The 57,150-nt window shown below is 51.6% G+C and carries 54 protein-coding genes and 1 pseudogene (1 of these 55 running past the window's edge); 32 read left to right on the top strand and 23 right to left on the bottom strand.

The window, feature by feature from the left end:
• Positions 1-9: 9 nt before the first annotated feature.
• A complete protein-coding gene (locus tag BS639_RS00765; protein ID WP_055777752.1) occupies positions 10-444 on the bottom strand; it encodes a DMT family transporter in 435 nt (144 codons plus the stop codon).
• A 140-nt stretch (positions 445-584) separates the two neighbouring features.
• Between BS639_RS00765 and BS639_RS00770 the strand changes: the two genes are divergently transcribed.
• Positions 585-1,517, top strand: a complete 933-nt coding sequence (locus BS639_RS00770) for a LysR family transcriptional regulator (RefSeq protein ID WP_084981976.1) — start codon at positions 585-587, stop codon at positions 1,515-1,517.
• Positions 1,518-1,521: 4 nt separating this feature from the next.
• Here BS639_RS00770 and BS639_RS00775 read toward each other — a convergent pair whose 3' ends face one another.
• The 4 genes from BS639_RS00775 to betI form a co-directional block, all read right to left on the bottom strand.
• On the bottom strand, positions 1,522-2,694 hold the full coding sequence (locus BS639_RS00775; RefSeq protein WP_084981977.1) for a low temperature requirement protein A: 1,173 nt from the start codon (positions 2,692-2,694) through the stop codon (positions 1,522-1,524).
• Positions 2,695-2,831: 137 nt separating this feature from the next.
• Positions 2,832-4,511, bottom strand: a complete 1,680-nt coding sequence (gene betA / locus BS639_RS00780; RefSeq protein ID WP_084981978.1) for a choline dehydrogenase — start codon at positions 4,509-4,511, stop codon at positions 2,832-2,834.
• Positions 4,512-4,536: 25 nt separating this feature from the next.
• Positions 4,537-6,009, bottom strand: a complete 1,473-nt coding sequence (betB, locus tag BS639_RS00785) for a betaine-aldehyde dehydrogenase (protein WP_084981979.1) — start codon at positions 6,007-6,009, stop codon at positions 4,537-4,539.
• 43 nt (positions 6,010-6,052) lie between these two features.
• The gene (gene betI / locus BS639_RS00790; protein ID WP_055777737.1) at positions 6,053-6,646 is read right to left on the bottom strand and encodes a transcriptional regulator BetI; all 594 of its coding nucleotides are present in this window, start codon (positions 6,644-6,646) and stop codon (positions 6,053-6,055) included.
• A gap of 408 nt (positions 6,647-7,054) precedes the next feature.
• Between betI and BS639_RS00795 the strand changes: the two genes are divergently transcribed.
• Positions 7,055-9,091: a choline transporter gene (locus BS639_RS00795; RefSeq protein WP_055777735.1), complete on the top strand. Its 2,037-nt coding sequence runs from the start codon at positions 7,055-7,057 to the stop codon at positions 9,089-9,091.
• A gap of 137 nt (positions 9,092-9,228) precedes the next feature.
• Here BS639_RS00795 and BS639_RS00800 read toward each other — a convergent pair whose 3' ends face one another.
• From BS639_RS00800 to BS639_RS00815, 4 genes are all read right to left on the bottom strand, one after another.
• Positions 9,229-10,320 (bottom strand): endonuclease/exonuclease/phosphatase family protein, encoded by a 1,092-nt coding sequence (locus tag BS639_RS00800; protein WP_055777732.1) that lies wholly within the window; start codon positions 10,318-10,320, stop codon positions 9,229-9,231.
• A gap of 9 nt (positions 10,321-10,329) precedes the next feature.
• Entirely contained in the window at positions 10,330-12,000 is a 1,671-nt protein-coding gene (eptB, locus tag BS639_RS00805) for a kdo(2)-lipid A phosphoethanolamine 7''-transferase (protein WP_055777729.1), read from the bottom strand.
• Positions 12,001-12,247: 247 nt separating this feature from the next.
• A complete protein-coding gene (locus tag BS639_RS00810; protein ID WP_084981980.1) occupies positions 12,248-13,678 on the bottom strand; it encodes a heavy metal sensor histidine kinase in 1,431 nt (476 codons plus the stop codon).
• The gene (locus BS639_RS00815; RefSeq protein WP_055777723.1) at positions 13,671-14,348 is read right to left on the bottom strand and encodes a heavy metal response regulator transcription factor; all 678 of its coding nucleotides are present in this window, start codon (positions 14,346-14,348) and stop codon (positions 13,671-13,673) included. The genes BS639_RS00810 and BS639_RS00815 overlap by 8 nt, the downstream gene beginning before the upstream one ends.
• Before the next feature lie 240 nt (positions 14,349-14,588).
• Between BS639_RS00815 and BS639_RS00820 the strand changes: the two genes are divergently transcribed.
• The 3 genes from BS639_RS00820 (at position 14,589) to BS639_RS00830 (ending at position 16,680) form a co-directional block, all read left to right on the top strand.
• Positions 14,589-15,209, top strand: coding sequence for a hypothetical protein (locus tag BS639_RS00820; RefSeq protein ID WP_055777722.1), 621 nt, complete (start codon positions 14,589-14,591; stop codon positions 15,207-15,209).
• Between the two features lie 87 nt (positions 15,210-15,296).
• On the top strand, positions 15,297-15,923 hold the full coding sequence (locus tag BS639_RS00825; protein ID WP_084981981.1) for a cytochrome b/b6 domain-containing protein: 627 nt from the start codon (positions 15,297-15,299) through the stop codon (positions 15,921-15,923).
• Positions 15,916-16,680: a molybdopterin-dependent oxidoreductase gene (locus BS639_RS00830; RefSeq protein ID WP_055777716.1), complete on the top strand. Its 765-nt coding sequence runs from the start codon at positions 15,916-15,918 to the stop codon at positions 16,678-16,680. Before BS639_RS00825 ends, BS639_RS00830 begins: the two co-directional genes overlap by 8 nt.
• A gap of 100 nt (positions 16,681-16,780) precedes the next feature.
• Here BS639_RS00830 and ompX read toward each other — a convergent pair whose 3' ends face one another.
• Positions 16,781-17,311 (bottom strand): outer membrane protein OmpX, encoded by a 531-nt coding sequence (gene ompX, locus BS639_RS00835; protein ID WP_055778256.1) that lies wholly within the window; start codon positions 17,309-17,311, stop codon positions 16,781-16,783.
• A 431-nt stretch (positions 17,312-17,742) separates the two neighbouring features.
• Between ompX and rhtA the strand changes: the two genes are divergently transcribed.
• From rhtA to glnQ, 8 genes are all read left to right on the top strand, one after another.
• Complete coding sequence (gene rhtA / locus BS639_RS00840; protein WP_139804022.1) at positions 17,743-18,648, top strand: threonine/homoserine exporter RhtA; 906 nt, start codon at positions 17,743-17,745, stop codon at positions 18,646-18,648.
• 155 nt (positions 18,649-18,803) lie between these two features.
• Positions 18,804-19,367 carry a fasciclin domain-containing protein gene (locus tag BS639_RS00845; RefSeq protein ID WP_055777713.1) on the top strand — a complete coding sequence of 188 codons (564 nt, stop codon included), beginning with the start codon at positions 18,804-18,806 and terminating at the stop codon, positions 19,365-19,367.
• 95 nt (positions 19,368-19,462) lie between these two features.
• Positions 19,463-20,038, top strand: coding sequence for an RNA polymerase sigma factor (locus BS639_RS00850; RefSeq protein WP_055777711.1), 576 nt, complete (start codon positions 19,463-19,465; stop codon positions 20,036-20,038).
• Positions 20,035-20,751: an anti-sigma factor gene (locus tag BS639_RS00855; protein ID WP_055777708.1), complete on the top strand. Its 717-nt coding sequence runs from the start codon at positions 20,035-20,037 to the stop codon at positions 20,749-20,751. The genes BS639_RS00850 and BS639_RS00855 overlap by 4 nt, the downstream gene beginning before the upstream one ends.
• A gap of 481 nt (positions 20,752-21,232) precedes the next feature.
• Complete coding sequence (dps, locus tag BS639_RS00860; RefSeq protein ID WP_055778250.1) at positions 21,233-21,736, top strand: DNA starvation/stationary phase protection protein Dps; 504 nt, start codon at positions 21,233-21,235, stop codon at positions 21,734-21,736.
• A 540-nt stretch (positions 21,737-22,276) separates the two neighbouring features.
• On the top strand, positions 22,277-23,020 hold the full coding sequence (glnH, locus tag BS639_RS00865) for a glutamine ABC transporter substrate-binding protein GlnH (protein WP_055777705.1): 744 nt from the start codon (positions 22,277-22,279) through the stop codon (positions 23,018-23,020).
• A 107-nt stretch (positions 23,021-23,127) separates the two neighbouring features.
• Positions 23,128-23,787: a glutamine ABC transporter permease GlnP gene (gene glnP, locus BS639_RS00870; RefSeq protein ID WP_055777702.1), complete on the top strand. Its 660-nt coding sequence runs from the start codon at positions 23,128-23,130 to the stop codon at positions 23,785-23,787.
• The gene (glnQ, locus tag BS639_RS00875; protein ID WP_055777699.1) at positions 23,784-24,506 is read left to right on the top strand and encodes a glutamine ABC transporter ATP-binding protein GlnQ; all 723 of its coding nucleotides are present in this window, start codon (positions 23,784-23,786) and stop codon (positions 24,504-24,506) included. Before glnP ends, glnQ begins: the two co-directional genes overlap by 4 nt.
• Positions 24,507-24,564: 58 nt before the next feature.
• Here the strand turns inward: glnQ and rlmF are convergent, their stop codons facing one another.
• The gene (rlmF, locus tag BS639_RS00880; RefSeq protein WP_055777696.1) at positions 24,565-25,554 is read right to left on the bottom strand and encodes a 23S rRNA (adenine(1618)-N(6))-methyltransferase RlmF; all 990 of its coding nucleotides are present in this window, start codon (positions 25,552-25,554) and stop codon (positions 24,565-24,567) included.
• 249 nt (positions 25,555-25,803) lie between these two features.
• On the opposite strand from rlmF, the gene BS639_RS00885 reads away from it, so the two are divergent.
• Positions 25,804-26,436: a flavin reductase family protein gene (locus tag BS639_RS00885; RefSeq protein WP_055777693.1), complete on the top strand. Its 633-nt coding sequence runs from the start codon at positions 25,804-25,806 to the stop codon at positions 26,434-26,436.
• Positions 26,437-26,491: 55 nt separating this feature from the next.
• Here BS639_RS00885 and BS639_RS00890 read toward each other — a convergent pair whose 3' ends face one another.
• From BS639_RS00890 to dinG, 3 genes are all read right to left on the bottom strand, one after another.
• Positions 26,492-28,354, bottom strand: a complete 1,863-nt coding sequence (locus BS639_RS00890; protein WP_055777690.1) for a M3 family metallopeptidase — start codon at positions 28,352-28,354, stop codon at positions 26,492-26,494.
• A gap of 81 nt (positions 28,355-28,435) precedes the next feature.
• Positions 28,436-29,398, bottom strand: a complete 963-nt coding sequence (gene ybiB / locus BS639_RS00895) for a DNA-binding protein YbiB (protein ID WP_084982003.1) — start codon at positions 29,396-29,398, stop codon at positions 28,436-28,438.
• Between the two features lie 82 nt (positions 29,399-29,480).
• Positions 29,481-31,643, bottom strand: a complete 2,163-nt coding sequence (dinG, locus tag BS639_RS00900; protein ID WP_084981982.1) for an ATP-dependent DNA helicase DinG — start codon at positions 31,641-31,643, stop codon at positions 29,481-29,483.
• Between the two features lie 286 nt (positions 31,644-31,929).
• Here dinG and BS639_RS00905 point away from each other — a divergent pair, with 286 nt between their 5' ends.
• Both BS639_RS00905 and BS639_RS00910 read left to right on the top strand, forming a co-directional pair.
• Positions 31,930-33,033 (top strand): porin, encoded by a 1,104-nt coding sequence (locus tag BS639_RS00905; protein ID WP_055777680.1) that lies wholly within the window; start codon positions 31,930-31,932, stop codon positions 33,031-33,033.
• Between the two features lie 195 nt (positions 33,034-33,228).
• Positions 33,229-34,041, top strand: coding sequence for a 5'-nucleotidase, lipoprotein e(P4) family (locus BS639_RS00910; protein ID WP_055778246.1), 813 nt, complete (start codon positions 33,229-33,231; stop codon positions 34,039-34,041).
• Positions 34,042-34,113: 72 nt separating this feature from the next.
• On the opposite strand, the gene BS639_RS00915 is transcribed toward BS639_RS00910, so the two are convergent.
• Positions 34,114-34,656 carry a GNAT family N-acetyltransferase gene (locus BS639_RS00915; protein ID WP_407690294.1) on the bottom strand — a complete coding sequence of 181 codons (543 nt, stop codon included), beginning with the start codon at positions 34,654-34,656 and terminating at the stop codon, positions 34,114-34,116.
• Between the two features lie 18 nt (positions 34,657-34,674).
• A complete protein-coding gene (locus BS639_RS00920; RefSeq protein WP_084981984.1) occupies positions 34,675-35,229 on the bottom strand; it encodes a helix-turn-helix domain-containing protein in 555 nt (184 codons plus the stop codon).
• 240 nt (positions 35,230-35,469) lie between these two features.
• Between BS639_RS00920 and BS639_RS00925 the strand changes: the two genes are divergently transcribed.
• The 9 genes from BS639_RS00925 (at position 35,470) to BS639_RS00965 (ending at position 42,314) form a co-directional block, all read left to right on the top strand.
• A complete protein-coding gene (locus tag BS639_RS00925) occupies positions 35,470-36,255 on the top strand; it encodes a MerR family transcriptional regulator (RefSeq protein WP_055777674.1) in 786 nt (261 codons plus the stop codon).
• A gap of 11 nt (positions 36,256-36,266) precedes the next feature.
• Complete coding sequence (locus BS639_RS00930; protein ID WP_055777671.1) at positions 36,267-36,737, top strand: nuclear transport factor 2 family protein; 471 nt, start codon at positions 36,267-36,269, stop codon at positions 36,735-36,737.
• Positions 36,734-37,450, top strand: a complete 717-nt coding sequence (locus BS639_RS00935) for an SDR family NAD(P)-dependent oxidoreductase (protein ID WP_084981985.1) — start codon at positions 36,734-36,736, stop codon at positions 37,448-37,450. The genes BS639_RS00930 and BS639_RS00935 overlap by 4 nt, the downstream gene beginning before the upstream one ends.
• 7 nt (positions 37,451-37,457) lie before the next feature.
• Complete coding sequence (locus tag BS639_RS00940; protein WP_055777665.1) at positions 37,458-38,777, top strand: NAD(P)/FAD-dependent oxidoreductase; 1,320 nt, start codon at positions 37,458-37,460, stop codon at positions 38,775-38,777.
• Positions 38,774-39,490, top strand: coding sequence for a DUF1365 domain-containing protein (locus tag BS639_RS00945; protein ID WP_055777662.1), 717 nt, complete (start codon positions 38,774-38,776; stop codon positions 39,488-39,490). Before BS639_RS00940 ends, BS639_RS00945 begins: the two co-directional genes overlap by 4 nt.
• Before the next feature lie 80 nt (positions 39,491-39,570).
• Positions 39,571-40,722, top strand: coding sequence for a class I SAM-dependent methyltransferase (locus tag BS639_RS00950; protein WP_407690295.1), 1,152 nt, complete (start codon positions 39,571-39,573; stop codon positions 40,720-40,722).
• Positions 40,719-41,219, top strand: coding sequence for a DUF2878 domain-containing protein (locus BS639_RS00955; RefSeq protein WP_084981986.1), 501 nt, complete (start codon positions 40,719-40,721; stop codon positions 41,217-41,219). Before BS639_RS00950 ends, BS639_RS00955 begins: the two co-directional genes overlap by 4 nt.
• On the top strand, positions 41,219-41,764 hold the full coding sequence (locus tag BS639_RS00960) for a hypothetical protein (protein ID WP_084981987.1): 546 nt from the start codon (positions 41,219-41,221) through the stop codon (positions 41,762-41,764). The genes BS639_RS00955 and BS639_RS00960 overlap by 1 nt, the downstream gene beginning before the upstream one ends.
• Positions 41,765-41,777: 13 nt before the next feature.
• Positions 41,778-42,314: a DUF3833 domain-containing protein gene (locus BS639_RS00965; protein WP_173882047.1), complete on the top strand. Its 537-nt coding sequence runs from the start codon at positions 41,778-41,780 to the stop codon at positions 42,312-42,314.
• A gap of 45 nt (positions 42,315-42,359) precedes the next feature.
• Here BS639_RS00965 and yedA read toward each other — a convergent pair whose 3' ends face one another.
• Positions 42,360-43,277, bottom strand: coding sequence for a drug/metabolite exporter YedA (gene yedA / locus BS639_RS00970; RefSeq protein ID WP_084981988.1), 918 nt, complete (start codon positions 43,275-43,277; stop codon positions 42,360-42,362).
• Between the two features lie 220 nt (positions 43,278-43,497).
• On the opposite strand from yedA, the pseudogene BS639_RS25215 reads away from it, so the two are divergent.
• The 3 genes and pseudogenes from BS639_RS25215 to BS639_RS00985 all read left to right on the top strand — a co-directional run.
• Positions 43,498-43,596 (top strand): annotated as a pseudogene (locus tag BS639_RS25215) (hypothetical protein); the annotation flags it as partial.
• Between the two features lie 247 nt (positions 43,597-43,843).
• Positions 43,844-44,569 carry a hypothetical protein gene (locus tag BS639_RS00980; RefSeq protein ID WP_084981989.1) on the top strand — a complete coding sequence of 242 codons (726 nt, stop codon included), beginning with the start codon at positions 43,844-43,846 and terminating at the stop codon, positions 44,567-44,569.
• Between the two features lie 86 nt (positions 44,570-44,655).
• Positions 44,656-45,411 carry a hypothetical protein gene (locus BS639_RS00985; protein ID WP_084981990.1) on the top strand — a complete coding sequence of 252 codons (756 nt, stop codon included), beginning with the start codon at positions 44,656-44,658 and terminating at the stop codon, positions 45,409-45,411.
• A 26-nt stretch (positions 45,412-45,437) separates the two neighbouring features.
• Here the strand turns inward: BS639_RS00985 and BS639_RS00990 are convergent, their stop codons facing one another.
• The 4 genes from BS639_RS00990 to osmF form a co-directional block, all read right to left on the bottom strand.
• Positions 45,438-46,220, bottom strand: coding sequence for an ABC transporter permease (locus tag BS639_RS00990; protein ID WP_084981991.1), 783 nt, complete (start codon positions 46,218-46,220; stop codon positions 45,438-45,440).
• The gene (locus BS639_RS00995; RefSeq protein ID WP_055777628.1) at positions 46,217-47,155 is read right to left on the bottom strand and encodes an ABC transporter ATP-binding protein; all 939 of its coding nucleotides are present in this window, start codon (positions 47,153-47,155) and stop codon (positions 46,217-46,219) included. Before BS639_RS00995 ends, BS639_RS00990 begins: the two co-directional genes overlap by 4 nt.
• Positions 47,152-48,267, bottom strand: a complete 1,116-nt coding sequence (locus tag BS639_RS01000; RefSeq protein WP_084982004.1) for an ABC transporter permease — start codon at positions 48,265-48,267, stop codon at positions 47,152-47,154. The genes BS639_RS00995 and BS639_RS01000 overlap by 4 nt, the downstream gene beginning before the upstream one ends.
• Positions 48,268-48,349: 82 nt before the next feature.
• Positions 48,350-49,297 (bottom strand): glycine betaine ABC transporter substrate-binding protein OsmF, encoded by a 948-nt coding sequence (osmF, locus tag BS639_RS01005; RefSeq protein WP_055777625.1) that lies wholly within the window; start codon positions 49,295-49,297, stop codon positions 48,350-48,352.
• A 250-nt stretch (positions 49,298-49,547) separates the two neighbouring features.
• Here osmF and BS639_RS01010 point away from each other — a divergent pair, with 250 nt between their 5' ends.
• Positions 49,548-50,600, top strand: a complete 1,053-nt coding sequence (locus tag BS639_RS01010; RefSeq protein WP_084981992.1) for an NAD(P)-dependent alcohol dehydrogenase — start codon at positions 49,548-49,550, stop codon at positions 50,598-50,600.
• A 202-nt stretch (positions 50,601-50,802) separates the two neighbouring features.
• Positions 50,803-52,296, top strand: a complete 1,494-nt coding sequence (locus BS639_RS01015; protein WP_084981993.1) for an MFS transporter — start codon at positions 50,803-50,805, stop codon at positions 52,294-52,296.
• Between the two features lie 48 nt (positions 52,297-52,344).
• On the opposite strand, the gene BS639_RS01020 is transcribed toward BS639_RS01015, so the two are convergent.
• Together BS639_RS01020 and BS639_RS01025 are read right to left on the bottom strand one after the other, a co-directional pair.
• Entirely contained in the window at positions 52,345-53,451 is a 1,107-nt protein-coding gene (locus tag BS639_RS01020; RefSeq protein WP_084981994.1) for a suppressor of fused domain protein, read from the bottom strand.
• A 138-nt stretch (positions 53,452-53,589) separates the two neighbouring features.
• Positions 53,590-54,486, bottom strand: a complete 897-nt coding sequence (locus tag BS639_RS01025; protein WP_055777609.1) for a LysR family transcriptional regulator — start codon at positions 54,484-54,486, stop codon at positions 53,590-53,592.
• 166 nt (positions 54,487-54,652) lie between these two features.
• On the opposite strand from BS639_RS01025, the gene BS639_RS01030 reads away from it, so the two are divergent.
• Both BS639_RS01030 and BS639_RS01035 read left to right on the top strand, forming a co-directional pair.
• Positions 54,653-55,978 (top strand): M20 family metallo-hydrolase, encoded by a 1,326-nt coding sequence (locus BS639_RS01030; protein WP_055778238.1) that lies wholly within the window; start codon positions 54,653-54,655, stop codon positions 55,976-55,978.
• A 2-nt stretch (positions 55,979-55,980) separates the two neighbouring features.
• A protein-coding gene (locus BS639_RS01035; protein WP_173882049.1) for a M20 family metallopeptidase crosses the window boundary here: on the top strand, positions 55,981-57,150 show its 5' portion. It continues 303 nt past the right edge of the window; only the first 1,170 of its 1,473 coding nucleotides appear in the window; it begins with the start codon at positions 55,981-55,983; its stop codon lies off the right edge, out of view.

Here is a 57,150-nt window from a genome sequence, read left to right on the forward strand (position 1 = left end):
GAAAACCCTTTACTGCCAGGCGATCAGTACCAATGCGGCAACAATGAACAGCAGGGCCAGCAAACGTTCGCGCCCTACCGGCTTTGGCTCGGTACCAAACCAGCCGTAGTGGTCAATCAGCAAACTTTTTGCCACCTGCCCCGACAGAATGCCAATCATGGTCATGCCGATACCAATAACCGGCGTAGTTAACGTCAGTACAATCACGTATACCGGTCCCAAAACACCGCCCAGCAGCGTCCAGGCCGGCTGAGAAGTATAAGCAGGCGCACCACGCGGGCTGAAAAACAGCACCAGCAGCAGTGTCAACGCCGCGCCAACGCCAAATATGCTCATGGTTGCCCACAGTTGGCCGACTTCGCTGCCCAGCGGACCAATCAGCCCTGCCTCAACCGACAGCCCCATCCCCCCAAGGACCACGACTAAAATCAGTAAAATATTCATCTCTTGTTTTGCCCCTGACTCGAAAATGCGTTGGCCTTTTGATTAACGCCGTGCGCAGTAAAACAAGGGGCGACTATACAGTGGCGCGATATTGCGAAAAACACGATAATAGGGAAAATACTTTTGCAGGATACGCAAAGATGGACGCATTTAATCAGCTCAGCATTAAATCACTGCGCCTGCTGGTTGCCGTGCTCGAACATGGCAGCTTTTCAGAGGTGGCGCGACGCGAGGCCATGTCGCCGTCAACCGTCTCGCGCACTATTCAGCAAATGGAACAGGTGCTGCAAACGCAGCTGTTGTATCGCAATACGCGCGCCGTTGTAGCCACCCAAGCGGGCGAAATGCTCGGCGTTCACGCTCGCCGAATTATGGAGCAGCTAGAGGAAGCGGCCGAGGGGCTACAGGAGAAGGAGTCGGATCCACGCGGGCGAATTCGCATTAATGCCCCGGTAGTGTTCGCCGAACGCCATCTTGCGCCCTGGCTGTTTGAGTTAGGCGAACGCTATCCACGCCTGCAAATTGAACTGATGCAAACCGACGATTTTATCGATCCCTTGCAGGATGCCACCGATTTGCTGATCCGCATCGGTGTGATGACCGATTCCACACTGCAAGCGCGCACGCTGGCGCAGCAGCGTTTTCGACTGGTGGTCAGCCCAAGCTATCTAAAAAGGTATGGAATGCCGTCATCACCGCAGGATTTGTCGCAGCACAGCTGTCTGGTGTTTAAGGGATTTGCAGGCTCCCAGCGCTGGTTTTTCAGAAAGGACAGTGACGTTTGGCAGCCTTACAGCTTTCAGGGGAAACTTACCGGTAACAATGCGCAAACCCTAACGCAGGCAGCAATCAGCGGCATGGGCTTTGCGCTGTTCCCCACCTGGCTCATCGGGGAGGCGCTGCGTGAGGGGCAACTGGTGGAGGCACTGACCGATTATCAGGTCTCCACCTCGCTGGAGCCGCAAACTATTTCCGCGCTTTATCCCAACAGCCGCCGCCTGTCGAACAAGGTGCGAGCAGTGATCGACTTCCTGTTGGATAAGTACGGCCAGCCTGCTTATTGGGATCGCTAAACGCCTAATCGTGACGCGAAAGCTTGGCTCTTGAAATGCTTTCCCACACTGCAACAACGATAACAATCAGCGTGGTCAATCCGTTGACCATCAGCAAGTCGGTGACAAAGCTTATTGGAATCAACACCAGCAAGGCCAGAATACCGACCAGATGTGAGAGCGGCACGCGCCGATAAACAAACAGTTTGTACACTGCATTGGCGCATAAATAGGCTAGTGGTCCTCCTATCAACACCGCCGCCGTGATGGCATTGATATGTCGATCCGGCTCGTTGATCACTAACTCATTGGCCACTGCGCAAACGATAATGGCCCCCACCAAGACAACGTGCACGTAGTGAAACCTTGCCCCCATCTGGCCGGGATCGGCGGCATGTGCTATCGCCTCACTGCCCGCTTTGCTGCTAGTGTCAAAGTAGATCCACCACAGCGCCAGACTGCCAACAAATGCCACCAGCGAAGCGATAACAATCGGCGCACTCCAGTGTGGCAGTTCACTCAGCGTCGCGCCGGTGATCAAAATGGTTTCGCCCAAGGCAACAATGACAAACAGCTGATTGCGCTCGGCCAGATGGTGCCCTTCAATGATCCATTCACGGCTACTGCTGGAGCGACCAAGACCGGGCAGTGGAAAGCCAAACATTGGCGAAAAATATTCGCACAGCACGGCGATAGTCCACAGCAGCAGGCGCGTTTCCCCTTCGCTTAAACCACCGGAAAGCCAAAAAACTGCCGATATGCTTACCCAACCGAGGATCCGTTTGAAATTACTGGCCAGCGCGTGCCGCCAACCGAGCATCATCAATACACACAGTGTGCGCCCGACCTGAATCAGTACCAAAAACAGCGCAAACACCAAACCGCGATCGCCGAAGGCCTCCGGAATAGCCGAGGACATAAACAGGCCCATTAGCATGATGGCAAAAAGCATCAGCCTTACGCTGCGCATATCTGGGTTGAACCAGTTAGTGACCCAGACGGTGTATTGCCAGGCAAGCCAGACAGCAAACCACATTACCAGCGTTTCCACGGCGCCAACCCAGCTCAAATGATGGAGTAAATAGTGGGAAAGCTGAGTAACCGCAAAGACATAAATGAGATCGAACAGCAGTTCAGAATAAGAAACTGAGGCTTCGTGGCCGTTTCGTACGCGCAATAGCGGGTGAGATTGACTCATGCTGATCCCTCGAAAACGCAAAAATACCCGACATAAAAAAAGAGATAACCCGAAGATTATCTCTTTTCATGATGCCTCAACTCCGCGAGTTGGTAAATCTGCACTTATCGGCTTTGTTGAGCCACAGTTTTAGGGTGTCACTTTTTAGCAGGCTCAGTGCGCACTGGCGCGCCGTTTGCCTGATAATACTGAGTGGTGCTTCTTGGCAACGGCTGACGACCGCGAATGACGTCGGCAATTTTCTCGGCAATCATGATAGTGGTCGCATTCAGATTGCCGGTGATGATTTGCGGCATAATCGACGCATCCACAACCCGTAATCCTTGCATGCCGTGCACGCGCCCCTGCCCGTCAACCACGGCCATTTCATCGCTACCCATTTTACAGGTACACGAAGGATGGAAGGCAGTCTCGGCGTGCTGGCGTACAAACTCGTCCAGCTCCTCATCGGTCTGCACCTCGATACCTGGGCTGATTTCACGCCCGCGATACGGGTCGAGCGCCGGCTGGTTCATGATTTCACGGGTGATGCGAATCGCATCGCGGAACTCGTGCCAGTCCTGCTCGCTAGACATATAGTTGAACAAAATGCTCGGATGTTGGCGTGGATCTTTCGATTTCACCTGCACACGCCCGCGGCTTGGCGAACGCATTGAGCCGACGTGCGCCTGGAATCCATGCTCTTTCACACCGTTGCTGCCGTTGTAATTAATGGCAACCGGCAGGAAGTGATACTGAATATTTGGCCAGGTAAACTCTTCACGGCTGCGGATAAAGCCGCCTGCTTCAAACTGATTGCTCGCGCCCACGCCGGTGCCATTAAACAGCCATTCGGCGCCAATTTTAGGCTGATTGAACCATTGCAGTGCCGGATACAGAGAAACAGGCTGGGTGCAGCTGTACTGCAAATACATTTCCAGATGATCTTGTAAATTCTCACCGACGCCTGGCAGGTCGTGCACCACCGGGATATCGAGCGAATTGAGCAGCGCTGCCGGACCTACGCCCGAGCGCTGAAGGATTTGTGGCGAGGCAATGGCGCCGCCGCACAGCAGCACTTCACGTTTGGCACGCACTTCAATCGGCTTAACGTCGTCGCCTTTGAGATAGCTGACGCCGGTAGCTTTCTTGCCGTCAAACAGAATGCGGTCAGTGGTAGCGTGGGTCACAATGGTCAGGTTGGCACGCGGCTTGGCCTGATCAAGATATCCGCGCGCGGTGCTCGCACGACGGCCTTTCGGCGTAACGGTGCGGTCCATCGGACCAAAACCTTCCTGCTGATAACCGTTTAAATCGTCAGTACGCGGATAACCGGCCTGCACGCCCGCTTCAATCATCGCGTGGAACAGCGGATTGTTACCGGCTTTCGGCGTAGTCACGCTAACCGGGCCCTCTTCGCCGTGGAAATCATTGGCGCCAATATCGCGCGTTTCCGCTTTACGGAAATAAGGCAGGCAGTCAAGATAGCTCCAGTTTTCAAGACCGGGTGCAGTAGCCCAGTTGTCGAAGTCCATCGCATTACCACGGATGTAACACATGCCGTTGATAAGCGACGAACCGCCAAGGCCTTTACCTCGACCACACTCCATGCGGCGGTTGTTCATATGCGGTTCTGGGTCAGTTTCATAGGCCCAGTTATAGCGACGCCCCTGCAAAGGGAATGCCAGCGCGGCAGGCATTTGCGTGCGGAAATCGGCACGATAGTCAGGGCCGCCCGCTTCAAGCAGCAGCACTTTTACGCTGCTGTCTTCAGTCAGTCGGGTCGCTAATACGTTGCCAGCAGAACCGGCACCGATGATGATGTAATCGTAATCCATATCAATCTCCTCTTGCAGTCGGCGGTTAAAAGACCGAACTAAATTCGCCCAGCTCAACCTGCACGGATTTGATTTGTGTGTAATGTTCAAGGGTGCTGACGCCGTTTTCACGACCCACGCCCGAATGCTTGTAGCCGCCAACCGGCATTTCAGCCGCCGATTCGCCCCAGGTATTGATCCAGCAAATACCCGCTTCAAGCTGATGAATAACGCGGTGCGCAGTGTTCAGATCACGCGTGACCAACCCGGCGGCTAGGCCGTAATTAGTGTCATTAGCGCGACGAATCACTTCTTCTTCGCTTTCATAGCCGAGAATGCTCATTACTGGCCCAAAGATCTCTTCGCGGACAATTTCCATCTGATCCGTGCAATCGGTGAACACCGTCGGTGCCACAAATGCGCCTTTGGCGTATTCACCGTGGATAACACGTTCGCCGCCAATTAACAGGCGCGCGCCTTCACGTTTGCCGCTCTCGATAAAGCGCAGCACGTTTTCCATATGGGCGAAACTGACCAGTGGGCCAAAGTTAACGGCTTCGTCGGTCGGCTGACCGAGTTTGATACGCTTAACGCGCTCAACAATTTTGGCTTCAAATTCCGCCTGCTGTGCTTTAGGCACAAACACGCGCGTGCCGTTGGTGCAGACCTGACCAGAGCTGTAGAAATTGGCCATCATCGCAATATCCGCCGCTTTGTCTAAATCGGCATCTGGGAAGACGATCAGCGGCGACTTGCCGCCAAGCTCCATCGTGACCTCTTTCAAGGTTGACGCCGAAGCGCTGGCCATCACTTTCTTGCCAGTGACTACCCCGCCAGTGAACGATATTTTCGCAATGCCGGGATGCTCAGTGAGGTATTGACCAATCTCGGCCCCCTTGCCGGTCAGCACGCTGAAGACGCCGTCGGGTACGCCCGCTTCGCTGTAGATTTCGGCCAGTTTAAGCGCGGTCAGCGAGGTGACTTCACTTGGCTTAAAGATCATCGCATTGCCCGCCGCCAAGGCCGGGGCCGACTTCCACAGAGCAATCTGAATCGGATAGTTCCACGCACCGATACCGGCAACAACGCCCAGCGGCTCGCGGCGAGTATAGACGAACGAACTGTCGCGCAGCGGGATCTGCTGGCCTTCAATCGCCGGAATTAATCCTGCGTAATACTCAAGCACGTCGGCGCCGGTCACGATATCAACCGCAGTGGTTTCAGACAGCGGCTTACCGGTGTCCAGTGTTTCAAGCTGCGCCAGTTCATCATTGCGCTCGCGCAAAATATCGACGGCCTTACGCAGGATACGTGAACGTTGCATGGCGGTCATCGCGGCCCACAGTTTCTGTCCTTTGTGCGCAGCTTCAACCGCACGGTCGAGATCTTCTCGGGTTGCACAAGCAACCTCGGCAAGCGTTTCGCCGTTGGCCGGATTGATGGCCGGAAAAGTTTCACCGCCGGTGCTGTCCTGATAGCGACCGTCGATATAAAGTTTTTGCATGCCAAAGCGGGACATAAATTCTCCTGTTTCAAAGCGGGTAGCGAAGGCCTCACGACCTTTACTGGGTAGCAGACTGTGCCAGTGATTCGATATAGCGATGCGTAATCATTAACGCTTCCTGACGGTCAAACACTTTATGACTCAGTGCACTGCGTAACCACAGACCGTCAATCAGTCCTGCCAGGCCTTTCGCTGCCAGACGCGCCTCGTGATGAGGTAAAAAACGTCGAAATTCGACGCATAGATTCGAGTAGAGCCTTCTGCTGTTGACCTGTTGCAAACGATACAGTTCAGGGTGATGCATGCTGCTGGCCCAAAACGCCAGCCAGGTTTTCATCGCCGGATCGTTAGTCTGTCCTTCATCAAAGTTTGCCTGGGCAATTGCCCGCAAGCGCGCCGTGGGCGAATCATCATTAAGCGTAGCCAGTCTCAGCTTGACGCTGTCGCCAAGGTGACTGAGCAAATAACGCATCGTCGCCTCAAGCAGACCGTTCTTGTCACGAAAATAGTGACTGATAATGCCGTTAGACACGCCCGCTCGACGAGCAATCTGCGCAATAGAGGCTTCCGGCATGCCAACCTCGTTGATGGCGGCCAGCGTCGCCTCGATTAACTGCTGTCGCCGAATCGGCTGCATTCCAACTTTGGGCATGGACTCCACTCCTGAAAAAGGCGTTTTGAAACGGCTGTTTTGACGCCGGTTTCACTGTCAGTTAACGCCGTAACTGCCCCTATTAAACTTTTTTTTGATTGAACGTTCAATAAAAAATGCATATATTTTATTACCACCTGGTTACGGAATTGTGCTCAAAATGCACTAATATCTTTGGCAAGTGGTTGATAAAAAGTAAGTTACCGGCTCTATTGCGGCTTACTGATTTTCAGGTTGATGATTGAGATTTAAAGCCAGTGCACTCAGCGGATCTCCTGTCTGGACATTTTTTTCGCCTTTGAAAACGACGTCCTCGGTGTTCTTGATATGCGCTAAGGCGCGCTGCTTTATCAACTCATCACACACCTTCATTTATGATTTTTTTTACCTTTGATGAACGGGAAAACGATGGCTTCTGTTGAACTTTCGGATAAACCTAAAGACTCACTAAACAAGGTGGTGTTTTTTACCTCGGCGGGGCTCATTTTAGCCTTCACGCTGATGACAATTTTCTTCACTGATATCTCGGGAAGGGCGATTAGCGTCGCGCTGGAATGGGTATCGGCGACTTTCGGCTGGTATTACATGCTCGCCGCCACGCTTTACATTGTGTTTGTGGTATTTATCGCCGCCTCACGTTTTGGCTCAATCAAGCTCGGGCCCGAGCAGTCAAAACCCGAATTCTCGATGATGAGTTGGGCATCCATGCTGTTTGCCGCCGGTATCGGTATCGACCTGATGTTCTTCTCGGTCGCTGAACCGGTGACGCAATATATGATGCCGCCTGAGGGACAGGGGCAAAATATAGAAGCGGCCAGGCAGGCGATGGTCTGGACGCTATTCCACTACGGCCTCACCGGTTGGTCGATGTACGCGCTGATGGGTATTGCGCTGGGCTACTTTAGCTATCGCTACAACCTGCCGCTGACCATTCGCTCAGCGCTGTACCCTATTTTTGGCAAGAAAATCTATGGCCCAATCGGCCACAGCGTGGACATTGCCGCCGTGGTCGGCACGATCTTCGGCATCGCCACGACGCTGGGTATCGGTGTAGTTCAGCTTAACTACGGGCTGAAAGTCCTGTTCCACATTCCTGAAGGTTTAGGGGTGCAAGCGGCGTTGATCCTGCTGTCGGTGGTGATGGCGACGGTATCGGTGACCTCGGGGGTGAATAAAGGGATCCGTATTCTTTCCGAGCTTAACGTGCTGCTGGCGCTGGGTCTGATACTGTTCCTGCTGTTCTTTGGCAACACCGAGTTCCTGCTTAATGCACTGGTCCTGAACATCGGTGACTACGTGAATCGCTTTATGGGCATGACCCTTAACACCTTCGCCTTTGACCGCCCAACGCAGTGGATGAACAGCTGGACTCTGTTCTTCTGGGCCTGGTGGGTTGCCTGGTCGCCGTTTGTCGGCCTGTTCTTGGCGCGTATTTCACGTGGCAGAACCATTCGTCAGTTCGTGCTGGGTACGTTGATCATTCCCTTTGTATTTACGCTATTCTGGCTGTCAATTTTTGGTAACAGTGCGCTGTACCAGATTATGCATGGCAATCTGGATTTCGCGAATGAGGTGATTGCTCACCCTGAGCGCGGCGTTTATAGCCTGCTGGCGCAGTATCCAGGCTTTACCTTTAGCGCCTCAGTGGCAACGATTACCGGCTTACTGTTTTACGTTACTTCGGCGGATTCCGGCTCACTGGTGCTGGGTAACTTTACGTCGAAACTGGTCGATATCAACAACGATGCGCCAAACTGGCTGCGTATCTTCTGGTCGATTACCATTGGTGTACTGACTCTTGGCATGCTGATGACCGACGGCGTTTCTGCACTGCAAAACACGACGGTTATTATGGGCCTGCCGTTTAGTTTCGTGATTTTCTTTATCATGGCGGGACTGTATAAATCGCTGCGACTCGAGGATTTTCGCCGCGCCAGTACGCAGCAGAACTTCGCCCCGGCGACGCCTTCAACCGGTGATGCCGCACTGAACTGGAAACAGCGCCTGTCGCGGGTAATGAACTTCCCAGGCACCACGCACACGCAGAAAATGCTCGATATTGTCTGCCGCCCTGCGATGCAGGACGTGGCCAACGAGTTGAAACTGCGCGGCGCGAAGGTGGAATTTAGCGAAGCCGAGGCCTTGGAAGATGAAAAACTCAATCATCTGGAGCTGTTGGTGAAACTGGGCGAAGAGCAGAACTTTATCTATCAAATCTGGCCACAGCGCTACGCGGTGCCAGGCTTTACCTACCGCGCACGTTCGGGAAAATCGCACTACTACCGGCTGGAGACTTTCCTGCTCGAGGGTACGCAGGGTAATGACTTGATGGACTTCACCAAGCATCAGGTGATCAATGATATCCTCGACCAGTACGAGCGACATTTGAACTTCCTGCATATTAATCGGGAAGCGCCGGGGAATACGTTGACGTTTCCCGAGTAACGAGTTGGATCGTAGGTAGGTAGTTTTTTGATAAAACCGCCGAATTGATTTTTTCAGATCAAGGCGGCGGTTTTTTTATTGCATGGTAAATTTGAAATTAAAAATTCATCTCTTATCTATAGCGTTTACCGTTCGATCTAACAGAATTCCGCCTGATGAACATCGCGGCTTTTAATGCCCGCGTTGTTCATTTTCTCACGCGCTTCCTCAATATCTCCCTGCTCAATCTCCAGCTTTTCCTGCGTGCTGCCTGCATGAGGATTTAGCGCCAGCTCAACCATGATCGGGAAATGATCGGAGCCCATCGGTTCGAGGCGTTTTAGGTCGACCAAGGTAAACTCTTTACTGTGAAAAACGTGGTCCAGCGGCCAACGCAGGAACGGGTAGCTGGCATGGAAAGTGTTAAACATTCCACGCCCACGCCTTGGGTCCAACAAGCCGCTGATTTTCATAAATAAACGAGTCGTGCGCGACCACGCAACGTCGTTCAGATCGCCGGTCACAATGGTCGGATAAGAAGCACGCGCGGCCGTGTGGCCCACGGCAATAAGTTCGCCGTCGCGATTGGTCGATTCGTCGTCCTCGGTTGGACTCGGCGGCATCGGGTGCAGACAGTGCATTACCACCTGCTCGCCGCCGGATAGCTCGACGCGAAAATGCATCGAAGGAATACCCTCGGCCACCAGATACTGAACTTTCGCCTCAAACAGCGGCAGGCGTGAGTAAACGTGCATGCCGTATAAATTATCCAGCGGACATTTTAGGCTGTGCGGATACTCGGCATCAAGCGGCGACATCTGCTGCTCCCACCAACGATCGGTTTCAAGCAGCACAATGACGTCAGGCTGATTTTTTCCGATGATTTCCAGCAGTTTTCCTGACTTTCGGTTGGTCATCAACACGTTGCAGTTGATGATTTTAATGCGTGAATGTTCGCTGGCAGGCGTTTTCTTGACCTGCACTTTGGCTAACCCCGTGTAGGGAAAAATCCACCAGCTCTGATAAAAAGTACAGCCCAGTGCCAGCAGCACGATAAACCCCGCCAACGGCCCGCCGCCGGGCAGCAGGTACAGTTCAACGAGCAGGAATATTAGGGAAAGTACCGCCATTTGCAGACGGGGGAAATCCCATACCCTCACCCACCAACGCTGGTTGCGGGAGAGGGGTAACACAGTTAATAACGTCATCACTACGGTGAGAATTGCCACCACCAGACGTGCATTATGCATTTTTGCTTCTCATTTTGATGCCGGTGTCTGCACGTGGCACCAGTTATGCTGCTCCACAATGCCACCATTAGGCGAGGTATATCCCATGCAGCCTAATATACTGTCGAACAGTTTCTCATGATAGGCCGGCGTCTTATTCTTCGCCATCAGCTGTAATTGATCGAATGCTTGGCGATTCTGACTGTTAGCAAGGAACTTATCGGAAGCCCACACCATAATCGGCACACTTCTCTGCTCAATCGGCGCATGATCGCGCGGCGTACCGTGGAAGTGCATATTTTGAGAAATCGATTCACCGTGATCGGAGGCATAGAACACAATGGCATTTTTGTTGCGCACCTGATCAAACACCTGCTCGAGGAAATAGTCGGTATACAGCAGCGAGTTGTCATAAGCGTTAATCATCTCATCCGTTGAACAAGAATCGTCAATGCCCATGCATTCCGGGGTATAGCGCGCAAAACTGCGCGGATAACGTTCTGAATAGAGATAATGCGAGCCTTTGGTGTGCAGGATAATCAAGTGCTTGCCGTTAGGATGATTGGCGATAGAGTCTTTCATTTCGTCTATCAGCAGCATGTCATCAACCGGTTTCCCGGCGTTGCGCTTCTCTGAGCCGATGCTTTCGCGAAGGGAATAGTCATCTGCGTTGGTTTTGTTGTAGAACCAGGCCTCACTTTGCATTGAATAAAGGTCAGAGCTGAAACCCTGCTTTTTCAACACCGAGAAAACATTCATCTCTTTAAGCGTGCGCTCTGGGTTGTCTCTCGCACCGCCCATACGAACAAACATGCAGCGCAGTGAAAGTTTAGTCGAGGTATCGCAAGAATAGCCCTGTAGAGCTGCAAGATTTTTCTCTTTATCAAGATTCGGCGTGTTGTCTCGCCCATAGCCATACAGACCCATATGGTCTCGGCGGGCGCTTTCACCAATCACGAACACCACGTACAGATCGTTGACGTCCTTTGGCGGCTGATAGGTGAAATGTTTAGCGGGGTCGAAAAGATTTTTGGTGTCTTCCGACTGACTGTAGGAGCTGTAAATAAACAGGCCCAGCGCGGAAAGCCAGTTGGATGGCGAGTACGTGCCAGCGACTACGCCGCCATAGCTTGCCATCATGCGGTTACTGACGCGATCGTGCGCTTCCTGCGCATCGCCCATCAGTTTGAGCGGCAACCAGCAGGCCAGCCCGCTTACGGCCAGCAGCACCAGTTTGGCCAGCAGCATACGCCAGGTGGTTTCACGCAGCGCCGCGCCTGGCATCCTGCTTCCCCACAGCATAATCAGCGGTATCAGACTACCCAGAACTGTCCAAATCATGAAATGCGTGCCGACGGACTCTTTTGAGAGATCTACCGAATCGAAGGCCAACGCCGAGGCCAATATTCCATAACCGATGTCAACATTGAACACGATCATGTAGTAACCGGCGGCAACAGAAGCGACAACTACCAGACTCAGAAGAAGCCGATAGACTGTTTTACCGGTAAACGACACCAGCGTGGTGAGGAAATAGACCAGCGCAAAGGCGGCCAGCATTTCAACCATCAGCGAGAGGGCGTTGTTGTAATGAAGTTGATTGTAGCGGCGGTAAAAAATCGGGATGTTAAGCAGTATTCCCAAATATAAAGCAATAAATAGTGAAATCTTCTGCTGTGACAGTTCTCGTAGTTTATACATCAGTCGGTAAAAGCTCTTTCAAAGGTTCTGTTTGCGTATGCTGCGCGCCCGTGCCGGCGCCAACGACTCAAGTGAGTTCATTAAAGTGACTGCCGATAACGCTATCAGACATTAAAAGTGCCAAAATCGTTTTAATTTCATTTATTACAGAGGCTTAAATAATGTAACAATATTAACGATATCCTTATATTTCATGGCATTAAAAAATATTTAAAAACTCATTTTTTACGCTTTATTGATAATTTATTTAGGTTGCGACGGCTATCAATGATGATGAGGGGCTTGGAAAGACCAGCGTAAAGCGGATTTTCCCAGTCGAGAGTGTACGCACTGTGACACTGCCGTGATGCAGCGCCATAATCGCCTGCACAATCGACAAGCCCAGGCCGTTAGAACTCCCGCCCTCACTGCGCGAAGGGTCGGCACGATAAAATCGGTCAAACAGTTTATCGATTTTATCGGCTGGGATCGCCGGTCCGGAATTGTCGACATTGACCAGCGTTCGCTGGGCTTGATGTTCAACCGAAACCTGAACTTCGCTGTCTTCATCGCCATAGTTAATGGCGTTAGCGACTAGGTTGCTCAGCGCGCGTTGAAAAAGCAGCGCATCGGCTAAAACTACGCCCTCCCCTTCACAGCAAAGGCGAATACCGCGCTCTTCAGCCAGCCCCTCAAAATAATCCACCACGCGCAGAGTTTCATTCTCTAGCGACAGTGGAGCAATGTTGAGCACCGAACGGGCGTGGGAGGCACGCGCAAGAAACAGAATGTTCTCGATCATCCGCGAAATGCGTTCCAGTTCGCCCATGTTGTTCGCCAGCAGCGTTTCGTATTCTTCGGTGGTTCGGGTCTGATAAAGCGCCACCTGACAGTGCCCCATCAACGCGCCCACCGGCGTGCGAATTTCGTGCGCCAAATCGGCCGAAAACTGGTTCAGCCGTTGATATCCTTCAGCAAGCCTGTCAAGCATGGCATTAAATGAGCGGATCAACTGCTGCAGCTCAAGCGGCGCGCCCTGCTCGCTGAGCCGAGTGGCCAAGCTGGTGGGGTGGATCCCCGCCGCTTCCTGCGCCATTTTTTTCAATGGTCGCAGACCACGGCGGATAACCATGTAACCCAATCCGGCGATCAGCACGTAGGCCAACAGCACTGAGCCGATAATTTCCCAACGGAATGCCACCAGCATACGGGTTTCACCGGTCATGAAGTGACCCGCCAGGATTTCAACAGTTTGACCGTTTTTCATGCGCACGTTGGCGGCGGCAAAACGCACCGGCGTATCATCATCAGCCTGAATATGATGAACGCTGTTTAAGGTTAAGTCTTCACTAGCAGGCACCGCCGTTACGTTGGGTAGCGCGATGTGTGATGGATTAACGTTGATGATTGGCGCCTGGCCCAACAGCCGGAACTGCAAAATATCGCGCTCGTTGCCGAGCATATTCTCAAAAAGCCCGGGATTTTGGCTGAGTTGTGTCAGTGGAAAATTATTGCCCAGCAGCTGACGGAAGTACTGCACCCGTCCGGCCACCTGATAATCCGCCCGGCGGATCATCTCTTTTTCAATGGCGTAATACAGATAAAAACCCACGCTGCTCACCACCAGCGCGGCAATCAGTGCGAATAAAAGCGTCGCACGAAGGGTGAGTGAAAAAGAAGAACTGGCTGATTTACTCATAATCTCGCACTTCGCAGACATAGCCGATACCGCGCACGGTATGGATAAGTTTTACATCATAGGGACGGTCGATTTTACTGCGTAGGCGTTTTACCGCCACATCTACCACGTTGGTATCACTGTCGAAGTTCATGTCCCACACCTGCGAGGCTATCATGGTACGCGACAGCACCTCACCCTCACGGCGCATCAGCAAGTGGAGCAGCATAAACTCTTTGTTGGTCAGCGGGATAACCGTTTCCTGACGTGTCACTCTGCGCCTCAATACGTCGATGTGCAGGTCGGCCAGAGAATAGGTATCGGACTCGCGCACCGTGCCGCGACGCAGTAAAGTTCGTACCCGAAGCATTAACTCAGTGAATGAAAAAGGTTTGATGAGGTAGTCATCTGCGCCCAACTCCAGCCCGTGAATGCGGTCCTGAACCTCATCTCTGGCCGTTAAAAACAGCACCGGTACGTCGCTCTTTTTACGCAGCACTTCCATCACTTGCCAGCCGTTGAGTCCCGGCAACATCACATCGAGAATAACGGCATCAAAGCTGTCTTCCAGCGCCAGGAAAAGGCCGTCAGCGCCGTTACGTGCCAAATCGACACGATAGCCAGCCTCGCCGAGACCTTTCTTAAGGTAGTCGCCAGTGCTGACATCATCTTCAATAACCAGTATCCGCATTCGTGCCTCGTTGACCCGCTGTTCTGCATTAAGTCTATCAGTTCTGTTCGAAACCTTTGATGACAATATTGTCATCAACCTGTCATCAATGAGTCCCTGTTTATCGTTCACTCTGACTATCATTAGTAAACGAACTGTTTAACAAGCTGCTGATTTTTTAAATGACGTGTTACCCACCCGCTCCTGTTGAGGGGTGCGAATTTCTTATCTATTTCTCATACGAATAATTTGGAGAGTATTATGATTAAGTCCTCACGCCTTGCCGGTCTGCTTCTTTCTTCACTGCTGATGACCAGCGGTGCTTTCGCAGCCGACGCCAGCAATACTATCAAACCGACGCGCGGCACTATCGACTCCGTGACGCCAACCTCCATCGTTATGACCACCCGTCAGGGCGAAAAGCTTGACGTCAAGCTGACCGACCAGACAAAAATCACTCAGGTGACCAAAGGCAAAATGTCTGATATTCAGGCAGACAGCTTTATTGGTACCGCGGCGGTTCCACAGGCTGATGGCACCCTAAAAGCGCTGGAAGTACACGTATTCGCACCAAGCCTGCGCGGCAGTGGTGAAGGCTTTAACCCGTTTGAATCTGCCGACGGCAAAATCAATACCATGACCAATGGTACTGTCGGCAAGCTGGTTAACAGCAATGGTCGTACTCTGACAGTGAAATATCAGAACGGCGAAAAAACCGTTGTTGTACCGGATAACGTGCCGGTTGTGCTGCTGGCGCCGGGCGATCGCAGCCTGCTGAAAGCAGGTGCACACATTGTACTTTTCCCAGTTAAAGACGCGCAGGGCGCACTGGCTGCTCGCGGTATCGCGGCAGGTAAAGACGGCGTAACCCCGCCGATGTAATCATGCTTTAAACCAGCTTCAGTCCGCTAAATTCTGTGTCTGCGCTTCTCAGGCGGACTGGAGCTGACCTCCCCCAAGGACACTCTGATGCGTAAAAAAAGAATCCATCCCTGGCCGGTGAGGCTCTGTCACTGGATAAATCTGCTGGTGATGATTGGCATGGTGATGAGCGGTTGGGGTATCTACAATGCCGACCCCATATTTAACTTTACCTTCCCGCAGAGCGCCACGCTGGGTGGCTGGCTGGGCGGCAACATCGGCTGGCATCTGGCGGTGATGTGGGTTTTAGCCGCCAATGGGCTGTTCTACGTACTGTGGGGCTTGTTCAGCGGTCACTTCAGGCAGCGTTTTTTCCCGTTTACTCCGACCTCGGTTTGGCACGATTTTATCAGCGCTCTGCGCTTTCGCCTTTCCCATAAATCTACCCAATACAATGCCGTGCAAAAGCTGATGTACGTCGGCGTTCTGTTGCTCGGATTATTGCTGGTGCTGTCGGGTTTATCCATCTGGAAACCGGTGCAATTCAGCGGACTGGTGTATTTGATGGGCGGGTTTACGATTGCCCGTTATGTTCATTTTTTTGCCATGAGCGGCATCATGCTGTTCGTCGTGGTACACGTCGTTATGGTCGCGCTGGTGCCAAAAACATTACCCAGCATGATTACCGGTGGTAACGCGGTGATTAAAAATTCAGGAGAGAGCGCCGATGAGTAATGAAAAAAAGCGGCCAAAAATTATTCTCGAACCGGACCAACGCAAAAAACTGGTTAATATCGAGCGCCGGTTGCTGATCAAATCAGGCCTCACACTCGGCGCGGTCTCGATGCTCACGGGTTGTAACATGCAGGACGGTGACGAGGTTGATAAGGTGCTGTGGGCGATGTCTCGCTGGAACGACAGAGTGCAGAACTGGTTGTTCAGCGGCCAGAAGTTAGCGCAAACTTACTCGGCAGACCAGATAACCAAGCCCTTTCGCTTCAACGCTTTCTATCCTGAGTATAACGTCCCAGAAATCGACATTCCCAACTATCGCCTTGAAGTCTCAGGCAAAGTTGAGAAAAAGGCGTCATGGACGCTGGAACAGTTAAAGCAGTTACCGCAAAGCAGTCAGATAACGCGCCTTATTTGTATTGAAGGCTGGAGCGCCATTGGTCAATGGAGCGGCGTGCCGCTTAAAACCTTTTTGCAGCACGTAGGCGCAGATTTGAACTGCAAATACGTCGGCTTTAAGTGCGACGATCGCTACTATTCCAGCATTGATATGGCAACCGCACTGCATCCGCAAACCATTCTGGCATTAGACTTTGGCGGAGAACCGCTGCCGCCTGATTTTGGCTATCCGCTGCGCCTAAGAATGCCGACCAAACTTGGCTTTAAGAATGCCAAACATATTGGGGGTATTTTCGTTACCGACACTTATCCGGGCGGATATTGGGAAGATCAGGGATATAACTGGTACAGCGGTATCTAGATTAGAAAGACAGAAAAAGAAAAACCGCCCCAAGAGGCGGTTTTTTTTCGAAGCATCGTTGCCTGTTGCCGTTAAGCGCCAGGCAACCACATTTCGGTAATTAGAAGCGGTAACCCACGCCTGCGATCCAAGTGCCAACGTCAACACTGCGGATACGGCTTTGCTCGTAAGAAACGTCCAGAGCCACGTTTTCCATAGGGTTGAACTGAAGACCTGCACCGTAAGAGAAACCAACGTCGCTGGTGTCAGACTTCTGACGCAGAACGGTAGAGTCTGGGTTTTCGGTGCTGCTGAATTTGCCGTAACCGATACCCACAACGCCGTACACGCTTGCCCAATCGTTCAGACGGTAAGCTGGACCTGCGGTGATGCCGTAGTACTGACCTTTCTGGTAAGAGTTGTCAGTTAAAGAGTGATCTTTCTCGATGTAGGTGAAAGATCCGATAACGCCCAGTGGGTTGTTATCTTGCTCGTAACGGTATTTCAAGTTGAAACCGGTCGCTTTGTTAACTACGCCTTGAGCGTCGCCCTGCGCGTAACCCGCAGTAACGGTGCTGGTGTCAGCGAATGCACTTGAAGTACCTAAAGCTACTACGCAAGCTAATGCGGAAAGACATGCAATTTTTTTCATAACCACCTCAAAAAAGGGAACCAAATTAACCTTCACCATTAAAATATAACAAATAGCAGTGTGAAACTCTGCCTTAATTAAGATGTCCAACACACCCTATGGTGTAACAAAAAGTTTCCATATAGACGTATGACACTAATTTAAAACAGTTTTATTGCTGAAATACTATAAGATAAACTTATTGAACTTTTTCATATTAGCGGAATATTCCTAATCTACTGACCAAATAAGCAGCGGTTTTTGCGGTAATTTCTCGCTTACAGGTCATTGAGGAGAAAGTTTTTTTACTTTTTATCCGCTCGAATCCACTAATGATTGCAGCTTCTCAGTACAATGATGGCGATTTACCCAACCTTTACACTCGCAGACATAAAAGTATGGATACAGAGTCCTTGAAAAATCACGCCTCCGAACAAAATTCTCAAGCATCAATGGAAGATTCGCTGCCGGTGCATGCCAAAGTGCACAACCCGCTTATCGCCGTCGCCATGATACTGATAGCCATGCTCTCACTGCAGGGTGGCGCAGCATTGGCCAAATCCTTATTCCCCATTGTCGGCTCGCAGGGCGTCACCGCGCTGCGTCTGGGAATGGGCTCACTGATTTTACTGCTCTACTTCAGACCTTGGCGCCTAAAAGTGCGCGGCGGCAACCTTCGTTCACTGCTGATTTATGGCCTTGCACTAGGGTGTATGAATTATACCTTCTATCTGGCGATTCGCACGGTGCCCCTCGGCATTGCGGTAGCACTGGAGTTTACCGGTCCGCTGGCGGTCGCGATGTTCTCGTCGCGACGTCCGATTGATTTTGTCTGGGTACTGCTGGCAGTGATTGGCCTATGGTTTCTTTTACCTATCGGGCACAGCGTTTCTGGCATCGACCCTACCGGTGCCTGCTTTGCCCTGATAGCCGGTGCTTGTTGGGCGGTCTACATCCTCGCAGGACAGCGCGCTGGCAGCAGCTACGGGCCTGGCACGGCGGCGTTAGGCTCAACCATTGGCGCACTGATATTTTGTCCCATCGGCATTGCACAGGCACAAAGCGGGCTTTTTAGCTTGGATATTTTGCCAATAGGTCTCGGAATTGCCCTGCTCAGCTCCGCACTGCCCTATTCGCTTGAGATGATGGCATTAACGCGCCTACCGGCTAAAACCTTTGGCACGTTGATGAGCATGGAACCTGCGATGGCGGCCTTTTCGGGGATTCTATTTCTCGACGAGTTGCTTACGCCGATGCAGTGGCTGGCGCTAATCGCCATTATTGCTGCCTCGGCGGGATCGACCTTGACCGTGCAAAAGCGCTCGAAAATTCGAGCAATTAAAGTCGATCCGCAATAATTTTTAAGAAATTATTTTCCTAAAAATCAATTAATTACCCTATTTTTGGAAAATAAAATGCATTTTGTCTGATTTCTTTGCATCCAAAGCGCGAGTTGGGTCGTATGTACTAATGTTAGGCAACATTACAACACTCAACTTCAAAGGATTACATCATGAAAACTTTTATCCGTACCGCTCTGTGCGTTTCAGTTTTGTTCAGCACCGCGTCAATGGCTGCAATGATGTCAGATAACACCACGATGGTTGGCGGCGCTGCGATGTACCCGTCAAAAAATATTGTTGAGAATGCCGTTAATTCAAAAGATCACACCACGCTGGTCGCCGCTGTTAAAGCTGCTGGCCTAGTCGATACCCTGGAAAGCAAAGGTCCGTTTACTGTATTTGCACCGACTGACGCAGCTTTCGCCAAACTGCCAGCGGGCACCGTTGCCAATTTGGTTAAGCCTGAAAACAAGGCCACGTTGACGAGCATTCTGACTTATCACGTGGTAGCCGGTAAGTATGAAATGAAAGACCTCGAAAAACTTCTGAAACAGGGTGGTGGCCACGCAGAGCTGAAAACCGTTAATGGTCAGGCTTTGTGGTTGATTAGCAACGGCCCGCACAACATTCAGTTGAAAGATGCCAAAGGTGACGTGGCCAACATCAGCACCTATGATGTGATTCAGAAAAATGGCGTAATCGACGTTATTGACACAGTTCTTATGCCTAAATAAATACCGTCTCCTATACTAGCTGTGTCCCTGTCGGGGCACGGCCGAGGGATGCAGTAACGTCGGCGTGCTGCATCCTTGAGTTTTTAGGAAAACGAATGAAAGACAGCGCGTTAGAAAAAAATCTCACCGACGGCCAGCTGCATAGTGAACTGATGCAGGCCATTGCCGCCGGTGACCGTCAGGCCTTTGAACACCTGTACCGCTTAACCTCACCTCGCCTCTTTGCCGTCGCGTTGCGCATGCTGCGCCGTCACGCCTGGGCCGAAGAAGTGCTGCACGACAGCTATATTACTGCCTGGAACCGCGCTTCATCCTATAATCCAACGCTGAGTTCTCCCATGACGTGGCTGACGCATATCGTTCGCAACCGTGCTATTGACTGGATGCGCGGCAGTGATAATCAGTGGCAGGAGTTGGAAGAAGGCGTTGAAGACAGTTTGAACGAAGAGGTCGATCAACCGCTTAACCGTCTGCAGCATGACAGTGATGCGAAAAAACTGGCGGAATGTCTAGGGCACTTGCCCGTAGAACAAAGACAAAGCCTGGTGTTAGCTTACTACCAGGGACTCTCGCATGGCGAAGTTTCCGACCATTTGCAACAACCTCTCGGCACGATAAAAAGTTGGATCCGTCGCGCCCTGGAACACTTAAAGACTTGCGTGGGCCTATGAAAAACAGACGGGAGTATCAGGCCGCTCTGTCGGCGGAATATGCGCTTGGCACCTTGAGAGGGCCGGCGAGACTGCAGTTTGAGAAACAGATGCAGCAGGACCCGGAGTTGGCGGCGGAAGTCGCACGCTGGCAGGAGGCCTTTGCGCAGTTGGACAATTCACTGACCCCGGTAGCTCCTCCTGAATCGGTGTGGAAACGCATTCAACTTCAGTTGCCTCCCAAACCGGTGCAAATGACACCCCTACCGTCAACGGCGTCAGGTTCGCGCGTTCGCTACATCAATCGAGCGACGCTGGGCTGGGCTGTTGCCGCCTGCCTGGCGGCGGTATTACTGGTCCCGAGGCTGTGGGAAAATAGCGCTGTAAAATCACCCGCCATGACCCCAGTCGCTGTATTAGCCAACAGTGATGCATCGGCAAACGCCGGGCAGTGGGTCGTAACAGCGAATAACACCACCCAGCAGTTGACGCTAACCCCGCTGCATGCGGCGGCTATTTCTACCGACCGCAGTCTTGAGCTGTGGGTTATTCCGGCCGGTGGTAAACCTAAATCCCTGGGGCTGCTTAACAATAGCGCAGCAACCCAGCTGGCGATGAATGACAATGTGGCAGCAGGTGGGGCGTTACTGGCGATTAGTCTGGAACCTAAAGGGGGTTCTCCGACCGGACAACCTACCGGTGCGGTTCTATACAGCGGCAAGATCGTACTGTAATCACAACGTCATTTTATATTAAGGGGCCGCAAGGCCCCCTTAATATATACAGATTCTTTTATTCGCATATCACCCCCTCACCTATTAATATCTCGTAACACAGAATTATCCTAATAAAGCACCCAACTCTGGATGTAAAAGTGAATGACAATAAATTTCATTAACACTTCAAACACACCATAAAATAAAGTTAAAAAATAAAACCATAATAATCATACAGTTAATTAAAAAATTACACGCAAGGGTTGATATCCATGCGCTTAGGACTTAGGTTATTGAGTAACGAAGTGAAATATAAAGCTTAATTAATCGAGTGATTCACTCATTATTTAACAGCTTGTTTTTTCTTTATTAGATTGTAGCTATAAGATTGATAGGTAATATTTTCCAACGGAATAGTCAAAGCTTGCTATACTTATTTCCGTGTTCAAATTACTTCACAGACTAAACAGATAACGACTCACTGAAGAGGATATTAATGATGAGTACCGCTAAACTGGTAAAAACGAAATCTTCAGAACTTCTATTTACACGCAATGATGTAGATGAAAGCACTAAACTTGACACCATTAAGGTTCTCAACAAGTTGGTAACCGAGTTCATTGACCTGTCGCTAATCACTAAACAGGCCCATTGGAACATGCGCGGTGCTAACTTCATCGGTGTGCACGAAATGCTGGACGGCTTCCGTACGGCGATTATCGATCACCAAGATACCATCGCAGAACGCGTTGTTCAGCTGGGTGGCGTAGCGCTGGGTACCGTTCAGGTTGTTAATGACAAAACGCCTTTGAAAAGTTATCCAACGAACATCCACACCGTGCAGGAGCATTTGAAAGCTCTGGCAGAACGCTATGCGGTAGTCGCCAACGATACACGTAAAGCGATTAATCAGGTTGAAGATGAAGATACTGCCGATATCTTTACCGCCGCATCACGTGACCTCGATAAATTCCTGTGGTTTATCGAATCAAACATCGAATAAGCGCTTACATTGCTGAAAGGCAGTGTTACTCGTGAGAATCAATGCAATGGGGGGCTACGGCTCCCCTTATTTTTTATCTTTAATACTCCCCCACCTTTGATTTCCTCCCCCCATTTAGTGTGTTTACTGCCTTTAACTCAAATAATCGAGCATGCACCATAAAAGTGCCTTCAAAGTCAATATTGCCACCAGCATTGTTTTAAAGCACACTAGCCGCTCTAAAAAATGGCAGTGAATATACAAATCAAGACAATTTGTTAGAATATTTACGCATTTTCTGTTTAACAATGTTAATAAATACGCAGTTTTAGAATAAAAATTAGTTTAGCCTAGTGGTTCGCACCAAAATGGACATTAGCGAAAACACAAGGCACCAAATTGGTGCAAAACCCGGTATGTTTTAGCATTTCATGCCAACTGATGGTGACTAACCCTTTGAATTTTAAGAGGTGTGAAAAAGCGGCATATTTTTTGCTTATCACCCCAAGTAACAAGAAAAGGGGTTGTTTTTCCCATAAATATACAAAGGAAATTGCACTTATGAAGTCGATGTTAAAAGTTTCCCTGGCAGCGCTGACGCTGGCCTTTGCAGTAAGCTCCCACGCAGCAGAAGAAAAACTTGTCGTAGCTACCGATACCGCATTCGTTCCTTTTGAATTTAAACAAGGTGACAAATACGTCGGTTTCGATATCGACCTTTGGGCCGCATTGGCTAAAGAAATGAAAGTCTCTTATACCTTAAAGCCTATGGACTTTGACGGTATCATTCCTGCTCTGCAGACCAAAAACATTGACTTGGCTCTGGCCGGTATCACCATTACTCCTCAACGCGCTCAGGCAGTTGATTTCTCCGACGGCTACTACACCAGCGGCCTGATCACCATGGTGAAATCAGACAACAAAGACATTAAAAGCACCGCTGACCTGAACGGGAAAGTGGTTGCAGTGAAAAGTGGCACCAGCTCTGTTAACTACCTTGCTGCCAACCTAAAACCAAAAGACGTTCGCCAGTTCCCTAACATCGACAGCGCCTACATGGAGCTGGGTACCGGTCGTGCAGACGCCGTACTGTTCGATGCACCCAACATTCAGTACTACATCAAGACTGCTGGTCACGGCAACTTCAAGACTGTAGGTCCGGCTGTTGCAGGTCAGGACTACGGCGTAGCCTTCCCGAAAGGCAGCCCACTGCGTGAAAAAGTTAACGCCGCATTGAAAACTCTGCGCGCTAACGGCACCTATGCAGAAATCTATAAAAAATGGTTCGACGCAGAACCTAAATAATTGCAGTAATGAGATATAGTCCAGGCGTTAAAACGTGGGGCTATATCACCGACCCTGAGTGAATGTTCACCAGGGTCGGCTTGTTTTGTTTATCAGGAGATTAATCCATGCAGTTTGACTGGAGCGTTGTTTGGGCCGCTCTTCCTATACTTCTTGAAGGCGCCAAGATGACCCTGTGGATTTCTATCCTGGGTTTAGTTGGGGGCGTAATTATCGGCGTCATTGCGGGCTTCGCGCGCGCGTTTGGCGGCGTAATCAGTCGTAATATTGCTCTGGTGTTTATCGAGCTTATTCGCGGTACTCCTATCGTTGTCCAGGTTATGTTTATCTATTTTGCCCTGCCAATGATGATAAGCGGCCTGCGAATTGATCCCTTTACCGCAGCCGTTGTAACGATTGTTATCAACTCCGGTGCCTACATCGCAGAAATTACCCGCGGTGCGGTACAGTCCATCAATCGTGGCTTTAACGAAGCGGGCTTGGCCCTGGGACTCTCCCGCCGTGCGACGCTGCGTTACATCATCATGCCGCTGGCTTTGCGCCGCATGTTGCCGCCGTTGGGTAACCAATGGATCGTCAGTATTAAAGATACCTCGCTGTTTATTGTTATCGGCGTAGCGGAACTCACTCGTCAAGGTCAGGAAATCATTGCCGGTAACTTCCGCGCAATGGAAATCTGGAGTGCTGTTGCCGTTATCTATCTGATCATCACGCTGGCACTGAGCTTTGCGATGCGCCGCTTAGAACGCAAACTGAAAATTTTATGATTGAATTTAAAAACGTTTCCAAACACTTTGGTAAAACCCAGGTGTTACACAATATCGACCTGAACATTAAACAGGGCGAAGTCGTGGTTATCATCGGCCCTTCAGGCTCCGGCAAGTCCACCCTGCTGCGCTGCATCAATAAACTGGAAGAAATTACTTCCGGTGAGCTGATTGTCGATGGCCTTAAAGTTAATGACCCTAAAGTTGATGACCGCCTTATCCGCCAGGAAGCAGGCATGGTTTTCCAACAGTTTCACCTGTTCCCGCACATGACTGCGTTGGAAAACGTGGCCTTTGGCCCAATCCGCGTTCGCGGTGCGAGCAAAGAAGAGGCACAGAAACTGGCGAAAGAGCTGCTGGCAAAAGTAGGATTATCTGAAAGGGCGCACCATTACCCTTCTGAGCTTTCCGGCGGTCAACAGCAGCGTGTGGCTATCGCCCGTGCGCTGGCGGTCAAGCCTAAGCTCATGCTGTTTGATGAACCAACGTCGGCGCTTGACCCTGAGCTGCGCCACGAAGTGCTGACCGTTATGAAGGATCTGGCGGAAGAAGGCATGACGATGGTTATCGTGACCCACGAAGTCGGCTTTGCAGAAAAAGTCGCTTCACGCCTGATCTTTATCGATAAAGGCCGCGTTGCTGAAGATGGCCCTCCGGCAGAGCTAATTGCTAACCCGCCAAGCGAACGCCTGCGCGAGTTCCTGCAGCACGTCTCATAAAAAAAGGCCTCGAAAGAGGCCTTTTTTACATCAGTGCGATTAAATTTCTTCTATCGACTCAGTTCCAGCGCTTGCCGGACCAGGCTCTTTGCTGGGACGGTGTCAGGAAAGTCCAGGCAACAAAGCGGCTGATCTTTTGGCCCTGCGCCATTTCAACGGTACGCACGTTGGTGGCTCCCGCCTCTTCAAGCGCCTCATAAATCAGCGGCAGCGTGGTTTTCTTTGAAATCAACACCGTGAACCACAGGCAGTTGTTGGCTTTGGCTTCACTTTCTTCAACCATGCGAACTACAAAGGCTTCTTCACCGCCTTCACACCAAAGCTCATTGTGCTGACCGCCAAAGTTCAACTCGGCCTTTTGGTAGGCGCGGTCCAGACCCAGGTTCTGACGTTTGCGCTGGCTGCCTGCGGCGGCTTCTTCAGCCGAGCCGTGGAACGGCGGGTTGCACAGAACGGCATCATATCGCTCGTCGTGGCGGATAATGGTATCGAAAATACGCGGCGGTTTGGCCTGTAGGCGGAAACGCACCTGATTGGTCAACAGGGGGTTAGTCGCCACAATCTTTTTCGCCGCTGCCATCGAGACTTCATCAATCTCACTGGCGGTGAAGCGCCAGCCATATTCACGCAGCCCAACGATAGGATAAATACAGTTTGCCCCCACGCCGATATCAAGGATAGCGACGTTTTTACCCTGTGGAATGGTTCCGCCGTTGCTGTCGGCCAATAAATCCGCCAGATGGTGAATATAGTCGGCACGTCCCGGAATTGGCGGGCAGAGGTAGTCGGCCGGAATATCCCAGTTTTCAATCTGATAGAAATGGCGCAGCAGTGCACGGTTAAGCGCTTTTACTGCCTGAGGGCTGGCGAAGTCGATAGACAGGTCGCCCCATTTATTTTCGGCAACAAAGGGCCCAAGTTCAGGACTGCTGGCAATTAAAGCAGGAAAATCATAGCGGCTACGGTGGCGATTTCGCGCGTGAAGCCCGCTTTTTTCCTGCGGGAAAACAATCTTTTTATCCTGCGGAATCGCTTTTTTTCTTTCCACCTGAATGACTCTCCAATATCAATGTTAAGCTTACTCACTGGCTGTGCGGTGCATTTGCGACACAGCCGTCGAGAAAAATTCTGCCGCGTAAGATAACACAAACGGCCGCACAAGGCTGTCGGCATGACACATTAGGTCACGGTAAGTCGTTCTATAATTTTTATGGTGTTGAGAAGCAGACGCTTCTTTGGCAGCAGAAAGTTTTAAGCCCCCGTTGATCAACGCAAATTAATCAAAAAAAGGTGAGCCATGAGTTTTGACGATCGCTACTTCTATGAACCGGCCAAAGGACATGGTCTGCCGCACGATCCGTTAAATGCAATCGTAGGCCCACGCCCTATCGGCTGGATAGCATCGCGCAATGCTCAGGGACAACGAAACTTAGCCCCCTATAGCTTCTTCAACTGCTTTAATTATCGTCCGCCGATCATTGGTTTCGCCAGCAGTGGATGGAAAGACAGTGTGAAAAATATTGTCGATACCGGTGAGTTTGTCTGGAATCTCACCACCCGCAGTCTGGCGATGAAAATGAATGAAAGCTCGGCGTCTTTAGCGCACGGCCATGACGAATTTGAATTTGCAGGGCTGACCCCCATACCGGGCACGTTGGTTGCCGCCGATCGCGTTGCCGAAAGTCCGGTTAATTTTGAGTGCAAACTTTCCCAGTGCATCCAGCTTCAAAGTGCGGCAGGTGAGAAAATTGATACTTGGTTAGTATTGGGTGAGGTGGTCGCGGTGCATATCGCCCGTCATCTGCTTGATGAGCAGGGGATCTATCAGACCGCACTGGCCGAACCGGTGCTGCGCGCTGGCGGCCCTTCGGCCTACTACGGTATTTCTGAAGATTTACGTTTTGATTTGACGCGCCCGGACGCGCGTTAATTAAGAGGGCGGGGAGGCAATCTTACTGCTTTCCCCGCCCTGCAATTCAAAGTAATTACTTCCTGAAATAAGTCTGCTGAACGAAATCGGCAAAGTCCTGACACATCGCGTCATCGCCCTCGGCGTTATCTGCCAGCACACGTTGACCGTCTACCACCTTGATATGCACATTAAGGTCAAAGTCCGCAGCAGGCTGTTCGCGCTCGGCGGATTCTGCAATCACATGCTGGGCTTCCTGCCATGCCGACTCAACCGTTTGGTTACAGGCTTGGGCGAGATAGTCTGGATTGAAACCTTCCCCCGTTAGGCTGCGCAGCGTTTGGTCGTGACTCACGCTGTTGCCAGGCGCCCAGTAATGTTTTGCCAAATCGGGACCAATCGCCGGATTATCGGTCAAATAGCCGTCACGCTTGAGGAAGAAGGCACGCGTTTGTTCAACGGCCATCAGCGCCAGTAAATAGCCCTGATAGGAACAGGCTGACTCCAGCGACAGCAGGTGCGGCACCGCAAGCGTAGGCCTTGGGCTACCGGCCACGCCGAGGATATGTGTTTCAACGTCGCGAGCCAGCGCGGTAATCGCCTCAGGCGTACATTTCTCTTCCGGCCACTGATAAAGCTGCCATTCGAAATAAGGCATCAGCAAAATATGGCGTTCGTTAAACGCGCGCATTGGTTGGCGGGCGGCGATACTTTGTTCGATGAGCGCATCAGGCACCGCTTCACCGCGCTCGTTTTTGGCGTAACGCTTAAGCCAGTCGGCATCGTCGAGTAGGCTGTCGCAGAACATGGACTGCGTTTCGGCATAAGCCATTGAGGTTGGCGGGAACTCCTGCGAAAAGCACGGTGCGTTTTGGCGAATATTGGCAAAGTGCGCCGCGTGCCCGCCTTCGTGGAAGAGCGTGTTTAATCCGCTGGCACCGCTGCCAACCTGATCAGGCTTCGCCAGACTGGTAAAGTTAATCACCGCCGGAACCCATTTTTCCTGATCGACAAACGGCGGCACGGGTCCGTGCATAAAACCGTTTTCATATTTACCTTCACGCACCAGCAAATCAAGCTGCATTTCAGCACCATTAAAGCCGATATTCAGGCGTTTAAAGCTGTTTATCCAACGGCCTAACGAGTCGGCAAACGGGAAGTAGGGATCTAACTGACGCGTGACGTCTCCGGCGCTGGTAAAGCGAATGTTCCACGGCATCAACGCGGCATCGCCTTTGCGCGAAACCAGCTCATTAAGACTGCGCACGTTGGCTTCGCGCGTTTGCTCCTCAAAGCGGTCCAGAATGGCAAACAGCTGCTCGGGGGTCATCTGCTCCGTTTTATTGACTTTGTAATCAAAATAGTTACGGTAGCCGAGCTGACGCGCAAAGCGGTTACGCAGGGCAATAAGCTGTGGAAAACCATTATTGAGCAACCACTGTTCAAGCTCGCGCAGGGCAACCTGTGAGCTGCGGCGATACTCTTCGTTTTCATTGGTGGCCTGATTGGTCAACAGCTCGCCGAGCGAGGCAGAAACTTGCTCCCCTTTGCTATTGAGATGGGTCAACCGATGCTGTTTGCGTTTACTGTAAAGGGCAGACTCGGCCTGAATAATTTCATCGAGTAACGCCTGTGCCTGAGGGTCTTCAATCGCATTACAGTCAAAAAAACGATACCAGCCGCGCAGACCTGTTAGCAAAGCCTCTCTTTCTTTACTTTTTGGCTCGGCTTCAACGGCAGCAATGTGTTCACGCAGCTCCGTCAGTCGGGTCGGATTAGCGACAAAGCGTTTAAACGTACTCTCAGATGCCGAGTAACGGGCAGAAACGTCGTCATCACCTGTGCCCATATAATTTTGCCAGAACAACTCTTCTTTAGTTTTATGCACCTTCAGATAGTCGTGATTCAGTGCTGAAAAATATTCCTGTGACTGTTTCATAGCGCCCTTCTTGGCTGAAAGTAAAAGAGATTATTAACTGAGTGTAATTTTAGAGCCAGTGTCTGTCGACGGCAGTTGATGCTAAAAGAGCTGCTCTACCCGCGTCTGCGCGTCTGTCATCGATTCGGCCTGGTCGGTGGCAACTAGACAGCAGGCCAGCTGATTAAGAATAGCCTGCGGCACGGCAACTTTTGCCTGCAAACAGTCATTTATCCAGTCGGCGGTCGTTTGCGCGTCTTTAGCACTCGGTAAGTTTTGCGCGCTAAACTCCTGACGCTCGAGTAAAATTCTTTGCTCACCCACACCAATCAGATGCACGGGTGCACTGCGTAGTGGATTGGCATAAATCTCGCCTTCCGTCCCCTGCGATAGCAGCGCACGGCCTGAGACATCGTGGAAAAAGGAAGAGACACGCTGAATGTATTCGGGATGAGAAACGCTGGCTAAACGCAGCGCAGTCTGCTCAACAAACGGCGTTGCCAATTTGGCCAAGGTGTGACTGCTGTTGCGCACGCCCATCTGCCAGCGAAGCTGAAGCTGTTTGTCGATAGGCGGGCAAAGCAGCGAAACCGGAATAAACACCGGGCCGCGCCCTGAATCGAGCATGGCCTGCGCCTCTTCCCCCGAATTGGCAGCGGCAATGCCCAGCGCCTGAAAAATCTCAAAACTGGTGACGCGACCAGGATCTGAAGTCACACCGTGAACCACCACCGGCAGGCCGAGGCGATGCAATAAAATAGCCAGCAGCGGTGTCAGATTAGCCTGTTTACGTGCGCCGTTATAGCTGGGAATAACCACCGGCATGGGTCTGTCATTAGGGGCTTGCAGGCGAAGCGTCTGCTCTTCCATGGCCTGATAAAAGCCCAGCATTTCCTGCTCGTCTTCGCCTTTAATACGAAAGGCAATTAATAAACCGCCAAGCTGCAAATCAGGCACTTCGCCCGCCAGCATCAGGCGGTAAAGCGCCAGCGACTGCTCCCTGTCGAGCGAGCGAGCATGATTTTTCCCGCGCCCAACTTCTTTAATAATTTTTGTGTAATCCATCGTTCTTCCCTCACCTGCGAATCCCACCAGCATAACCCAGCCTTTCACAGGGAGAAACCTTGTCATCCGGCACAATTCGACGTTAGCGTTTCTTTCGTGCCTTGACCACTTTGGTTTTAGTCAATGCAACGTATTTATTAAAGCCTGGCTCGGGCATTCCACGCTGTTCGATAGGAAAAACCGGCAGTGCGGCCAGCAGTCGTGGACCGTAATTTTTGGTGATCAATCGCCGGTCGTAGATAACAATTTCACCGCGACACTCGTGGCTGCGGATCAATCGCCCGACCTGCTGGATAAGATTAAACGACGCACTCGGCAAGCTCTGCACTTCGAAAGGATAGCGTTTTAATGTTTTCAGCCATTCACCTTCGGTGAGGATCACCGGACTGTCGATCGGCGGGAAGGCGATTTTATGAATGTGCACCTGAGTCAGCAGGTCCCCTTTGAGGTCCAACCCTTCGGCAAACGACTGCAGTCCGATAAGCACGCTGACGCTTCCTGCCTCAACCCGTTTGCGATGCTCCTCAACCAGTCGATATCTCGGCTGGTCGCCCTGCACCAGCAGCATCAGCCGCAGGTCGGGCATCAGTTCAACAAACTGCTGCAGCGCACGATTACTGGCAAACAGTACTAGCATGCCTTTGTGTTTTTCATTCGCCAGCTCGGCACGGAAAAAATCGCTCATCTCCTGAATATGCTGCGCTTCGTTGGCCATTAAAGGCTCGGTGCGCATTTGGGGAATCACGATTTTTCCCTGACTGCGATGATTAAACGGTGAATCGAGGCTGATAAACAGGTCGCCAGCCCTCTCGTTCAGGCCGCTCATTTCCTGCAGGCGGGCGAAGCTGTTGAGTGAGCGTAGCGTCGCGGAGGTGATGACTACGTGCGGCACCTTGCGCCAAAGCATTTTTTCAAGCTGCTCGCTGACACGTATGCCAACGCAGTGGAATATCAGGTGAGTCTGGTTATCGAAATATTGCCGCGTCACCCATTTTCCAATCGGTGCATTGGAGGCTTTATCTAGCGCCGCCAGCCGCCAAAGCTTGGTCATGGTTTCGAGATAACCTAGCATGCGGCTCATGTGCAAAATGGCGCGATGCAAACGTAAAACGTCATGCTTACCGGTTTTTTCGCTGAGGTCGTTAACCATATACTCAGCCAGTCCGCGCAGCGCATCGGTCAGCTTGAACTGTCGAGCACAAAGCTCGGTAAGCTCCGGCGGCAGCGCGCCCATTTCGAAGCGATGCTCGGCCTCTGGCTCGTTCGGCGGTAAAAACTGATTAATCTGCTGCTCAATCAGCAGCAGCAGTTCGCGCATCTCGGCCACGTGATTTTGCAGACGTTCGGCATTGGCCAGCGGCGGCGGATTTTTAGGGGTAAACAGCGCGAGACATTGTTCAATCTGGCGCATAAAGTTGTCGAGCTGCAGATGATTCCACACAGCGGTAATTTCAGCGTCCACCTCCAGCGCATCACGTGCCACATCGGGAAGGTGATGCCCTTCGTCAAGCACCAGCAGCAAGTCTTTGGCATTCGGCAATACGGACTCGGACTCCAGCGCGGCCATTACCAGCGCGTGGTTCGTCACCACCACGTCGGCGCTTTCAATCTCTTTGCGTGCCACGAAGTAAGGGCATTCGCGATAGTAGTGACAATTACGGCCCAAACAGTTGGCTTTGTCAGTGCTGATTTTTAGCCACAGCGGATCCTGAATGGTTTTTTTATAGTGATCGCGCAGGCCGTCCCACTCATAGCGGGTTAAGGCCTTTTCGAGCGTGTTGCAAAACTGTTGTTCTTCCGTGCTTGAGGGCGCCAGTTCATCGCCTAAAAACAGCCCGAGGTCGCCCTGCGCATTTTCAGTGCTCATCATCGACAGGTTGCGCGGGCACACATAACGCCCACGGCCGAACGCCCCGGTAAATTTCAGGTCTGGAATAATTTTTTTAAGCAGCGGCAGGTCTTTACTGAAGATCTGATCCTGAAGCGCCACGTTGGCGGTGCTGACCACCAACGGCTTCTCCTCGGCCCGACTCACGGCAATACCCGGAATAAGGTACGACAAGGTTTTGCCCACGCCGGTCGGCGCCTCAATGGCGAGGTGGCGGGCAGAATCACTGGTCAATGCCTTCGCGACCTCAGCTATCATTTGTCGCTGAGGAGCTCGGGAGATAAAATCCGGAATTTGCTGCTGTAGGGCTTTGTACCACTGGCTAATCTGATCTTTTACTGCGGAGGACAGCGCCATGCATCTCTTATCGTTTTCATATGTTGTGGTTATTGTCCCACACTCGTCCGCTCACGTCAGCCGCAAATTGAATAGCCAACCCTATTATTAGCTAGCTTATTAAAATCATTCACTTAAAAAAAATAAAGTTCATTTTCATATGTCATAAATTGATCACAAATATAAGGTAAAAAACTCTCGCTGAACAAATTTCCGCTTAGATGGAAATGACAGTACACATGATGAATAGCGTCTTTAAATAAATAACGTTTGACAGAACGTTTAAACGAAAAATACAGGGTTAACAATGAAACGTAATCTTCTGGCAATATTAATCCCGTCATTACTGATTGCCTCAGGCGCACACGCAGCAGAAATCTATAATAAAGACGGTAATAAACTCGACTTTTATGGTCGCGTTAAAGCCGAACACTATTTCTCTGATGCAAGCAGCAGCGACGGTGACCAGAGTTATGTACGTTTTGGCTTCAAAGGTCAGACTAAAATTAATGATTCCATCACCGGCTATGGCCAGTGGGAATATCAGGTCGCCGATAACATTTCTGAAGCACAGGGTTCAACAGGGTCTAAAACACGTCTTGGATTCGCGGGTCTGAAATTCAATGAGTTTGGCTCATTCGATTACGGCCGCAACTACGGTGCGCTGTACGACGTCGCAGGCTGGACGGATATGTTCCCTGAGTTTGGCGGCGACGGCTACACCAAAGCTGACCGCTTTATGACTGGCCGTGGCAACGGCATGGCGACCTACCGCAACCGCGGCTTCTTCGGCCTGGTTGACGGCTTAAACTTTGCCCTGCAATACCAAGGTAAAAACGACGACACCAGCACCCGCTCTGCCAGCACGGCAAACGGCGACGGTTACGCTGTTTCTGCAACCTACGACATCGGTGCAGGCATCAGCGCAGGTGCGGCTTATACCTCTTCTGACCGTACTAATACGCAAACCAATTCAGCTTTGGGTAAAGGCGATAAAGCCACAGCCTGGAACGCCGGTTTAAAATATGACAATAACGGCGTTTATTTAGCCGCACTTTATGCTGAAACTAACCGCATGATCGCAATTACTGCGCCTGCCGGTGTTTCAAGTCTGACCTCTTCGTCTGTAAGCGGTTATGCGCAAAAAACCCAGACCTATGAAGCCGTGGCACAATATCAATTCGATTGGGGTCTGCGTCCTTCTCTGGGATATGTACAAACCAAGGCGAAAGATATTGAAGGCATCGGTGATGCAGATTTAACCAAATATATCGACGTCGCGGCGACTTATTACTTCAATAAGAATATGTCGACCTTTGTTGATTATAAAATCAACCGTCTGAGCAGTGATAATAAATTAGGTCTGAACACTGACAACGTTGTTGCTCTCGGCCTGACTTACCAGTTCTAAAAATAAGACCTCGCTTCATTTAAATTTCATTGGATTTTTTGCCGGGCTCATCCCCCGGCTTTTTTTCGTCATATGAAAAGCTTATCCAGATCAACTTTCTGCCCCCTTCCCCTTCCCTAGCTTGCTGAATCTGCTAAAGTTTTACCTATTAAAAATTTTTCATAATCCCACCCTCACAGGACGATAAAGATAATGATGAAGAAAGCTTCACTCTATAGCACCACCGCACTGGTATTTTTGGCGTTGACCGGCTGTGCGCAGCAGTCTACATCGCAGGCTGATGCGCAGTTAAACGATCAGTCAGTGATGGCGCTGAACTGGTTCCAGCAGTCTGGTGAATATCAGGCGCTGACTTATCAGGCCTTTAATGCAGCAACCTTCGCTTTTGACAAAGCACAGTCGCTGACCGGCAAACCTAAGGCCGTTGTCGTTGACCTCGATGAAACCATGATAGACAACAGCGCCTACAGTGCCTGGCAGGTAAAAGCCAACAAGTCGTTTGATCCGAAAACCTGGTCTCAGTGGACCCATGCCGAGCAGGCTAAAGCCGTGCCGGGTGCGGTGAGCTTTGCTCAGTACGTCGACAGCCACGGTGGGATTATGTTCTATGTCTCGAACCGTGACCAAAAAGACTACGCCGCTACCGTTGCCAATTTGAAGCGCCTAGGTTTCCCTAACGTGAACGAAAAAACCGTTCGCCTGAGCACCACCACGTCTAACAAGCAGGCGCGTTTTGATGCTATCAAAAGCGAAGGCTATAACATCGTGATTTACGCTGGCGACAACCTAAACGACTTTGGTGCAGCCACTTACCATAAAGGCAACGAGGAGCGTCGCAACTTCGTGAACAGCAATCACAACCTGTTCGGCACCCAATTTATTGTTCTGCCGAACCCGCTGTACGGTGATTGGGAAAGTGGTTTGGCTCCAGGGTACAACAAGCTGACTCCAGAACAGAAACTGCAGGTGCGCAGTCAAGCGCTGAGAGCGTGGAAAGGCGCACAATAATTTAATAACAGACAGCTAGCCCCTTTCCACGAACTTGCTACGGGAAAAGGGGCTAACAATAAAGAGATCATACTATTTCGCAAGGCGGCCCAATGGTTTATACATCACGCTCGTTGAGTCATAAATCCCTTCGGTTGACAGCGCATACCCCGGGATCACGCCACACAGCGCATACCCTAAATGATGATAAAGCGTCTGCGCCTCGCTGCCGGTGACCGTGTCGAGCACCAACAGAGTTTTTCCAAGGTCAGCGGCCAACTTTTCAATCGTCTGCATCAATTTTCTGGCAATCCCCTGCCTTCTTGCATCGGGGTGAACCAATAACTTCACCACGTCCGCGCGATGCTGTCCGTTGCCAGGCATATCAATCACCAGTTGAACGGTGCCCACTATCTTGCCGTGAAGGCGTGCCACCAAAATACGGCGCTCTCCGGCGGCAAAGGCTGGCAAAAGTTTATGCCAAAAAGCTAACGCCTCGGTCTGACCAAAAGGTGGCACAAATCCCACGCTGGCGCCCAACTGCACGCAGCCGTCAAGGGTTTCGGCGAGTCCCAATAAATCAGCTTGGGAAAAGTCCTGCGAATATTGTTCACATCTCAGTTCACTGATGGTTATCACGATGTTCTCCTGGTGTTAAGGACGACAAATCACAATGCTGTAATGGGCCTCTTCCTCGCCGGGGACGTGGAAAGTTGACGTGCCATTAAGATGAAAACGCAGGCAGTCCCCCACCTCAAGGCGGTATTGCTGCGTGTCCAGACGCAGTTCGAGAACGCCAGAGATCATCCAGATATGCTGCTCTAGCCCGAATACAGGCGGGGCTTCGTAATGAATGGTGGCTCCGGGCTGCAAGCGGCCGGACATAAATTCGGCATGAAAATCTTTAGCCGGTGGCGAAATTGAACGCCGCTCAAAACCTGTCTGCGTGTCGTGCCATACTGACTGCTGGCCGTGACGGATAAGTTCGGCAGGATTGTCCTCAAGATCCATCAATAACCTGGACGTAGTCAGCCCGTAAACTGCACTCAGCTTGCCCAGAAGCGACGCGGTTGGGCTTGTTTCTGCGCGCTCAATCCGCGACAGCGTTGCTCGGCTAATGCCTGTTTTATCAGCCAACATCTCAAGCGACCAATTGTTGTTTACCCGCAGCGTAGACAGCCTTTGCGCCAGTTTTTGCTCATCGTTCATCGGTATTATTCTCGCACATAGCTTCTCTTTTACGGGAATATATCTCTAATTTGAGAAATTGGCAATAAGCTAATCTTCCCTCCGCAACGGTCGCTATAATGGAGAGCATTTTTCACTTCTCTACCCCTTCCGCCCGTAAGTTGTACAACTTTATAAGTTGTACAAGAACAATATACTTGTACAACTTGCCCCTGAACGGCTAGAGTTAATTCAGGCTCAGTAATTTAGCGGAATATCTTTATGTCTCTGTACAGCATTGGCGAGGTCGCACGCATATGCGGCATCAATCCTGTTACGTTGCGTGCGTGGCAGCGTCGTTATGGTCTGCTCAAACCTCAGCGAACCGAGGGCGGCCATCGACTCTTTGACGACAGTGATCTCGAAACCATTCGTACTATTCTCGGCTGGATAAACCGCGGTGTGCCTGTGAGTCAGGTTAAAGGCCTGCTTGAGGGAAGTATTACACCACTACCTAGCGGTTGGTCACAGCTGGAGCAAAAGCTGCTGTCCGTTTTGCAGGAAGAAAAAACGCAGAAAGTCCGCCAGTTAATTATCGAGTTTGGCCGCGAGTATCCGCCCGAAAGCCTGGTTAACAATGTGCTGCGCCCGCTGCGAACTCGACTGACTTCAAACCCGTCAACCCTTTATTTACGCGGCCTGCTCGACGGCGTACTGATAGAACACGCGGTCATGTGCATGAACGCAGCGCGTAAAAAATCCGGCGTCAAAGTGCTATTGGCCGGCTGGGGCGATATCGACCGCACCGAGCTATGGCTTGAGGCCATCGCCCGCAGCGGCGAAGGCCTGCATATTGACCTGCTGCCTGACCCGCTGGTGGACCCGCATCTTGAAGGGGTAAAGGCGCAGCAGATCTTACTGTGGGCGGAAGGCCGCCTGACCAATATCCAACGCAACAAATACCTGCACTGGCAGGAATTAGGTTTACCCATTTCCCTGCTGGGGAGCGCAGCCGTTTTGCTGCAAAACCCGCCAGAGGAGGCGCCTGACGCTTTACCTTTTAGATAAAGGAGACATGAATGACTTATGCCTCAACGGACGCCACATTTAACCAACCAGGCAATGACCAGACGACACTCGAGAAACTAAACACGTTTTATCGCCATCTGGACACTGCCCAGCTATCCAAATTGCCGGAAATTTATCACCGGCAGGCGGTGCTAGTCGACCCGGTCGGCCGCCATGAGGGTATCGACACCTTAAGACTCTATTTTGAGCAACTGCTGGCCCAGACTCACTACTGCCGATTTGATATTCAGCATCAGTTGAGCACCGATAATGAAACAATGCTGTTTTGGCGCATGATTTATTCACATCCGCGCCTGAAAAAGGGCAAAGAATTGGTTCTCGATGGAAACAGCCATCTGCGATTTAGCGAAAATCGGGTGATTTATCAGCGCGACTACTATGATTTGGGGGCTATGCTTTATGAGCACATCCCACTACTGGGAAATGTCATTAAAGCTGTTAAATCGAGGTTAGCGCCATGAAGCACGTATTAATTACCGGCGCGAGTTCGGGAATAGGCAAACAGCTTGCCTTGGACTATGCCGCAGAAGGCTGGAAAGTGACCGCCTGCGGGCGAGATAGCCAACGTTTGGACACGCTTAGCGCCGCCTCGGAGCAAATAACGCCGCTGGCCTTTGACATCACCCATCTTGAAGAAACTCGGCAAGCGTTGGCATGGGTCCAGGCTGACCTGGTTATCCTCTGCGCCGGGACTTGTGAATACCTCGATAACGGCGTGGTTGAGGCAGAGAAAGTTTTACGGGTGATGACAACCAACCTTATGGGACCGATTAACTGCCTGGATGCGCTGCTGCCAGGCATGGCCTCTGGCTCTCGCATTGCGCTTGTAGGATCCACCGCGTCGCTGTTTCCGCTGCCACGTGCTGAGGCCTACGGGGGTTCGAAAGCCGCGCTGGCCTACTTTGCCCGCAGTCTGGCGCTTGATCTTGCGCCGCGCGGAATTGAGATCTCGCTGGTGATGCCGGGTTTCGTTAAAACGCCGCTCACCGAGCGTAATGATTTCCCGATGCCGATGATGATAACGGTGGAGAAATCTTCCGACTACATCAGAAAAGGCCTGGCGCGTGGCGCAAGCGAAATCGCGTTTCCACCTGTTTTTGCCTGGCTGCTGCGCTTTATTTCAGTGTTGCCCCAAGGCCTGCAGAAACTTTTAGCTAAAAGATTGGTAAGGTAAATCGCGTATGAAAGTTGCCATTATCGGCAGTGGTATTTCGGGTCTCAGCTGTGCGTGGATGCTGTCGCAGCGCCAACCTGCGTGTGAAATAAAAGTTTTTGAAGCCAACACCACGCTGGGCGGACATACCGCGACGCTGGACATCGACATGGGCAATCGTTCCTACGCCATTGATACGGGTTTTATTGTATACAACCAGAAAACCTATCCTAAATTTATCGCCCTGCTCGACCAGTTAGGTATTACCGGACAACCCACCGAAATGAGTTTTTCGGTGCATAATCCCGACAGCAGGTTGGAGTACAACGGGCACACGCTGAACACGCTGTTTGCCCAGCGCCGTAATTTTTTTAAGCCGAAATTTTGGCGTTTTTTACGCGAAATCCTGCGCTTCAATGCGTTGTGTAAACAGCGTGTACAGCAGCCGGGCAACGATGAAAGCACCGTGTCTGATCTGCTCAGGCAAAATGGATTTTCGGCCTTTTTCGCTCTGCACTACGTGCTGCCGATGGGTGCGGCTATCTGGTCCTCGTCACTTGAGGATATGGGCAAGTTTCCGCTGTCGATGTTCCTGCGCTTTTTCGACAATCACGGGCTGCTTGATGTCAGTCACCGCCCTCAGTGGATGGTAGTGCCCGGCGGTTCGCGAGAGTATATCCGCCGTATACAGCAGTTGCTGCCCGCCCACGTTCAACTGCTGACCAACACGCCAGTGAATTCGGTGACGCGCAGTGAAGGCTCGGTAATGGTTGAATCTTCACAGGGTAGCGAGACGTTTGATCAGGTTATTTTCGCCTGTCATTCCGATCAAGCGCTGACGATGCTGAAGGCACCTACCGATGCCGAACGTCAGGTATTGGGTGGCCTGCCCTATCAGTCGAATGAAGTGGTGCTGCACACCGATATCAATCAGCTTCCGGTATCGCGCCGGGCCTGGGCTAGCTGGAACTATCGTCTGCCCAACGGTGTTGAAAGCGCCTTGGGCCACACGCCCTCGGCGTCCGTTCATTCGGCCATTGTGCGCCAACGTCGGGCCAGCGTGACGTACAACATGAATATTTTGCAGGGTATTGCGTCAGAACATACCTTTTGCGTGACGCTGAATCCGATAACCCCCATTGACGAGCGAAAAATTTTATTCAAGACCCAGTATATGCATCCGGTACTTAACCTCGTCAGCCATCAGTCACAGCAAAGGCGCAGCGAGATTAATGGCCACAACCGCAGCTGGTTCTGCGGCGCTTACTGGCACAACGGCTTTCATGAAGATGGCGTAAGAAGCGCCGAAGAAGTGGTGAATCAGCTCATCGAGCAGGAAAGCGCATGAACAGCGCGCTCTATATTGGCGGCGTGCGGCATCGCCGATTTAAGCCGATAGAGCACCATTTTGACTACGGTATTTTCATGGCGCTCATCGACCTTGATGAAATCGACCAACTGCCACAGTACGGCATTAGGCTGGAAAAATTCTCGGCGGCGACCTTTAAACGCGGTGATTATTTGGGGGGCGGTGACATTAAAACCACCGCTCAGCGGCGTATTCAGGCCCTCACCGGCGACAGTCTTGACGGACGTGTCATGCTGCTGACCCAACTGCGCTATTTCGGCTGCTACTTTAACCCGGTTAACTTTTACTATCTATATGATAAAGAGAATGTTTTATGCTGGATATTGGCCGAGGTTCGCAACACGCCCTGGAATGAGCGCCACACCTATGCGGTGCTGCCTGACGGCTCCTTACCGGTCAAAAAAGAGTTTCACGTTTCACCTTTCAACCCGATGGATATGGTCTATCACTGGCAGTTGACCCCACCGGGAAAGCGTCTGCGTGTGCATATTGAAACGCATCGCCAGGACCGCGAATTTGACGCCACGCTAACGCTGGTTTATCAGCCATTAACGCGTAAAAACCTTCGCCAGCAACTCTGGCGGTTCCCGTTAATGACGGTCAAAACCGCGGTCACTATTTATTGGCAGGCAGTAAAACTGTGGCTCAAACGTGCGCCCATTTACGGTCATCCTCCCGTTGATAAGGAATGAATATGAATTCACCTGATTTGCGACTTGCCCAACAAGCGGGCAGCCGTCGTCGCAAAGGTTCGCGCGCGCTGTTGCTCAGGATGCTTAAACAACTCCGTGGCGCGGGGCTGACCCTGCAGGAATTCGACCATGAACCGCTGTTCTTCGGCGACGAGACTGCGCCGCTGCAAGGACAAATTGAAGTTCATGACCTTCGCGTCTATCGTCGCGTGCTGCTCGGTGGCAGCATTGCGGCGGGAGAGAGCTATATCGACGGCGATTGGACCACCCCAAACCTTACCGCCGTGCTGCAACTGCTGGCTGAAAACGTCGGTCTGGTCGACAAAATCGAGTCGCGTTTCAGCTGGCTGACCTCGCCGGTCAATAGCGTCGTTCACTTCCTGAGGCGCAACAGCCCGAGCCAGGCACGCCGCAATATCTCGGCGCACTATGATTTGGGCAACGATTTTTATCAGGGTTTTCTTGACGAGAAGATGCTCTACTCCTCGGCTTGGTATCAGGGGCCGCACATGACACTGGAACAGGCCCAGGAAGCCAAAATGCGCCGCCTGTGTGAGCAGCTTGAGCTGCGGGCGGAAGACCACCTGCTTGAAATCGGCACTGGCTGGGGTGCGATGGCCGAGTTTGCTGCACGGGAATATGGCTGCCAGGTGACCACCACCACCATTTCACGCGAGCAGTACGACTACGCCCTCCAGCGCATCGAGCAGGCCGGACTCAGCGCCCAGGTTACCGTGCTGTTTGAGGACTACCGCGCACTGACCGGGCAGTACGACAAGCTGGTGTCGATTGAAATGATCGAAGCCGTAGGTAAACGCTATTTACCCACCTTTTTCAAACGCTGCAATGCGCTGCTTAAACCCAAGGGGCGTATGGCTTTGCAGGCGATTACCATTGCCGACCAGCGTTACAAGCATTACAGCCGCAACGTTGATTTTATTCAACGATACGTCTTCCCCGGCGGCTTTTTGCCCTCGATTAACGCGATGACTGAAAGCATGACCCGACACACTGGACTGGTAGTGTGCAACCTCTTTGATATTGGTAACGACTATGCGCGCACGCTGCACGAGTGGCGCGAGCGAGTCGTACGGTACTGGAATACGCAAAATGCGCAGGTCAGCGATGAGCGTTTTCGTCGCCTTTGGGTGTTTTATCTGTGCTACTGCGAAGCGGGATTCCGCGCACGGACGATTAGCACCGTGCAACTGATTGCCGAGCGCCGTGCATGAAATCCCTGCGCTTCTGGCTGCTGGCCGCTGGCTTCGATCTCTGGTGGACGCTGGCAGTCTGGGGACGAGAAAGCGTAGAAATATTGCTGGTGATTGGCGCACTGCTGATGCTTTATTTCACCCCTGCCGCGCGCCGGAAATGGGTGATTTTCGCCTTTATAATCGGGGTTGCCATGGACAGTTTGTGGTGCGCCAGCGGCCTGTTGGCATTTGAGCAAAGCCAAGGCGTACCTGTTTGGATGGTGGCACTGTGGCTCAGTTTTAGCGCCTGGTGGCTGTGGTTTTATCAGCAAATTTCACTGCGCTGGCCGTGGCTTATCCTGCTTGGCGCCGTAAGTGGTCCACTGGCCTATTACGTGGGTATGCGTTTTGATGCCATGTACCTACTCGCCCCGCCGTGGCAGGTATTTTCCCTGATGGCAGTCGGATGGGCCTGTTTTTTACCGCTGATAAGCTATGGCGTGCGTCAACCTCATGTCAGCAAGAGGAGTCCGTAATGAACCTGCGTTTTCTCACTGCTTCACTGCTGCTCACCAGCGTTTTTCTCACGCCGATTGTGCAGGCTGCTCCGTGGTCAACCTGGCCAGAAACAGGCTCTGCCAAGCTGACTTGGGCGTTCTTTGACGTTTACAACTCACATCTGCGTACGCCTGCTGGAAAATATCAGCCCAACGTCTGGCCTCAGGCATTAGTGATCAATTACTTGCGCGACATTAGCCGCAAAGAGCTGACACAGGCCACGGCCGACCAGTGGAAAGCGTTGGGCATGCTCGACGAGGCAAATCAAAAACAGTGGCTGAAGGCGGTAGAGGCTACGTGGCCGGATGTCACCAACGGCAGCGAAATCACCTTTGTCGCCGACCAACAGGGCGGACAATTTTACTATCGCCCTGCGCTAAACGGCAGTACGAATAAAAATGCCACGCCGGTGGCGATTGGACAGCGCTTTAGCCCGGCGTTTCGCGATGCGTTTTTGGCTATTTGGTTATCCCCATCCACCCAATATCCGCAGCTGCGCAAAGGGCTGATCGGAGCCCGCTGAATCAGGAGTTATTATGCTGAATGTTAAGGTTTACCTGCGTTTCATTGTGCTTGCCGTGGCCCTGCTGTTGGCCGGCTGTAGTGCAAAAATCGACGATTATAAAGGCACTGAGCCCAAGCTTGATATCTTCAGCTATTTTCAGGGCGATAGCCAAGCCTGGGGCATGATCCAGGACTACAGCAATAAACAAACTCGACGCTTCTCAGTGGCGATACGCGGTGACGTTGTCGGCGATACGCTAACTCTGCATGAAGATTTCACCTACGATGATGGCGAAAAGCAGACCCGTATCTGGCATATTCAGCGCCTGGCGGACGGCAGCTATCGCGGTACGGCGGGCGATATTATCGGCGTGGCGACCGGCCATACGCAGGGCAATGCGTTTAACTGGAATTACGTGATGGATATTAAAGCCAGCGGTAAGACCTATCGTCTGACCTTCGACGACTGGCTGTTCAAGCAGGATGACAGGCACTTAATGAACGTGACGTCCTTGACCAAGTTTGGTGTTCAAGTGGCCAAATTGACGCTGTTCTTCGAGAAAAAATGAGTGAAGATTTCGCCCCTCTCGCCAAAGCAGGAGGGGCGAAACAGGTTAAACTTCAACCTTATCAAGCTTTGCCGGTTTCGGCTTAAAGACAAAACGTCCGAGCGTGACCAACAGTACAGCGCTCAGGATCACGCCCAGTGAAATCCACTCAATCAATGAAAGCGACTCTCCGGCAAAGCTAATGCCCAACAGCACGGCCACGACCGGGTTAACATAGGCGTAGCTGGTAGCGATAGCAGGACGAACGGTTTTGAGCAAAAACATGTAAGCGCTGATGGCAATCATCGAGCCAAAAACGACCAGATAGGCCAGCGCCATAAAACCGCTCGGGGAGGGAACTTGCGTCAAATGCTCGCCACTCAGTCTACTGGTGACCAGCAATACGACGCCCGCAACGATCATTTCTGCTGCACCGGCCATTAGACCTTTTGGCAACGTCACTCGTGCACTCAATACTGACCCAAAGGCCCAGCTCAACGAAGCAATCAGAATAAGCAGCGCGCCCCAGGGATTACCGCTCAGGTTACTGCCAGTGTTGAGCAGAACGATGCCAAACAGGCCGATAGCCACACCGGTCCACTCCAGACGGCTATTGGGCATGCCCCACATCCGGCTGAAACACAGTGTAAACAGCGGAACCGTCGCGACCATCACGGCGGCAATACCCGAGGGAACCTCAAGATGTTCGGCGACAGTAACCAACCCATTGCCTACGGCAAGCAGCAGCACGCCGATAATACCCGCCGACAACCACTCGCGCATCGAAGGCACTTTATGCCCACGCAGCAGCAGAAAGGTGAACATAATCACCCCGGCCACGAAAAATCGCAGACCCGCCATCATCAGCGGCGGCCAGCTCTCAACCCCGACGCGGATCACCAAATAGGTCGATCCCCAAATGAAATACAGTGCAAACAAAGCGGCGATTAACGGCAATAGTGTACGGAAGGCTGTGCGAGACATAAAATTTGCTTATGGCTGAGAAAATCAGAGGCGGATAGTTAACGCTATTGGCGCGGTAGACAGCAAGTTAAAGCGTGCTATTGTGCCAAAATGTGATCGAAAAGTTTCACGATGTGTATGAAATGTGTTTTTTGAGGGCATTCGCACAAATTATGGCTGTGTCACTCGCACTAAAAGTTTTATAATCACCGTCTATTTTTTAAAAGAAGTTTGGCAAAAAATGAATACTCTAGGTAAAAAGCTGTTTATTGCTCTGTTCGGTCTGATGGCTATCGGCGCTATCGGCGGTGTGATGGTTGCGGGCTACGCTATCGTTATCGAAGAGCCGGTCAAAATGCCAGCCAGCGTTCCTACGCCAACCTCGGCGCCTGCGCAGCCTTCAAGTTCGTCTTAAACAGGCTGACATTACTTCAGTCAACCAGCAGGCATGGCGTGCATTTAGCCCTAATTGATATGCCTGCTGAATTGATAAGCCATTTACATACTAAAACTGTATTTTTATTAAAAACGCACTTTCTATATAGTTACGGCACTCTCCTTCCTACAAAATAATAAAGGAATATGCCATGTGCTATATACAGGGTTCAACCATCAACACTGCCAATATACGTTTACCTCTGCGGAAATACCTTACTCCACCTCTATTTAATGACGATAAAAAGCATGGTGTAAAAGAATTGATCTCTGCTTTTGAACGTTTGAATAACACTCCACAAAACTTAACACCTCCTTTTACCCCCTCTAGAAAACTGTCTACGTCAACGAGTCAACTCACTCCAAATTTAAAGTCTTTTAATATGTTAGCAAGTACTCAGCGCTATCAACCCTGCGCTCCTCCTGTACAAAAAAATGACCACCAAAATAGCGTAGAAAAACCTTTCTCTTATCCGCTTCTCGTTTCAGGTTCTGATTCAGAACTGCGCTCTCCGGCATTGGTGTTGGACATGATGAAAAAACTATCATCTACTATCAATGAAGATAATCAAGATGATGAGTATTTTTATGACGAGTATCTTGATGACGAGTATTATGTTAATGATACTTTCTCGCAGATTACTATGCAGAAACTATTGGATATAGAGAAGGAAACCGTAGATGTCAATGCTGAATTACGTCTTATTGAACAATCTTTAAATAAATTTAATACAAACATTCCAGGAAACTCTAGTTTTAAAAACAACTCTCACAGCAGCCATCCTGAAAACATTCAAAGCTGCGCTAATTCAGCCAGTAAAGATAAGGTAAATCCATTCAACTGGTTGCAAAGTGGTAATGATAAATTTATTTATTAACTCAATGACTACTGTCCCCGCGTAGGGACTGCCAATTAAACAAAGGGAGGCTTAAAGCCTCTTTATTTCATGCTTAGGAGTTCACTATGACTAATATCGTTAACTCTTTACCCAAAACACCCGTCTATTCTCTAGTAAATAATGGCCGTTCTAAGTTCTTGCTTCCAGGAAATAACAAACCCTTTGCCTGCATAAATATAAGAAAGATCGAAAACAGTAACCCCTCACTTCCCCCTGCTCCTAGCAGCAATATCAAAGCCAGTGGAAATTATGCTCAGGAAATATCTGATATTAAATTTAAAAATAACACCCTAGAGCGTTCAGATAAACTATCAGAAATTCTGAGGTCGAGTTTAGACATCAGCAGCCATAGAGTATCAAGAAGTCGCAACACTCCTAGCTACGGCAATGTTCACGGTTTGAAATTCCCTCTTCTGGTTTTTAATGCCGAAAAAAAAATTCACGGATTAAAATCCCCTTTTCTGGTTTTGGCAGCTGATAAAAAAAAAAAACCCCGCTCGCTGGTTTTAGAGGCCATTAAACTCGTCATACCGCATGAAAAGAATGCAATAGAAAGCGAGTTTGCTCTTGTCCCTAACACTGAGCTGGATAAAAAGACGAGAATGGAAGAGCAGATAAACGTCGTGAATCAGGAAATTAATGAATTAAATAGTGATCTACTTTTAGTTAGACGTTCATTTAAGAGATCTGAATCAGAAATCAGTAAAATAGATAACACATTGAACATCCTGAAAGAGAATTTAAGAAACAATTACTATAAGGATAAAGTCATGTCGTTATATATTTCCAAACATGAAAACTCGAATATTATAAATCAATAAAGATTAAAGGGTAGCCACTGCCCTGACTAGTCCCCGTCCGCTGAGGGCTGCCAATTTTGTAAGCGGCGGCTCCAGCGCTCAAACGCCATATCCACGATAATCGCCAACAATGCCACGACCAGCGCGCCTTGCAGAACATAGGCGGTGTTGAATCCGCTTAGCCCGATAATAATCGGCGAGCCCAGACTCTGGGTTCCCACGGTCGAGGCAATCGCCGCCGTGCCGATATTGATGATCACCGATGTGCGTATTCCGGCAAGAATAACCGGTGCGGCGAGAGGCAGTTCAACCTTGCGCAGGACCTGCCAGCGGCTCATCCCCACGCCTTGGGCAATCTCTCGCGCCGAAGTGGGTACGGACTCGATACCTGCGATGGTACCTTGTAAAATTGGCAATAATCCATAAAGTACCAACGCGATAATAGCCGGTTTTTCACTGAATCCCATCACCGGCACCGCAATCGCCAATACTGCCACCGGCGGAAAGGTTTGCCCCATAGCCACTAGCGTCTCAACTAAGGCTCGAAACTCTTTGCCCGCCTGACGCGTTACGCCAATGCCGGCCAGCATACCGATAATCACCGCAATCGCGCTGGAAATACCCACCAGCAGCAGATGAGCGACAACTAGGCCGGAAAAACTGTCCTGCAAATACACCGGCCTGTCGAGGTTAGGAAACATCCAGTGGAACAGCCATCCCAGTGAACTCATGCCGAGCACCAGTGCAATAAATACCGCGATAACCCAAGGCAATGGGTCACGTAGAATACGCAGCCAGCGACTGTCTGCGTCAGTTTTGTTCAGGCTCATGCATTCTCCCTTTCGGCCACTAGGTCAGAAAAGTGCAGCACGCCCAGCGATTGCTGGTTGTCATCAATCACCGGCAATTGCTCGGTGTGGCGAGCAACAAACACCGATAACGCTTCGCGCAGGGTCATCGACGCCAAGACCGGTTCTCCCGCCACACTTTCACCACGACGCGTTCTGTCGCCAACCCTCGCCAGCGACAGCAGTTTTATGCCCACGTCGCTGCGGCCAAAGAAATCGCGTACAAACGGCGTGGCTGGCTGGGTGAGCATCTCCAGCGGCGTGCCTTGCTGAACTATCTGCCCGTCGCTGAGCAACACAATACGGTCAGCAAGACCCAGCGCCTCATCAATATCATGGGTCACCAGCACAATGGTGCGCCCGGAAAGCTGATGAATACGCGCAATCTCCTGCTGCAACGTAGCCCGCGTGACCGGGTCGAGTGCGCCAAAAGGTTCATCCATCAATAAAACTTCAGGGTCAGAAGCCAACGCGCGCGCCACGCCCACTCGCTGCTGCTGGCCGCCGGAAAGCTGATGCGGATAGCGCTTGCGAAACTGCTGCGGGTCGAGGTGAAGTAGCTCCATCAGCTCAGTCACGCGATCACGAATCTTTGCCTTCGGCCATTTGAGCAGCTGCGGCACGGTGGCAATATTTTCCTCAACCGTCCAGTGCGGAAACAGGCCAATCGACTGAATGGCATACCCCATCCTGCGCCGTAAATCCTGCGCCCGAAACTTCTCAATCGGCTCATCGGCAAAGGTAATTTGTCCCCTGTCGTGCTCCACCAGCCGGTTAATCATCTTTAATGTGGTGGATTTTCCGGAGCCTGAGGTGCCAATCAGCACGGTGAATTCACCCTTGGCGATATTCAAATCGAGGTCACGAACCACGGCTTTACCGGCAAAGTGTTTACTGACGCGAGAGAAATGGATCATGTGCGCGAGGTCTCCAGAATTGAGACTAAAAATTTAAAGACTCCGTCAACCACGGCAGCCATTAACACCACCGGAATGACCCCGAGCAACACCAGGTCCAACGCGCTGCTCAGCAGTCCCTGGAACATAATGGCACCCAGCCCACCGGCGCCAATCAGCGCCGCAACCATCGCCATTCCGACCGTTTGCACCGCAACAATGCGGATACCGGACAAAATAACGGGCAGCGCGATGGGCACCTGAACCTTGCAAAACACCTGAATTCGGCTCAGCCCCATTCCCGTTGCCGACTCGATAACGCCAGGTGCTACCGAATTCATTCCGGCAATCACGCTGCGCACCAGCGGCAACAATGAGTACAGTACCAGAGCAATAATGGCTGGGGCGGCACCGATGCCGCTCACACCATGCTCACCTAGCCAAGGAACGGCCTTCGCCAGACCGGCAAGCGGTGCGAGCAGCAGGCCAAACAACGCAATCGAAGGGAGAGTTTGGATAATATTTAATACGGAGAGAATGGCCGGTTGCCAACGTGGCCGTCGGGCGCAAAATACTCCCAGCGGCAGGCCAATCAAAATCGCCGGGATAAGCGTGCCCAATAAAATACCAAGATGCTGCCAGAGGGCATCATCGAACACATCGGAACGATTATCGTACTCTTTCAATAAAGAGAGCTGGGAAAGCTGGCCGTTCACCAGCAACAGTACGATGGGGATCGCCAGTTGCAGATTCAGCAGCACCCGCCAGCTGTGATTTGAGGTCATACGACTAATCGCATCGGAGGCAATGAGCAGCAGCAGCGCGCCACACGCCCAGAAACCTCCGCCAAAAGAAATTCTTGCCAGGCTGTCTTCATCCCCGCCGGTCAACACCAAGGCTGCATGCCCGGCCAGCGCAGTCTGCGCCGTCAGGAGCAGCTCGGCCAATAGCATAATCAGCAGATAAACCCGCCAATCAGGGCTGACAAACGACAGCATCAACAGTGCAAAAACCGGCACCAATAGCAGCATCGTGGGTCCTTGCAGCAGGCTGTAAAGCGGGATCCCCTGCCCCGAAATCAAACGATTTGGCGCATGAGTGATAAAGGCCAGACCGGCTCCTGCGGCAATCATTAGCACCAGCAATGTAAGCAGTACGCGATTTTTTACCCAATTACTCAAACAATATCTCCTGCCTACTTGCCGAATCAGCTAATTATTTTTTCTTGATAAAGCCTTTTTGTACCAGATATTTGGCTGCTACTTTTTTGGCATCTGCACCACCGACCGCAATTTGCGCATTCAGTTTTTGCAGCGTTGGGCCATCGAGTGAGGCAAACACCGGTTTTAGCAGTTCAGGGATCTGCGGATACTCTTTCAATACTGATTCACGAATAATTGGCGCTGGCGCATAGATTGGCTGCACGCCCTTAGGATCCTGCAACGTGACCAGGCCCAGCGCGGCGACCGGACCATCCGTGCCGTAGGCCATCGCCGCATTAACGCCAGAGGTTTTCTCCGCCGCGGCCTTAATGGTTACCGCCGTATCTCCCCCCGCGAGCGACAGCAGCTGATTTTGCTTGAGCTTGAATCCATAGGCATTTTCGAAAGCAGGTAACGCGTCAGGGCGTTCAATAAACTCAGCCGAGGCCGCCAGCTTGAAATCACCGCCGCCGTTAACCCACTTGCCTAAATCTTCTAGCGTTTGCAGATGATTTGCTGTGGCAACGTCTTGGCGTACCGCGATGGTCCAGGTGTTATTAGCAGGAGACGGGTCAAGCCAAACAATTTTGTTCTGGTCGTAATCGAGCTTTTTCACCTTCTCATAGCCCTGTTGAGCATTTTTCCACGCAGGATCTTTCTCGTCAGAGAAGAAGAATGCGCCGTTGCCGGTATATTCGGGATAGATATCAATCTCGCCCGCGGTAATCGCGCCGCGCAGGACCTTGGTGTTACCGAGCTGAAGCTTATTGGTCGTCTTGATGCCGTTGGCGTCAAGCACCTGCACAATAATATTACCGAGCAGCGAACCTTCAGTATCGATTTTTGAACCGACTTTCACACTGTCTGCCGCCTGAGCCGAGAAACTCAGGGTACCGATCACAGCCATTACTGCTGCGGCAGCTATACTTCTCAATCGAGCATTACCCATTGTGCGCGCCATGTTATTTCCTCATATCGGAGTGAAGACCGGCTTAGATCAAAGTTAAAAAGCAAAAATGTGTTCATAAAATGAGAGTGTTACAAGGATAGTTCAATTTTTGCCGAGAGCGCAAAAAGGCCAGTCATCAAATCAGCTGTCATGAGGGGAGTAAAATGACTTTTATTGCATAGCTTTACTCAAAATTAGCTTAACCCAACCCTTCAATCACCACGCCGTATCAGCCGGTATTTAATTGAGTAATGAGGAAAATATGACCACTCGTACCCAACCCAGAAAGGTGAAAGCAGCCGTAGTAAACCGTCATCAACACTTGAGTTTTCAAGAGTTACAGCTTAAAGCACCGCATCAAAATGAAGTCGGCGTAAAGATCGTGGCCTGCGGAATTTGTCATACCGATCTGGGTTTTCTCAGTGAAGGTTCTATCCTCGGCCATGAAGGCGCGGGCATTGTCGAACAGGTCGGTAGCGCAGTGACGGCGGTTAAACCGGGCGATCACGTGCTGCTGTCTTATCAATCCTGCGGGCAATGTGCGCCGTGCCATGATAGTCAGCCTTTCAACTGCCAGCATTTCTCGAAGCTCAATTTTGGCTTTCAGCGCCTTGACGGCAGCAGCGCCTATCCCGATGGTGTTCAGGGGCATTTTTTTGGACAGTCGGCGTTTGCCAATTACTGCCTGGTGACCGAACAAAATTTGGTGAAAATCGCCCCGGAACTGCCGCTGGAAGTTCTTGCGCCACTGGGCTGCGGCATGCAAACCGGCGCGGGAACGGTGCTTAATACGTTAAAAGTTAAGGCCGGTGAAAGTCTGATGGTAATGGGCACCGGTGCCGTGGGGCTCGCGGCAGTGATGGCAGCTAAAATTGCCGGGGCCAAAACGATTATCGCGGTTGACCGTGATCCCACGCGTCTGGCGCTGGCAATCAAACTGGGCGCGACTGAGTCGATCAATTCGGATGAAGAAAACTACCTCGCCACACTCTGCCCGCATTTGGACTACGTGATTGATACCACGGGCATTGGCCATCTGGATGAACTCGCGCAGGAGGTCTTAAAAGAAGGCGGGACGCTGGTTCGCCTCACCGGTTCCTGCGGCGAAACCTTAACCCGTGGGCGTAAAGCCATTAGCGTGGTTCAGGGCGACTCGGTCGCGCAAGATTTCCTTCCCAAGCTGGTGGAATATTGGCAGCAGGGCCGTTTCCCCGTGGAACAACTGATCACTTACTACCACTTTGACGACATAAACCGTGCTCTGAAAGAAGCGCACAACGGCAAGGTGATTAAGCCGGTCCTCGTTTGGGACTAAATTTTTTAAAAAGCCAGTGTATGTAAAAAGTCATTATCTATGGAAAAGTAAGCCGTTGAGAAGATAGCGGATAGTCAACCGCCGGGGTGATTTGCCCCCAATTTTTAAGAATTATTTATTTTAATATATAACTAATTTGCACTTGTGACTTGGCTGTCTGGACGTCTATACTGCTTTTTTTAATAAAAGCGTAGTATAAAAAATGTCTGACACAACACTTGCGGCCTCTTCAGCCGCCTCATCAGGGGTTACAAACACATTCAGCGCCGATGCTCAGCCCACGCTGATCCGTTCTGCAGCTGACATTACTCGCCTGGTTAATCAAGGCGCGACCAAGCTGAGCGATGCACGTATTGTGGTTGCTATTGCACTGGGAGGCGTTTTCCTCGACGCCTATGATCTCGGTGGCCTGGCTTTCGGCATGAAAGACATTACGCGTCAATTTGGACTCTCGCCGTCGGGTGCGGGTCTGGTCGCCTCCGCCATTACGCTGGGCGCTATTGTAGGCGCCCTGTTTGGCGGTTATCTGACCGACAAAATTGGCCGCTATCGCGTATTTATGGCCGACATGTTCTTCTTCGTAGTCGCCGCACTGGCCTGCGCCTTTGCCCCCAATGAATGGGTGCTGGGTGCATCGCGCTTCGTAATGGGCATCGGCGTGGGTATCGACCTGCCGGTAGCGATGGCGTTTTTAGCCGAATTCTCCAAACTTTCGGGACGCGGTAACAAAGCTTCGCGCGTCGCCATGTGGTGTCCGACCTGGTATGCGGCCATCAGTATTTCATACCTGTTAGTGTTGCTGCTTTACGCAGTGCTGCCTGCCGGCCAAACCGATATTTTGTGGCGTTTAATCCTTGGCTTCGGCGCCTTTCCTGCACTGCTGATTATCGCCATTCGCCACCGATATATGAATGAATCGCCGGTGTGGACGGCGAATCAGGGTGATTTGGAAGGTGCGGCGGCTATTCTACGTCGTTCATACAACATCAATGTTGAAGTGGCCGACGATGCCAATCTGACGCCACAGCCTCCGGTACGCAAGGCCGCATGGAGCAACTATGCTACCCTGCTGAAAGGCGTTTATCTGAAGCGTACGATATTGGCTACCGTGACCTCGCTGGTCTCTCCGTTCGCCTACAATGCGGTTGCCTTTGGTCTACCGGTTATCCTTTCGACCTTCCTGGCACAATCACTTATCAGCACTATCCTGTTCTCGCTGGGTCTGAACCTGTGCTTCGCCTTCGTAGGCGGCCTGTTGGCGGTGCGTTTGGTGCCGAAGATGGGGGCGTGGAATATGACGGTGATTGGCTATACGCTACAGCTGATCGCCATGATTGGACTCGCGCTGGTCGGGCGCCCGTCGGACAGTGCCGAAGCGGCTATCTCGATAGCAATGCTGGCGCTGTTCCTGTTTGGTCAAGGTTTTGGTCCGGGTTCACATACCATGACCTTCGCCTCGCTGAGCTATCCGACGTCTCTGCGCGGCGTTGGCGTAGGCTTTAACCAGATTCTGGTGCGCGCCAGCTCTACCGCCTCGCTGTTCCTGTTCCCGGTGCTCTCTGCGGCGCTGGGTACCGGCGTATTCTGGGTTATCGCTTTTGCGCCACTGATTGGGCTGATTGTGCTGCTGGCGATTCGCTGGGAGCCGTCCGGTTATGACGTTGATGCGGAAGATTTCGAACAAATAAAAGCATAAACTTACCCCCCACTTGCTCGAGTGGGGGCGTTTTTATCCCACCAGCTATCACACCAGCGGCGCCCTCGGCGCAAAAACGGCCTCAACGCCCGCCTCCGTCATCATCGCGACCAGTTCCTGCCCGCCGTTAGGTCGGCTTTGTGCGAATTCGAGTTCACTGGCAAACAGCGGGCTGGCCCACAGCAGAGTAACCGGATCGCCATAACAGCCGGGCAAAGCAAACTTGCCGACCGACGCCCCGAGAGCCGACGAAATGATGTGACCCTCATAACCCAACGGCGCGGCCTGTGAAACCAGCGTGTGCCCCTCCCCCAACCAGGTTAGAGACTCCCACGGCAGCTGTGCATAGCTGGAAATTGCACTGGCCATTTGCACCGCGTTGGCCTCATCGACATACTCCTTGCCCACGGCAAACGCCAGCTCAATGCGGCGATAGTGTTCGGCCTCATCGTTGAAAATAAGCTCAATCTGCGGCATCGGACGAATGCTCATTCCCATCGTAAAGAAGTAGTAGTTTTCTTCGTCTTCATGCTGAGAAATAGCCATCGGCGGCCAGGTGCCCTGATCAATGGCGTAATATTTTACTGCCGGACCAAAACGCTGCTCGTAGCACGCCACAAAATTACGCTGAATTTTCGGCCAAGGATTATGCTCTTCATGCGCCCAGTCTCGCCAGAATTGACGCGTTTTATCGGCCAGTGCGTACTGCGTATTGGTTGAGGCCGAGCCCAGCGGAAAGGTGAGCGGGTTTTGCTGAATGCAACCGGCGGAATAACTGACGGAGTGGTCGATGTACAAACTCCAACCGGGGATGACCGCCAACAGCAGCCCGTGATACCACAGCGCCGCGCCGTCGTCGCTTTCATTCCACAGGATCTGAATTCCGGCCGGATCCAGCGGCGCTTCGGCCTCTAAGCTACGACAGTATTGTGCGGCGAGCATCGGCGGCAAACCGTGGGCCAAGGCCTCACTGTCATCCTGCTGCGGTGCAGGCGACAGGTTTCTTACCCAACAGCCGCGCATACGCGGGAAACGCTCTCGCAAGTCTTCCCGCGCATAGATGTAGAGATAGACGACCCGCTCATCCTGCTCGACGATGGCAAACAAGGTTTTTTTATCGTTACTGACTTCAGCAATTATTTCTGATTGGCGCATGCTACCTCAATGGGGTTGAGCCGCTTCTTATTCTATGAGGTAAAGTGTAGAACGTCTTATGTGCGAGCATAACGGGCAAAAATCCCAAAACTCGCATTAAAAGCGTTGATAACAGTGATTTTTAGCTAAAATTTCCGCCTATCGGCAGTAAAGCCGGAACAACTGGGCCAAATAGGCTGCCATCGGTGACAGTGTCGATTCTTTTCTTTGTATTAAATGAAAGGTCGCCTTGGGCAGAGGAAGATCCAAGTCCATCGCCACCAAACTTTGGCCAAGCAGCGGATCGTTGATGATATCGGCGGAAAGTACGCTGAGAAAATTCGTCTTGGCCAGCAGGCTAGTGCAGGACATAAACGTTTCGCACACCACGCTAATTTTGGGTTCTACCTTCATCTCGCTAAAAATCTCACCCAGCAGCTTGTAATAGCTGCCTCTCGGCGTGGGCATGGTCCAATCGCAGTGCAGAAGTTCTTTTATCGAACGCGCTTTTTCCAGCGGATGCCCGCGTCGACAGACCACCTGATACTCCTTATCCATAAGTTTTTCATATAACAATTCGTTATCATAGGTGCTTGGGTAATAAGTATTGATAGTGAAGTCCAACTCGCCCTGTCGCAGTTCGGGGATCATCGATACCAGTTGGCCTTCGGCAATTCTGACTTTCACATCAGGAAACTCGCGGTGAAAACGATCAATAACCAAAGGCATAATGGTGCGCGCAATACTGGCTCCCACGCCGATGTTTACCTGTCCGCTGGTGGCACCCAATCGTTGGGCAATATCCTCCTGCGCAACGCGTAATTCCTCAAGGATCAGGCTGGCACGCTTGAAAAAGATCTCCCCACATTCGGTCAATGTCACACCCTGACGACGGCGAATAAAAAGCTGTGCGCCGAGTCCGCTTTCCAGCTCTTTTATCGATTTGGTCAACGCAGGTTGTGAAAGGCTTAAAGTACGGCTGGCCGCGCGAATACTGCCCTGACGAGTCACCGCGACAAAAGCACGCAGTTGATGCATTTTTATTTGTGATGCCATAGCCCAATGATAACCCCAGATTATCACCCAAAAGATTTTGGCATCTTATACGCCCTGGTCGCTTTGTGTACATTGAAATCAAAGCGTCACATTTCTTTCACGCAAAATATTGATCTTACTTACGGCAAAAAGAGAGCTAATCATGGCTACCCAAGCATCTGAGTTAATGAATACATCGACCCTGCAGGCGCTTTGTGAACGCGTCGACGATTATTTCCCCGAGCTGCAAAAACAGCGTCGCGATCTGCATAAATATGCCGAATCAGGGTGGCTTGAGTTTCGCACCTCCACTCTGGTCGCCGAACGTCTCAATGAACTGGGCTACAGCCTGCAACTCGGCCGTGAAGTGATTGATGCTGATTCGCGCATGGGATTACCCTCAGCCCAGGAGCTACAGAGCCAAGAACAGCGCGCGTTGGAACAGGGAGCGATTGCCCGCTGGATGCCGTATTTCTCGGGGGGATTTACCGGCATTGTGGCAACACTTGCCACCGGTAAGCCCGGCCCGACGCTGGCTTATCGGGTCGACATGGACGCGCTAGACCTGAATGAGGTACTGGATGACGAGCATCGTCCCTACCGCGAAGGTTTTGCATCATTAAACGGCGGCATGATGCACGCCTGTGGTCACGACGGCCACACCACCATCGGGCTTGGGCTTGCCCAGCTGCTGATGGAGCTTCGCGAGGAGCTTTGCGGCACCCTAAAATTAATTTTTCAACCGGCAGAGGAAGGCACGCGCGGTGCGAAATCGATGGTGGCAGCGGGCGTAGTGGACGACGTCGATTTCTTTACCGCCGTGCACATTGGTACCGGCGTGCCCGCCGACCACATCGTCTGCGGCAATGACACCTTTATGGCCACCACTAAACTCGACGTCACCTTTACCGGCGTTGCGGCCCACGCAGGAGGTAATCCCGAGCAGGGCCGCAATGCGCTACTCGCGGCGGCGCAGGCCACGCTCGGTCTGCACGCCCTGCCGCGCCACAGTGGGGGCAGCTCACGTATAAACGTCGGCGTACTTCAGGCCGGAACTGGCCGCAACGTGGTGCCATCGAGCGCCATGATGAAGGTCGAAACGCGCGGTTCCACCAATGAGGTTAACGAGTTTATTTATCAGCAGGCGCTTAAAGTTATTTCAGGCGCGGCAGAAATGTATCAGGTCAAATTTGAAACCAAGTTGATGGGAGCCGCACAAAGCAGTAAGCCTACCGAGGCTTGGGTTAATTATATTCATCGTCAGGCCGACCAATTAGGCCTATTTGATAACATCATCGATCGCCAGGAAGGTGCTGCGGGGTCAGAAGATGCCACCTATATGATGGAGCGGGTTAAATCGCTGGGCGGTCAGGCCTCATATGTCATCTTTGGCACAGACTTGAGTGCGGGACACCACAATGAGAAGTTTGATTTTGACGAAAGAGTGATGGCGCAGGGCATCAAAACCCTGGCCGCGCTGGCGTTAAATATTAACTCGTTCACCCAGGAGTAACGATGTCTGATTCTACAGTTATCTCGACTCATCAAAACGTTGTTAGTTTTATCAATGACTTTATCGATACCCAGCGCGATACCCTGTCGGCTATCAGTGATGAAATCTGGGATCACCCTGAAACGCGTTTTGAGGAGTCACACTCTTCTGCCCTGCTGGCCGACAAACTCGAAGCATCGGGTTTTAAGGTGGAGCGCGGTGTCGGCGGGATGGAGACGGCATTTATCGCCAGCTTCGGTGAAGGCAAACCCATTATTGCGCTGCTTGGCGAGTTTGACGCGCTGGCGGGCCTAAGCCAAAAGGCCGGCTGTGACTCTGCGCAACCGCTGGAGGAAAATGGCAACGGTCACGGCTGTGGGCATAATCTGCTCGGCACCGCGGCGCTGGGCGGTGCACTGGCGGTAAAAGCCTGGATAGAGAAGGAAGGTCTACAAGGCACGGTGCGTTTTTACGGCTGCCCGGGAGAAGAAGGCGGTTCTGGCAAGACATTCATGGCGCGAGAAGGCCTGTTTAACGATGTTGATGCCGCACTGACCTGGCATCCGGAAACATTTAGCGGCATGTTTAGCAACCCGACGCTGGCCAATATTCAGGCCGCTTTTCGCTTTAAAGGCGCGGCGTCTCACGCTGCCGCCGCGCCACATCTGGGTCGCAGCGCGCTTGACGCCCTAACGCTAATGAACACCGGCGCTAACTTCCTGCGCGAACACATTATTCAGGAAGCGCGGGTGCATTATGCAGTGACCAATGCGGGCGGGATTTCGCCAAACGTCGTGCAGGCCGACGCAGAAGTGCTGTATCTGGTGCGCGCACCGCAGATGGATCAGGCGCAGGCCATTTTCGAGCGGGTGACAGATATTGCCAAAGGTGCGGCACTGATGACCGGGACCAGCATGTCTATGCGCTTTGACAAAGCTTGCTCTAACTATGCGCCAAACCACGCGCTGGAACAGGTGATGTATCAGCAAGTGAAGGCATTTGGAACCCCCCATTACAGTGAAGAAGAAAAGGCTTTTGCCCGTACTATTCACGCCACACTCAGCGAACAGGACATTGATGCCTGCCTAACGACAATGGCTAAAACCAGCAGTATCGAAGGTCAAGCCTTTGCCGAAACGCTGCGCACTGCGCCACTCACCGAGGCGGTTGCCCCCTATAGCCCCAGCGATAAC

This window comes from Rouxiella silvae, from assembly GCF_002093625.1.
In the GTDB taxonomy this organism is placed as follows: Bacteria; Pseudomonadota; Gammaproteobacteria; order Enterobacterales; family Enterobacteriaceae; genus Rouxiella; species Rouxiella silvae.

Excerpts from the sequence above, each read along its gene's own strand:
- BS639_RS00845 (WP_055777713.1), top strand. The coding sequence starts at position 18,804 with ATGAAAACTTTTATCCGTACCGCTCTGTGCGTTTCAGTTTTGTTCAGC.
- BS639_RS00980 (WP_084981989.1), top strand. The coding sequence starts at position 43,844 with ATGTGCTATATACAGGGTTCAACCATCAACACTGCCAATATACGTTTA.
- BS639_RS00940 (WP_055777665.1), top strand. The coding sequence starts at position 37,458 with ATGAAAGTTGCCATTATCGGCAGTGGTATTTCGGGTCTCAGCTGTGCG.
- BS639_RS00800 (WP_055777732.1), bottom strand. The coding sequence starts at position 10,320 with ATGCATAATGCACGTCTGGTGGTGGCAATTCTCACCGTAGTGATGACG.
- BS639_RS00825 (WP_084981981.1), top strand. The coding sequence starts at position 15,297 with ATGCGTAAAAAAAGAATCCATCCCTGGCCGGTGAGGCTCTGTCACTGG.
- BS639_RS01010 (WP_084981992.1), top strand. The coding sequence starts at position 49,548 with ATGACCACTCGTACCCAACCCAGAAAGGTGAAAGCAGCCGTAGTAAAC.
- BS639_RS00955 (WP_084981986.1), top strand. The coding sequence starts at position 40,719 with ATGAAATCCCTGCGCTTCTGGCTGCTGGCCGCTGGCTTCGATCTCTGG.
- BS639_RS00960 (WP_084981987.1), top strand. The coding sequence starts at position 41,219 with ATGAACCTGCGTTTTCTCACTGCTTCACTGCTGCTCACCAGCGTTTTT.
- BS639_RS00935 (WP_084981985.1), top strand. The coding sequence starts at position 36,734 with ATGAAGCACGTATTAATTACCGGCGCGAGTTCGGGAATAGGCAAACAG.
- BS639_RS00820 (WP_055777722.1), top strand. The coding sequence starts at position 14,589 with ATGATTAAGTCCTCACGCCTTGCCGGTCTGCTTCTTTCTTCACTGCTG.
- BS639_RS01030 (WP_055778238.1), top strand. The coding sequence starts at position 54,653 with ATGAATACATCGACCCTGCAGGCGCTTTGTGAACGCGTCGACGATTAT.
- BS639_RS00775 (WP_084981977.1), bottom strand. The coding sequence starts at position 2,694 with ATGAGTCAATCTCACCCGCTATTGCGCGTACGAAACGGCCACGAAGCC.
- ompX (WP_055778256.1), bottom strand. The coding sequence starts at position 17,311 with ATGAAAAAAATTGCATGTCTTTCCGCATTAGCTTGCGTAGTAGCTTTA.
- dps (WP_055778250.1), top strand. The coding sequence starts at position 21,233 with ATGAGTACCGCTAAACTGGTAAAAACGAAATCTTCAGAACTTCTATTT.
- BS639_RS00795 (WP_055777735.1), top strand. The coding sequence starts at position 7,055 with ATGGCTTCTGTTGAACTTTCGGATAAACCTAAAGACTCACTAAACAAG.
- betA (WP_084981978.1), bottom strand. The coding sequence starts at position 4,511 with ATGGATTACGATTACATCATCATCGGTGCCGGTTCTGCTGGCAACGTA.
- BS639_RS00890 (WP_055777690.1), bottom strand. The coding sequence starts at position 28,354 with ATGAAACAGTCACAGGAATATTTTTCAGCACTGAATCACGACTATCTG.
- betI (WP_055777737.1), bottom strand. The coding sequence starts at position 6,646 with ATGCCCAAAGTTGGAATGCAGCCGATTCGGCGACAGCAGTTAATCGAG.
- BS639_RS00925 (WP_055777674.1), top strand. The coding sequence starts at position 35,470 with ATGTCTCTGTACAGCATTGGCGAGGTCGCACGCATATGCGGCATCAAT.
- BS639_RS00995 (WP_055777628.1), bottom strand. The coding sequence starts at position 47,155 with ATGATCCATTTCTCTCGCGTCAGTAAACACTTTGCCGGTAAAGCCGTG.
- BS639_RS00905 (WP_055777680.1), top strand. The coding sequence starts at position 31,930 with ATGAAACGTAATCTTCTGGCAATATTAATCCCGTCATTACTGATTGCC.
- BS639_RS01015 (WP_084981993.1), top strand. The coding sequence starts at position 50,803 with ATGTCTGACACAACACTTGCGGCCTCTTCAGCCGCCTCATCAGGGGTT.
- BS639_RS00985 (WP_084981990.1), top strand. The coding sequence starts at position 44,656 with ATGACTAATATCGTTAACTCTTTACCCAAAACACCCGTCTATTCTCTA.
- glnP (WP_055777702.1), top strand. The coding sequence starts at position 23,128 with ATGCAGTTTGACTGGAGCGTTGTTTGGGCCGCTCTTCCTATACTTCTT.
- BS639_RS00765 (WP_055777752.1), bottom strand. The coding sequence starts at position 444 with ATGAATATTTTACTGATTTTAGTCGTGGTCCTTGGGGGGATGGGGCTG.
- BS639_RS00855 (WP_055777708.1), top strand. The coding sequence starts at position 20,035 with ATGAAAAACAGACGGGAGTATCAGGCCGCTCTGTCGGCGGAATATGCG.
- BS639_RS00950 (WP_407690295.1), top strand. The coding sequence starts at position 39,571 with ATGCTTAAACAACTCCGTGGCGCGGGGCTGACCCTGCAGGAATTCGAC.
- BS639_RS00830 (WP_055777716.1), top strand. The coding sequence starts at position 15,916 with ATGAGTAATGAAAAAAAGCGGCCAAAAATTATTCTCGAACCGGACCAA.
- BS639_RS01000 (WP_084982004.1), bottom strand. The coding sequence starts at position 48,267 with ATGATTGCCGCAGGAGCCGGTCTGGCCTTTATCACTCATGCGCCAAAT.
- glnH (WP_055777705.1), top strand. The coding sequence starts at position 22,277 with ATGAAGTCGATGTTAAAAGTTTCCCTGGCAGCGCTGACGCTGGCCTTT.
- BS639_RS00920 (WP_084981984.1), bottom strand. The coding sequence starts at position 35,229 with ATGAACGATGAGCAAAAACTGGCGCAAAGGCTGTCTACGCTGCGGGTA.
- BS639_RS00990 (WP_084981991.1), bottom strand. The coding sequence starts at position 46,220 with ATGAGCCTGAACAAAACTGACGCAGACAGTCGCTGGCTGCGTATTCTA.
- glnQ (WP_055777699.1), top strand. The coding sequence starts at position 23,784 with ATGATTGAATTTAAAAACGTTTCCAAACACTTTGGTAAAACCCAGGTG.
- betB (WP_084981979.1), bottom strand. The coding sequence starts at position 6,009 with ATGTCCCGCTTTGGCATGCAAAAACTTTATATCGACGGTCGCTATCAG.
- BS639_RS00930 (WP_055777671.1), top strand. The coding sequence starts at position 36,267 with ATGACTTATGCCTCAACGGACGCCACATTTAACCAACCAGGCAATGAC.
- ybiB (WP_084982003.1), bottom strand. The coding sequence starts at position 29,398 with ATGGATTACACAAAAATTATTAAAGAAGTTGGGCGCGGGAAAAATCAT.
- BS639_RS01020 (WP_084981994.1), bottom strand. The coding sequence starts at position 53,451 with ATGCGCCAATCAGAAATAATTGCTGAAGTCAGTAACGATAAAAAAACC.
- BS639_RS00815 (WP_055777723.1), bottom strand. The coding sequence starts at position 14,348 with ATGCGGATACTGGTTATTGAAGATGATGTCAGCACTGGCGACTACCTT.
- BS639_RS00945 (WP_055777662.1), top strand. The coding sequence starts at position 38,774 with ATGAACAGCGCGCTCTATATTGGCGGCGTGCGGCATCGCCGATTTAAG.
- osmF (WP_055777625.1), bottom strand. The coding sequence starts at position 49,297 with ATGGCGCGCACAATGGGTAATGCTCGATTGAGAAGTATAGCTGCCGCA.
- BS639_RS00965 (WP_173882047.1), top strand. The coding sequence starts at position 41,778 with ATGCTGAATGTTAAGGTTTACCTGCGTTTCATTGTGCTTGCCGTGGCC.
- BS639_RS00810 (WP_084981980.1), bottom strand. The coding sequence starts at position 13,678 with ATGAGTAAATCAGCCAGTTCTTCTTTTTCACTCACCCTTCGTGCGACG.
- BS639_RS00910 (WP_055778246.1), top strand. The coding sequence starts at position 33,229 with ATGAAGAAAGCTTCACTCTATAGCACCACCGCACTGGTATTTTTGGCG.
- eptB (WP_055777729.1), bottom strand. The coding sequence starts at position 12,000 with ATGTATAAACTACGAGAACTGTCACAGCAGAAGATTTCACTATTTATT.
- rhtA (WP_139804022.1), top strand. The coding sequence starts at position 17,743 with ATGGAAGATTCGCTGCCGGTGCATGCCAAAGTGCACAACCCGCTTATC.
- BS639_RS00850 (WP_055777711.1), top strand. The coding sequence starts at position 19,463 with ATGAAAGACAGCGCGTTAGAAAAAAATCTCACCGACGGCCAGCTGCAT.
- dinG (WP_084981982.1), bottom strand. The coding sequence starts at position 31,643 with ATGGCGCTGTCCTCCGCAGTAAAAGATCAGATTAGCCAGTGGTACAAA.
- BS639_RS00885 (WP_055777693.1), top strand. The coding sequence starts at position 25,804 with ATGAGTTTTGACGATCGCTACTTCTATGAACCGGCCAAAGGACATGGT.
- BS639_RS00770 (WP_084981976.1), top strand. The coding sequence starts at position 585 with ATGGACGCATTTAATCAGCTCAGCATTAAATCACTGCGCCTGCTGGTT.
- yedA (WP_084981988.1), bottom strand. The coding sequence starts at position 43,277 with ATGTCTCGCACAGCCTTCCGTACACTATTGCCGTTAATCGCCGCTTTG.
- BS639_RS01025 (WP_055777609.1), bottom strand. The coding sequence starts at position 54,486 with ATGGCATCACAAATAAAAATGCATCAACTGCGTGCTTTTGTCGCGGTG.